The sequence below is a fragment of the Streptomyces sp. NPDC051133 genome, assembly GCF_040682635.1.
Taxonomy (GTDB): Bacteria; Actinomycetota; Actinomycetes; order Streptomycetales; family Streptomycetaceae; genus Streptomyces.
Map to the genome: position 1 here is coordinate 56,650 of NZ_JBFBBK010000014.1, position 57,042 is coordinate 113,691.

Below are 57,042 nucleotides of genomic sequence, written 5' to 3' on the forward strand. Positions count from 1 at the left end.
CGCCGCCAGCACCCGCCCCAGCTCCGCCGCCCGCAATGCGGGCAGATCGGCGTTGAGGGCCGCCACCGCGATACCGGGACGTTTTTCCCGCACGGCGCTCACCCCGTGCCGCAGAGCGGCGTTCAGGCCGCTCCCCGGGGTGTCGGGCACGATCCGCGCCCCCAGTCCCGCCAGCTCGCGCGCGGCCAGCTCGTCGTCCGTGACGACCGCCACATCCACCACCGCCGGACACGCCATCGCCGCGCCCACCGTGTCCTGCGCGAACGCCAGTGCCAGCCCCGGCCGGACTCCGTCGGAGGCGGTGTCCGAGAGCCTGCTCTTGGCCCGCGCCAGAGGCTTCAGCGGGATGACCAAGGTCCACTGCACCGGCGTACCGTCCCTCTCTTGTTGCGCTCATTGTCACCCGCGCCATCCGGCACGCCGGCGGGCGGGGCGTACGGTGTTCTCGACAGACCGGCGGCCCGGGGCGACACTTGTCCGGCCCCCGCCGGGATGGCAGCCCTAGAGGAAGGTGTCCTTGTGCCCCGCCGCAGAATCGGCTTCTGGTACCGCTTCGCCGCGGTGATCTGCAAACCGCCGCTGGTGGTTCTGATCAAGCGGGACTGGCGCGGAATGGAGCACATTCCGGCCGAGGGCGGATTTATCACCGTGGTGAACCACAATTCCCACGTGGACCCCTTCGCGTACGCGCACTATCAGTACAACACCGGCCGGGTTCCGCGATTCCTGGCGAAGAGCGGCCTTTTCAAGAAGGGATTCGTCGGCGCCGCCATGCGCGGTACCGGGCAGATCCCCGTCTACCGCGAGTCCACCGACGCGCTCAGCGCCTTCCGCGCCGCGATCGACGCCGTGGACCGCGGCGAGTGCGTCGCCTTCTACCCCGAGGGCACCCTCACCCGCGACCCGAACGGCTGGCCCATGACCGGCAAGACGGGCGCCGCCCGGGTGGCCCTGCAGACCAAGTGCCCGGTCGTCCCCGTCGCCCAGTGGGGCGCCAACGACCTGCTGCCGGCCTACGCCAAGAAGCCGGACCTCTTCCCGCGCAAGACCCACCACGTGCTGGCGGGCCCGCCCGTGGACCTGTCGCGCTTCTACGACAAGGAGATGACCCCGGAGCTGCTGAAGGAAGCCACCGAGGTCATCATGGCGGCCATCACCCGCCTCCTCGAGGAGATCCGCGGCGAGAAGGCGCCCGCCACCCCCTACGACCCGCGCCGCGAGCGGATCGAGCAGCGCCGCCGCACCCAGGCCCAGGCCCGGGAACGGCAGGAAGAGGAGCAGAGCAAGTGAGCAAGCCTGTGCGGGCCGCCGTCATGGGCACCGGCTCCTGGGGCACCGCCTTCGGCATGGTCCTCGCCGACGCCGGCTGCGAGGTGACGCTGTGGGCCCGCCGGCCCGAGCTGGCCGAGGCGGTCAACTCCACCCGGACCAACCCCGACTACCTGCCCGGCGTGGAACTCCCCGGGAACCTACGCGCCACTGCGGACGCGGCCGAGGCCCTGCGGGACGCCGACTTCACCGTCCTCGCCGTGCCGTCCCAGACCCTGCGCGCCAATCTCGCCGAGTGGACCCCGCTGCTCGCCCCGGGCACCGTGCTCGTGTCCCTGATGAAGGGCATCGAACTCGGCTCGGCCATGCGCATGAGCGAGGTCGTCGACGACGTGGCCAAGGTCGGCACCGACCGGATCGCCGTCGTCACCGGGCCCAACCTGGCCCGGGAGATCGCCGCCCGCATGCCCGCCCTGGCCGTCGTGGCCTGCACCGACGAGCAGGTCGCCCAGCGCCTCCAGGCCGCCTGCCACACGCCGTACTTCCGGCCGTACACCAACACCGACGTGGTCGGCTGCGAACTCGGCGGCGCGGTCAAGAACGTCATCGGGCTCGCGGTCGGCATCGCCGACGGCATGGGACTCGGCGACAACGCCAAGGGCTCCCTCATCACGCGCGGACTCGCCGAGACCACCCGGCTCGGCATGGCGCTCGGCGCCGACCCGCTGACCTTCTCCGGACTCGCGGGCCTCGGTGACCTGGTGGCCACCTGCTCCTCGCCGCTGTCCCGCAACCACACCTTCGGCACCAACCTCGGCAAGGGCATGACCCTGCAGGAGACCATCGCGGTCACCAAGCAGACCGCCGAGGGCGTCAAGTCCTGCGAGTCCATTGCGGATCTGGCCCGCCGGCACGGCGTCGACATGCCCATCACCGAGACGGTCGTGGACATCGTGCACGAAGGCAAACCGCCGGTGGTCGCCCTCAAGGAGCTGATGTCGCGCAGCGCCAAGCCCGAGAGGCGCTGAACAGACCCTCGGCGCGACGCTCAGCGACCGCCCGAGGGACACGGAGTCACGGCGGCCCGGCGGGCGCTGACTCGGGGGATACCAACGGGTACTCTCAACGCGATATGAGCACCGAGAACCTTCCCCAGAGCCCTGAGCAGCCGTCGCGCAAGCCGCGCGTGGCCGTCGTGTTCGGCGGGCGCAGCTCCGAACACGGGATCTCCGTGGTCACCGCCGGCGCCGTCCTCAAGGCCATCGACCGGACGAAGTACGACGTCCTGCCGATCGGCATCACCCGGGACGGCCGTTGGGCGCTGACGGCCGACGAGCCGGAGCGGATGGCCATCACCGACCGCCGCACTCCCACCGTGGAAGAGCTGGCGGAGTCGCACGAGGGCGGTGTGGTGCTCCCCGTCGACCCCGCCAACCGCGAGGTCGTCTACAGCGAGCCCGGTTCCGTGCCCAAGGCGCTCGGCGAGGTCGACGTGGTCTTCCCGGTGCTCCACGGCCCCTACGGCGAGGACGGCACCCTGCAGGGCCTCCTGGAGCTGTCCGGAGTGCCGTACGTGGGCGCCGGTGTGCTCGCCTCGGCCGTCGGCCAGGACAAGGAGTACATGAAGCGGATCTTCACCTCCTTCGGGCTCGCGGTCGGCCCGTACGTGGTGATCCGCCCCCGCGAGTGGCAGCAGGACGAGTCCGCCGCCCGCAAGAAGGTCATCGACTTCGCCGGCGAGCACGGCTGGCCGCTGTTCGTGAAGCCCGCGCGCGCGGGCTCGTCGATCGGCATCACCAAGGTCGACGACCTGGCCGGCCTGGACGAGGCGATCGCCGAGGCGCAGTCGCACGACCCGAAGATCCTGATCGAGGCGGCCGTGCGGGGCCGCGAGATCGAGTGCGGCGTCCTGGAGTTCGAGGACGGCCCGCGCGCCTCCGTCCCGGCCGAGATCCCGCCGCCGGACACGCACGCGTACTACGACTTCGAGGCCAAGTACATCGACTCCACGCCCGGCATCGTCCCGGCCCCGCTCACCGAGGAGCAGACCGCCGAGGTGCGGCGGCTCGCGGTCGAGGCGTTCGAGGCGGCCTCCTGCGAGGGCCTGGTCCGCGCGGACTTCTTCCTCACCGAGGACGGCGAGTTCGTCATCAACGAGATCAACACCTTGCCCGGCTTCACGCCGATCTCGATGTACCCGGCGATGTGGCAGGCCACCGGGGTCGGCTACCCCGAGCTGATCGACCGGCTGGTACAGGCGGCGCTGCGCCGCCCGACCGGCCTGCGCTGAGCCACGGCGCTCATCTCATGGAGGCGATCCCCTTGGGGATCGCCTTCTTGACGCAGGGCGCGAGATCGGTGAGCACCGCGGTGCCCTCCTCCTGCGCGGACATCCCCTCGGGCAGGCTGACCTGCACGTAGGCCACGCGGTTCGCCGTGGTGAACCGCCAGGTGCCGTCGCCCTGCTTCTCCATCAGCCAGTCGACGCCGTTCACCCCGCCCGCGACGGCGTCCGGGTCCCCGCCCTCGGCCACCTTCGGGTCGACCATCTTCGGCGGCCGTACGACACCGCAGCGCAGTATGATCGCCGGGTTTCCCCAGCCCGCCGTGTAGGCGGACCGGGGCTCGGGGTCGGCACGCTCTCGCCCGTCGAGCTTCCGCGGCAGCACCCGGTGCAGGTCCCGGCACACCGTCGCCGTCTTCGCGTCGGGGCCGGGAACCGCCACCGTGGCGCCGTCGTCCGCTGTGGAGCAGCCCGCGACCGTGATCAGCAGGGCCGACGCGAGCAGACCGAGGGGCCGGCGACGGAAGATGTTCACCGGCCAAGCGTAGACGGGGGCTACAGATGGACGACCGGGCAGGTCAGGGTGCGCGTGATGCCGTCCACTTGCTGGACCTTCGCAACCACCATGCGACCGAGGTCGTCGACCGTGTCGGCCTGGGCCCGGACGATGACGTCGTACGGTCCCGTCACGTCCTCGGCCTGCATCACTCCAGGGATCTTGTTGATCGTCTCGGCGACGGTCGACGCCTTGCCGACCTCCGTCTGGATCAGGATGTACGCCTGTACCACGGAACCTCCAGGGCGGCCACGAGGATCATGTGGGGAAAAGGAACGCCACGGTATCGCGTCGCCGCTCCCCGCGGGGAGACCTGCGGGAACCGGGCTTGCGCGCCAGGGTGCAGGCACGACGGAAGTTGACGGTCGTCCGGGTCGTAGACGGTCGTCCGGTCCGTATCGACGGTCACCTCGACCGCGTCGACGGTCACCTCACCGTATCGGGGACACTGAGGGGGCGCGAGTGGGCGCGGCAAGGCAGAGAAGGGGAGCAAGGGACATGAAGGGCACTGTTGGTGAGCTCGGGGAGTTCGGGCTCATCAGGGAGCTCACCTCCCGTCTCACCGCCACCCCGGCGGTCCGGGTCGGACCCGGCGACGACGCCGCGGTGGTCGCCGCGCCCGACCGCCGGGTGGTGGCGAGCACCGACATCCTGCTGGAGGGGCGGCACTTCAGGCGCGACTGGTCCACGGCCTACGACGTCGGCCGCAAGGCCGCCGCGCAGAACCTCGCGGACATCGCCGCCATGGGCGCCGTACCGACCGCCCTGCTGCTCGGCCTGGTCGTCCCGGCCGAGCTGCCGGTCACCTGGCCCAGCGAGCTGATGGACGGGCTGCGCGACGAGTGCCAGGTCGCGGGCGCCTCCGTGGTCGGCGGAGACGTCGTACGCGGCGACACGATCATGGTGTCGATCACCGCGCTCGGCGATCTGCGCAACCAGGAGCCCGTCACACGAGCGGGCGCCCAGCCCGGCGACCTCGTGGCCGTCACCGGCTGGCTGGGCTGGTCCGCGGCCGGTTACGCGGTGCTCTCCCGCGGCTTCCGCTCGCCGCGCGCCTTCGTGGAGGCCCACCGGCGTCCCGAGCCGCCGTACCACGCGGGCCCGGCCGCCGCGGCGCTCGGCGCGACCGCGATGTGCGACGTGAGCGACGGGCTGATCGCCGACCTCGGGCACATCGCCGAGGCCAGCAAGGTCCGCATCGACATCCGTTCCGGCGCGATCGACATCCCGACGCAGATGAACGACATCGGGCAGGCCGTGGGCGTGGACCCGCTGCAGTGGGTGCTGACCGGGGGAGAGGATCACGCGATCGTCGCGACCTTCCCGTCGGACACCAAGCTCCCCGCGCGCTGGAAGGTCATCGGCGAGGTCCTCAACCCCTCCGCCCTGCCCCAGGTGACCGTCGACGGGGCGCCCTGGACCAGCAAGGGCGGCTGGGACCACTTCGGAGACATGGAGTCATGATCGCGCGTGTGCTGACCGTGGCCGGTTCGGACTCCGGCGGCGGGGCCGGCATCCAGGCCGACCTGAAGACGATGCTGGCGCTCGGCGTGCACGGGATGAGCGTGATCACGGCCGTGACGGCGCAGAACTCCGTGGGCGTCCAGGGTGCCTGGGAACTGCCGGTGGAGGCGGTGCGGGCCCAGTACCGCAGCGTCGTGGACGACATCGGCGTGCAGGCCGTGAAGACGGGCATGCTGGCCTCGGCCGAACTGGTCGAGGCGGTGGCCGAGTTGATCTCCGGCACCGATGTGCCGGCCGTGGTGGACCCGGTGGGCGTCTCCAAGCACGGGGATCCGCTGCTGGCCGCGACCGCCCTGGACTCCGTCCGCACGAAGCTGCTGCCGGTGGCGACCGTGGCGACCCCGAACCTGGACGAGGTGGCCCAGCTCACGGGGGTACGGGTCGAGGCGGAGGGCGATCTGCGCCGGGCGGCGGACGCCGTCCTGGCGTACGGGCCGCGCTGGGTGCTGATCAAGGGCGGGCATCTGTCCGGGGACGCCGTGGACCTGCTCACGGACGGCTCGGCCGAGCACTGGCTGCGGGCCCCGCGCCACGACAACCGGCACACGCACGGCACGGGCTGCACGCTGGCGTCCGCGATCGCGTCGGGGCTGGCGAAGGGCCTGACCGTGCCGGAGGCGGTCACGCAGGCCAAGGCGTACGTCACCGGGGCGATCGCCGCCGGGTTCGCGCTGGGCGCGGGGATCGGGCCGGTGGACCATGGGTGGCGCTTCCGCGAGTGAGCGGGGGAGCGGTGAGCGGGGGCGCGGGCCGGCCGGTGGTCGGCCCGCGGCTCGCGGGCCGAGCGCGGGTGCGGCTTGATCGCGGGTGCGGCCTGATCGCGAGTACGGATCGCGGGTACGGCAAAAAGCCGGCCCACCGTGAGGTGGACCGGCTCAGTGCAGCGAACCAAGCAGTGGCCGCGCGCTCAGCTGTAGCGTCAGCGCGAGACCTTGCCGGCCTTGATGCACGAGGTGCAAGCGTTCACGCGCTTCGGCGTCCCGCCGACCACGGTACGCACACGCTGGATGTTCGGGTTCCAGCGGCGGGACGTACGGCGGTGCGAGTGCGAGATGTTGTTGCCGAAGCCCGGCCCCTTGCCGCAGACGTCGCAGTTGGCAGCCACGGGTCACTCCAAAGACTTCAGATGCACTTACGGTTGATCCCGGCATGCCGGGATCGAGATCCTAAGACATGAGATCTTGAGTGGCGTTGCCAGGGGAATGGCCCGATCGGATCGGGCAACCGGAGCAGCATACAACGACTGCGTCCGTACAAGGAAATTACCATGACAGATCAGGGCCCCGCTCCCGGCCCTCTTCCGGTGCACACGGTCCCGGGGTCTACGCTGCGTCCCACGTTCAGCCAGCTCAGGGAGGCGCAGGTGGCGCAGGTGCCGCAGACATTCCTCGATGCTCTCGCGGTGCGCACCTGGTGCGGTCTGGCGCTCCGGGCGGTGGGACGGGCCCGTGAGGAGATCGACGCGATCAACGTCTATCCGGTGGCCGACGGCGACACCGGGACGAACCTCTATCTGACCCTGGAGTCGGCGGCGACGGCCGTGGAGGCGGTGTTCGCCGGGCACGAGACCGGCTCCGAGGAACCCTCGCCCGCCGACGCGGTCCGCGCCATGGCCCACGGGGCGCTCATCGGGGCGCGGGGCAACTCCGGGACGATCCTCGCCCAGCTGCTGCGCGGGATGGCACAGGTGCTCACGGAGGGCGGTGACGCGCCTCACATCGACGGCTCCGTGCTGCGGCTGGCGCTGCGCCGGGCCGCCGACTCCGCCCGGCAGGCCGTGGCCCACCCCGTGGAGGGCACGGTGCTGACGGTCGCCTCGGCCGCCGCCGAGGCCGCGGAAGGGGCGGAGGGCGACTGCGGGGTGGTCGCGCGGGCCGCCTACGCGGGGGCGCGGGCGGCCCTGGCGGCGACTCCGGGCCAGCTGGCCGTGCTGGGGCGGGCGGGAGTGGTCGACGCCGGAGGGCGGGGGCTGGTGGCGGTGCTGGGGGCGCTGGTGGAGGCGTTCACGGGGGAGGCGGTGCGGGAGCGCGGGATGTCCGAGGGGGCGTCTGCCGGGACGCTCCCGGGCGCCGTCCTGGCGGGCGTCTCGGGAACTGCTTCCGGGGCTGCGTCCGTCGCCGTTTCCGGAGTTGCTTCCGGGGCCGCGTCCGGGGCTGCCGAAGCAGCCGGGCCGTGTGCGGAGGTGGCCCGGGCGGACGGGCCGGCGTTCGAGGTGATCTACCTGCTGGAGGCCGACGACGCCGCCGTGGCCCGGCTCCGGGAACGGCTCGACACCCTCGGGGACTCGCTGGTCGTGGTCGGCGGCGACGGGCTGTGGAACGTCCACGTGCACGTCGACGACGCCGGGGCCGCCGTGGAGGCGGGCGTGGAGGCCGGGCGGCCGTACCGGATCAGGATCACCCACTTCGGACTCGGCGACGTGCACACCGGGGGCGCACGGCCCCCGCGCGAGCGCGCCCAGCGGGCCGTCGTCGCCGTCGTACCGGGCGAGGGCCTGGCCGGGCTGTACACCGAGGCGGGCGCGACCACCGTCCTCGCGCGCCCCGGGGAGCCGCCCGCCAGCGGAGAGCTGGTGCAGGCCCTGCGGCGCGCCCACGCGCGCGAGGTCGTCCTGCTGCCCAACGACGCCGAGCTGCGCCACACGGCCGCCGCCGCGGCCGAGCAGGCCCGCGGCGAGGGCATCCGCGTCGCCCTGATCCCGACCCGCTCGGCGGTCCAGGGCATCGCCGCGCTCGCCGTGCACGAGCCGGAGCGCCGTTTCGACGAGGACGTCGTCCAGATGACCTCGGCGGCGGGCGCCACCCGGTACGCGGAGGTCGTCGTCGCCGAACGCCAGTCCTGGACGACGGCCGGCATCTGTCAGGCCGGGGACGTGCTGGGCCTGATCGACGGGGACGTGGCGGTGATCGGCGGCGACGTCACCGCCACCGCCCAGACCGTCCTGGACCGCATGCTCCAGGCCGGCGGCGAGCTGGTCACCCTCGTCGTCGGCGAGGAGGCGCCCGAGACCGTCGCCGACCGCCTGGAGGCCCGCGTGCGGGAGTCCTACCTCGCCGTGGACACGGTGGTGTACCGGGGCGGCCGGCAAGGGGCGCTGCTGCTCATCGGCGTGGAGTAGTCCTTCCCCGCGCGAACCCCCGCCGGCCCCTTCTCACTCCTGCGCCGCCTGGAGCATCTGCTTGGCCTCGGCCCGCCGGGCCCCGACGACCTCCTCCGCGTCGCCCGCGCCCGCATAGGCCGCGAGCACGCCACGCGCGCGTGCCGCCGCGTCGGCGGGCCGCCCCAGATCGGCCTCCAGCCAGCCCGCGGCGAGTTCGGCGCCGGTACGGCTGTGCAGCCCGTCCGCGCCCAGCGAGCCGAACAGCGTGGCCGCCCGGTCCATCTGGACGAGCGCGGCCTCGAAGGCGTCCTGGATCACACCGTCCTCCGCCTCCTCGGCCACCGAGCGGGCCAGCAGGTCGCCGAACTGGCGGTGGGTGGTGCCCAGTTCCGCCGTGAGCTGCTCCCGGGCCACCGGGTCCGCCGCGGCCCCGAGCGCACGCTCGCACGTGTGGACCGCGTCCACCATCAGCTCCCGCGCGCCCTCCACCCCGGACTCCGCGCGCAGCGCGAGCCAGCCGCGGGCGCGCAGCGAGCGGACCAGGAACTGCGGGTTGCCCAGCGCACGCCACAGCTCGCCCGCGCGCGCGTAGGCCTCGTCGGCCTCCTCCAGCAGACCGGCGTTGCTCAGGGACTCGGCGGCCAGGTGGGCGAGGGTGGCGTGGTCCTGCTGCTCGGGCCAGTGCCGGGCGATGTCGGCGGCCCGCAGCCGGTGTTCCGCCGCCTCCCGGTGCTCGCCCAGCTCCTGCAGGCAGTCCCCGAGCCACCAGCGCGCCTGTACGACCGCCCCGTCGCCGTGCGTCCCGGCGCTCAGCTCGGCCAGCGCCGACTCCAGCACCTCGGCCGCCTCGGCCCACCGCCCCTGCCGCAGCAGGAAGCCGCCCAGCTGCTGCCGGGCCCAAGCGCCCAGGGTGCCGCTCTCACCGGCCTCGTCGGCCCAGTGCGCGGCCTCCAGCGCGTGCTCGGCGGCCTCGACGGGCTCACCACGGCCGCCGGCGACCTGGGCGAGCTGCAGATGCAGCTGGGCCCGCCCGACGGACTCCAGGTACGGACCGCCGTGCTCCAGCGCGGCCCGCAGCGCGCGCTCGGCCTCGGCGAGGTCACCCGCCTGATGGGCCAGTGCCGCGACCCGCACCTGGTACTCCACCGCGAACCACGGCAGCCCGGCGTCCACGTACTCGGCAGCCGCCCGCCGGAACGACTCCAGGGCCCGCTCCGCGTCCCCCCGGCCCTCCGCCAGCTCGCCCAGCATGGCCCGCGCCTCCGCGACCCGGGCCGCCAGCCGCACGTCGTCCCCGACCCGCCCACCGACCAGCGCGAGCACCTCCCGCACAGCCTGCTCGGCCGCCCCCACGGCACCACCGACGCCGCTCCCGCCCGACTCGGACCCGTCCGACCCGGGCCCGCCCGACCCGGGCCCGTCGGGGACCGGCCAGTCCGGCCCCGGCCCGTCGGGCACAGCGCCGTCGCGGCCCGGCCCGTCCGGCACCGCGCCCTCGCCCGCCCGCTCGTCGAGCACCGCGCCCTCGCACCCCGGCCCGTCCACGACCTCGCCGGGTCCGGGCCCGTCCGGCACCGCGCCCTCGCGCCCCGGCCCGCCCGGCACGACCTCGGCGAGGCCGGGCCCGGCCACCCCGGCACCACCGACGCCGGGCCCGTCCGGCATGGACTCGTCCGACTCGGGCCCGTCCGGCATGGACTCGTCCGACTCGGGTCCGTCCGACTCGGGTCCGTCCAACTCGGGTCCGTCCGGGACCGGCCAGTCCGGCCCCGGCCCGTCGGGCACCGCGCCCTCGCACGCCCGCCCGTCCGGCACGACCTCGGCGGGCCCCGGCCCGTCCGGCACAGCGCCCTCGCGCCCCGGCCCGTCCGGCACGACCTCCACGGGCCCCGGCCCGTCCGGCACCGCCCCCGCACCCGGCGGCCCCCCGTGCAGGCGGTGCATCAGGATGCGGGCCCGGCTCATCAGGACCGAGGCCGTCTGCCGTACGCCGGTGGCCTCCTCGGCGTACAGGGCGAGCACCTCGTCGTAGAACGCGGTCACCGCCCCCACCGCCGGGGCCGTCTCGCCCCGCAGCGCGCGGACGTACGCCCCGCGCGCGCGGGCCGCCAGCGCCTCGCCGGGGTCGCCCGCCTCCGCGTACAGCTCGGCCGCTGCGTCGAACAGCTCCACGCCCTCGGGGCCGCGGGCCATCGCCTCGTGCTCGGTGATCTCCGCGCGGGCGCGCGGGTCCAGCTCGACGCCCCGCGCGGCCCGCGCGACCGCCGCCCATGCCTCCAGCGCGTGGGGCTGCAGGGTGTCCGACAGCCGCCGTGCCTCCGCGAGCAGCGACGGCAGGTCCGGCTCGGCCGCGCGTACCGGGGGCGCCGCCGCGGGGGCCGCCGCGGGCGCCGGTGCCGCGACGGAGCGGGTCGTGCGGACGCCCAGCGGGAGCCGGTCCACCAGGGGGCGCTGCGCCATCCGCGCGCGTACCCGTTCGCCCACGTGCGCGGTGCCGTTGCGCAGGTCGAATTGGCCGGCCAGCTCCAGCGCCTCCACGCGCGCGTGCGCGGCGAGTTCCCGCGCCGTCCAGGTTCGCCCGGCCGGCCCCGGCACCTGCCGCTCGCCGAACCCCAGCTCGGCCAGCCGGTCCGTGAGCAGCGTCACCACGGCCATGAACTCCAGCCGGCTGCGCGGATGCCCGGTGTCCGTGAAGTACGCCGGCCGCTGCGCGAGCAGCTCCAGCCCGCGCGCCTCGTTCCCGGTCAGCGCGCAGAACTCCACGTGGTCCGCGTACGCGCTCCGCATGCTCTCCATGGGGCGCACCAGCCGGAAGCCCCGCAGATGGTGCGCCCGGGCCTCCTCCACCCGCCCGAGACGCAGCAGCGGGACCAGCGAGGAGGCGAGGACGGTGTGCGGTTCGTGCGCGCAGGTGTACTCGCCCTCCAGCACCGGCCCCCACAGCCGCAGCGCCTCCGCGTCCCGGCCGCGCTCCGCCTGCCAGACGCCCTGCCCGTGCAGCTCGCAGGCGTGGCAGTCGGCCATCCGGTCCCGGTCCGCGGCCAGCCACGCCCCGTACGCCCGCTCGGCCCGCGCCAGGTCCCCGACGTGCGTGGCCACGCTGAACTCGGCGCTGCGCACGGCCCGTTCGGAGTACCCGGCGAGCCGGTACCGGTGCTCCATCTCGCCGAGCCACTTCTCGACCGAGGCCAGCGGGACGTGCGGCTGGTCCAGCATCCCCGCCGACATCCACTTGAAGACCCAGTGCAGCGAGTGCGCCTCGTACTCGTCGAAGTCCCCGGGCCGCTCGTCCCACAGGCGCAGCAGCCGCGCGAACGGGACGAACATCTTGTCCTTCTCGGAGCTGTAGTTGTAGACCTTCAGCTGGTGTCCGAGCGCCTCGATCACGGCGAGCGGAATGTTCAGCCGCTCCGCCTCGGCGAGCAGCTGCTCCGCGCGGGCGTTGCGGGCCGGGCCCTCCGGCTGCTCGCCGTTCTCCGCCATCGCCCGGCGCAGACCGTCGAAGTCCGTGATCTCGCTCATCGCCCGTCGCCCTCTCCGTGGGTCGCCCACTCCAGCAGGCCGATGAAGGCACGGTTGAGCAGCGCCGAGTCGGCCGACCGCAGCGGGCGCCGCGCCATCAGCAGCGCCTGCCCGTACAGCGACTCGGTCGCGGTGCCGATCAGCTCCGGATCACGCAGCGAACCGATGCGCCGTACCAGCGGACTGAGATGGTTGAGCACCAGCCGCGCGCGCGGGGCGCTGCCGCGCAGCGAGCCCAGGATGCCCGCCCACAGATCGTCGGCCCGCTCCTCGGCCGCCGCCCGCGCCTGCTCGTGCCGCGCCCCCCGGTCGTCCAGGTGCAGCGCCGGCACGGACAGGGGGTGGAAGGCCCGCAGGACGACGTCACAGCCCAGCGGGTCCAGCTTCGCCCGCGCGGCCGCCAGGAAGCCCGACAGCGCCAGCTCCTCGCCCGGATCCACCGCGTCCAGGTGCGCCGTCACGGTGTCCGCGTCCAGCTCGGCGACCACCGTCCCGGGCCGCACGGACGGCAGCGCCTCGACCAGCTCGCTGTCGTACGTGTAGCCGCCGTTGATCACGCCCACGCCCTGCGCGGAGGCGATCGGCGCGACCTGCCGGTACTCCTCGACGGTCCGCGTGAAGTGCACCACCGGGTGCCGCTGCGCGAACTCCTCCAGGGACAGCTGTCCGTCGGTCGTCTCGAACGGCAGCCACGGCAGCATCGTGCGCAGCATCTCGCCGTCGTGCCGGGCCAGGGACTTCACACCCAGGTGGTGCACGGCGAGGAAGGCCGCCAGCCGCTCCGGATCGCCGGCGGCCAGCCCGGTCAGCCAGGACCGGATCTGTGTCCCGAGCGCCTCCCGCACGGCCGCCAGGGTCTCGTCCTCGTACAGCGACTCGCGCGAGGCCGTGGGCCGCAGACTGTCGGTGTCCAGCACGCAGCGCACGAAGAACGCCCAGTCCGGCAGCAGCTGTTCGGCCCGCTCGGTGAGCAGCATGCCCTTCAGGTGCACCCGGTGCGTGGCCCGCTGGGCGGGGCTGACCGCCGACGGCAGCACGTACGCCACCCCGCGGATCCCGGCCAGCGGCACGTCCAGGTCGATCGAGTCCAGCGGTGTGAACCCGAACAGCTCGCGGCAGTGCCGGGCCAGCGCCACCCGCCGCCCGGCGGGGGACGGATACGGCCGGTCCCAGGGCGCCGGCAGATCGGTGATCCGCTCCTCGCCCACCCGGACGTCGTACGGCAGCAGCGCACCGAAGTCGCGGGCCAGGGCGGAGACCCGCTCGGGCGCCAGCCACTCGGCCGCACCCGCCCGCGCGGCCAGGTACACGGTCGTACCCGGCTCGGTCCGTTCCGCGTCCGGCAGGGTGCGCACGGTGTACGACCCGTCGTCGCACGCCGTCCACTCCACCGGCGGGGCGTCCGGCGTACGGGCGCTGCGGCTGACCACCCGGATCCGCTCGGCGACCACGAAGCAGGCGAGCAGGCCGATGCCGAACTGGCCGAGGAAGTCGGACCGGGCCTCCTGCAGGCCCTCGGCCCGCTTGGAGCTGCGCCCGATCGTCGCCAGCAGACTGTGCACGTCCGCCTCGGTGAGCCCGACGCCGCTGTCCTCCACCCGCAGCCCGCCGTCCGCCGCGTACAGCCGGACCAGCGCCGGGGCATCCGGCTCCGCCGCCCGCCGGGCGGTGATGGCGTCCACGGCGTTCTGCAGCAGCTCGCGCAGATAGACCTTGGGACTGGAGTAGAGGTGATGGGAGAGCAGGTCCACCAGACCGCGCAGGTCGACCTGGAACGTATGGGGTGTGTGAGGTGACCGGGATGCCTGGGATGACTGTGAGGTCTGCGAGTCCATCGTCACTGCGCCGGAGGGGGGAGAGGGGGCGGCGCGGGGTCGGGCGGTCCCGGAAGGGGCGGTGACCGCGGGGGATGGCCGGAGCGCGTCATCCTAGAGCGGAACAGACCACCTGACCAGGGGCTTCCCGAATCTCTCCGACATCGCGGGACGAACCCGCAGGACAGCGTGTACGTCATTGTCGGTGGCGTGGTGTGCAATGGATCTCGTGCCCGCACTGGAAGAACCACTGAAGAAGGTGCTCGGCCCCGCCACCGCGAAGGTGATGGCCGAGCACCTCGGCCTGCACACCGTCGGCGACCTCCTGCACCACTACCCACGCAGGTACGAGGAGCGCGGCCAGCTCACCCACCTCGCCGACCTCCCCATGGACGAACACGTCACGGTGGTCGCCCAGGTCGCCGACGCCCGCCTGCACACCTTCGCCTCGGCCAAGGCCCCCCGCGGCAAGGGGCAGCGCCTGGAGGTGACCATCACGGACGGCAGCGGCCGGCTCCAACTGGTCTTCTTCGGCAGCGGCGTGCACAAACCCCACAAGGAACTGCTCCCGGGCACCCGCGCGATGTTCGCCGGCAAGGTCTCCGTCTTCAACCGCCGGCTGCAACTGGCCCATCCTGCGTACGAGTTGCTCCGAGGCGACAGTGACGAGACCGTCGAGACCTGGGCCGGCGCCCTGATCCCGCTCTACCCCGCCACCGCCAAACTGGAGTCCTGGAAGATCGGCAAGGCCGTCCAGACGGTCCTGCCCAGCGCCCAGGAGGCCCTCGACCCCCTCCCGGACTCCCTCCGCGCGGGCCGCGGCCTGCTCCCGCTCCCCGAGGCCCTGCTCAAGATCCACCGCCCGCACACCAAGGCCGACATCGGCGACGCCCGCGCCCGCCTGAAGTGGGACGAGGCCTTCGTCCTCCAGGTCGCCCTGGCCCGCCGCCGGTACGCCGACACCCAGCTCCCCGCCGTCCCCCGCACCCCGAAGCCGGACGGCATCCTCACGTCCTTCGACGACCGCCTGCCCTTCACCCTCACCGAGGGCCAGCAGAAGGTCTCCCGCGAGATCTTCGGCGACCTGGCCACCGACCACCCGATGCACCGGCTGCTGCAGGGAGAGGTGGGTTCGGGCAAGACGCTGGTCGCCCTGCGCGCCATGCTCGCCGTCGTCGACGCGGGCGGGCAGGCGGCCATGCTCGCGCCCACCGAGGTCCTCGCCCAGCAGCACCACCGCTCGGTCACCGAGATGATGGGCGAGCTGGCCGAGGGCGGCATGCTGGGCGGCGCCGAGCACGCCACCAAGGTGGTCCTGGTCACCGGCTCCATGGGCGCCGCGGCCCGCCGCCACGCCCTGCTGGACCTGGCCACCGGCGAGGCCGGCATCGTCATCGGCACCCACGCCCTGATCGAGGACAAGGTCCAGTTCCACGACCTCGGACTGGTCGTCGTCGACGAACAGCACCGCTTCGGCGTCGAGCAGCGCGACGCCCTGCGCGGCAAGGGAAAACAGCCCCCGCACCTCCTCGTCATGACGGCCACCCCCATCCCGCGCACGGTCGCCATGACGGTATTCGGCGACCTGGAGACCTCGGTCCTCGACCAGCTCCCGGCCGGCCGCTCCCCGATCGCCACCCACGTGGTCCCGGCCGCCGACAAGCCCCACTTCCTCGCCCGCGCCTGGGAGCGGGTGCGCGAGGAGGTGGTGAACGGCCACCAGGCGTACGTGGTCTGCCCCCGCATCGGCGACGACATCGACGAGGCGGCCGACCCGAAGAAGGCGGCCGGGAAGAAGTCCCCGGAGGACGAGGCAGAGAAGCGCCCGCCGCTCGCCGTCCTCGACGTGGCCGGCCAGCTCGGCCGGGGTCCCCTCCAGGGCCTGCGGGTCGAGGTCCTCCACGGCCGCATGCACCCGGACGACAAGGACGCCGTGATGCGCCGCTTCGCGGCCGGCGAGACGGACGTCCTGGTCGCCACGACGGTCATCGAAGTCGGCGTCAACGTCCCCAACGCCACGGCCATGGTCATCATGGACGCCGACCGCTTCGGCGTCTCCCAGCTCCACCAGCTGCGCGGCCGCGTCGGCCGGGGCTCGGCCCCCGGCCTGTGCCTCCTGGTCAGCGAGATGCCCGAGGCCAGCGCCGCCCGCCAGCGGCTGAACGCCGTCGCCTCCACCCTCGACGGCTTCGAGCTCTCCCGCATCGACCTCGAACAGCGCCGTGAGGGCGACGTCCTCGGCCAGGCCCAGTCCGGCGCCCGCTCCTCCCTGCGGGTCCTCGCGGTCATCGAGGACGAGGAGGTCATCGCGGAGGCGAGGGAGGAGGCGGCGGCGCTGGTGGCCGCCGATCCCGAGCTGGAGCACCTGCCGGGGCTGCGTACGGCCCTGGACGCCCTTGTGGACGAGGAGAGGGAGCAGTACCTGGAGAAGGGATGAGGTGTGCGCCACCGAAGGGGCGCGACAATGAACCGTAACGTCGTCCACTGAGAAGGACCCCACATGACCCGCGTGATCGCCGGCCGGGCCGGCGGACGGCGCCTCTCAGTGCCCCCCGGCACCGGCACCCGGCCCACCTCCGACCGCGCCCGTGAAGGTCTCTTCTCGACCTGGCAGTCACTGTTGGGCGGCCCGCTGGACGGCGAACGGGTCCTCGACCTCTACGCCGGCTCGGGCGCCGTGGGCCTGGAGGCCCTCTCCCGGGGCGCGAGCCACACGCTCCTCGTCGAGGCCGACGCCCGTGCGGCGAGGATCGTCCGCGAGAACGTGAAGAACCTGGGCCTGCCGGGCGCCGAGGTCAGAGCGGGCAAAGCGGAACAGATCATCAAGGCACCGGCCCCGGAAGAGCCGTACGACCTGGTCTTCCTCGACCCCCCGTACGCCGTCACGGACGACGATCTTCGCGAGATCCTGCTCACACTCCACTCGGAAGACTGGCTCGCTGAGCAAGCGCTCGTCACCGTGGAGCGCAGCACCAGAGGCGGCGAATTCCACTGGCCGGACGGCTTCGAGGCGATCCGGTCGCGTCGCTACGGCGAGGGAACGTTTTGGTACGGTCGCGCCGCCTCTACGTGCGAAGACGCACGATGACCGGACCGGAGAGCGAGGGATCACAAGTGCGCCGCGCCGTCTGTCCCGGGTCGTTCGACCCGATCACCAACGGACACCTCGACATCATCGCCCGCGCCTCCCGTCTGTACGACGAGGTGTACGTCGCGGTGATGATCAACCAGTCCAAGAAGGGCCTGTTCGAGATCGAGGAGCGGATCGAGCTGATCCGCGAGGTCACCTCCGAGTACGCGAACGTCCGCGTCGAGGCCTTCCACGGCCTCCTCGTCGACTTCTGCAAACAGCGCGACATCCCCGCCATCGTCAAGGGCCTGCGCGCCGTCAGCGACTTCGACTACGAGCTGCAGATGGCCCAGATGAACATCGGCCTCACCGGCGTCGAGACGCTGTTCGTGCCCACCAACCCCACGTACAGCTTCCTGTCCTCCTCCCTGGTCAAGGAGGTCGCGGCCTGGGGCGGAGACGTCTCCCACCTGGTGCCCTCCCAGGTCCTCCAGGCACTGAACAAGCGTCTGCGCAAGGACTGATGGGGCTACAGTCGTCCCGTCCGTCTCCAACCCGGCTGTAGAGAGTGGCGAGCACAGGTGGACGTGCAGAAGAAGCTCGACGAGATCGTCTCCACGGTCTCCGGCGCCCGGTCCATGCCCATGTCGGCGTCCTGCGTGGTCAACCGCGCCGAGTTGCTCGCGCTGCTCGAAGAGGTGCGCCAGGCGCTGCCCGGCTCCCTCGCACAGGCGCAGGAGCTGATCGGCGACCGTGAGCAGATGGTCGAGCAGGCCCGCATGGAGGCCGACCGGATCATCGAGAACGCGCACGCCGAACGCGGCTCCCTGGTCTCCGGCACCGAGATCGCCCGCCGCTCCCAGGCCGAGAGCGACCGGATCCTCGCCGAGGCCCGCAAGGAGGCCGAGGAGATCCGCGCCGAGGCCGACGACTACGTCGACTCCAAGCTCGCCAACTTCGAGGTCGTCCTCACCAAGACCCTCGGCTCGGTCGGCCGTGGCCGCGAGAAGCTGCTCGGCACCGGGCCCGGCCTGGACGAGAACGGCTACGAGGACGAGGACGCCCCCGAGCGCAGCCACGACCCGGAGACCCTGCGCCACAACGCCGACCAGTACGTCGACGTCAAGCTCGGCGCCTTCGAGGCGGTCCTCGCCAAGACCCTGGAGGCCGTCGGCCGCGGCCGGCAGAAGCTGCACGGCCGGATCGCCACGGACGACCTCGGCGCCCTCGCCGACGACTCCACGACCTTCCAGCACTCCAGCGACGCCGACTACCTCGCCGACCTCGCGGCCCTCGCCGAGCAGGACACCCCGGCCGAGCGCCCGGACCGGCCGCAGCAGCAGCCGCAGCAGCAGCCGCAGCCGCCGCAGCCGTCGTACGAGCCGCAGCCGGCCTACTCCTACGACCAGCAGCAGCCGGACCCCTACGGCGGTTTCCCGCAGCAGCCCGCCTACGGCCAGCAGGACCCGTACGGCTACCAGCAAGCCGACCCGTACGCCTACCAGGGCTCCTACGACCCCCAGCAGGCCGCCTACGACCCGCAGCAGGCCCAGCAGGCGCAGCAGGCCCAGCAGCACCAGCAGCAGCAGGGCTACGCCCTCGACGAGACCAGCCTCTTCGACACGAGCATGATCAGCGCGGAGCAGCTGAGGGCCTACGAGCAGGGCCGCGGTCTGCAGTGACGCCCGGATTGGGCCCTGAGCGAAAGGTCCAGTATCCTGGCTGTTCGGTCGCGTGTACGTCCGCGATCACCGCTGCCCGCAGCATCTACGGGCGGCGGCCCTCCGAGTTCGAAGATCGAAAGCAGGAATGGCCTCCAACGCCCGCCTCGACCACCGCAACCCCCTCGTGTTCGACACGCACGAGCTGGGTCGGCGTCCTGGCGCGCTGCAGCGCCTGACCCGCACGATCGACGCTCCCGCCGATCTCGGCATCCAGGGGGTCGTCGGAGTGCCGCAAGGCGCCCCGGTGGAGCTCGAACTCCGGCTCGAGTCGGTCATGGAAGGGGTGCTCGTCACAGGCACCGCCCGTGCACAGGCCGAGGGGGAGTGCGTAAGGTGTCTGGAGCCGCTCGGGCTGGAGCTCGAAGCGGACTTCCAGGAACTGTTCACGTACCCTGACGCCGACGACCGGGGCCGTGTGATCGCGGAACCGGGCGACGACGCCGAGGACGACGAGGACAGGTTCTTCCTCGAGGACGGACTTTTCGACCTCGAACCTCTGCTGCGCGATGCGGTGGTGCTCGCACTGCCGATGCAGCCGGTGTGCCAGGAAGGCTGTCCGGGCCTGTGCTCCGAGTGCGGAGCGCGGCTCGCGGACGACCCGGACCACCACCACGACGCCGTCGACATCCGTTGGGCGGCATTGCAGGGACTCGCCGGTTCACTCGAAGACGGCGAGAAGGACGAGATGAGCGGCGGCGCGCCTCAGTCAGCACGCGCCGACGAGAAGCAGGAGAAGTAGCCGTGGCTGTTCCGAAGCGGAAGATGTCGCGCAGCAACACGCGCCACCGCCGGTCGCAGTGGAAGGCTGCGGTCCCCACCCTGGTTGCGTGCGAGCGCTGCCACGAGCCCAAGCAGCAGCACATCGCGTGCCCGTCTTGCGGCACCTACAACAAGCGCCAGGTCCTCGAAGTCTGAGCGGGCTGGTGAGAGGCACTGTGTCCAGTCCCAAGAAGGCGGCGGAAAACCAGGCCTCGTCCCACACGCTTCTGGAAGGGCGGCTCGGCTACCAGGTCGAGTCCGCCCTTCTGGTGCGCGCGCTGACCCACCGTTCCTACGCGTACGAGAACGGCGGTCTGCCGACGAACGAGCGGCTGGAGTTCCTCGGTGACTCCGTCCTCGGTCTCGTCGTCACGGACACGCTGTACCGCACCCACCCCGACCTGCCCGAAGGCCAGCTGGCCAAGCTGCGGGCCGCGGTGGTCAACTCGCGTGCGCTGGCGGAGGTCGGGCGCGGCCTCGACCTGGGCGCCTTCATCCGGCTCGGCCGGGGTGAAGAGGGCACAGGCGGCCGGGACAAGGCATCCATTCTTGCCGACACCCTCGAAGCGGTGATCGGCGCGGTCTATCTCGACCAGGGCCTCGACGCGGCGTCCGAGCTGGTGCACCGGCTCTTCGACCCGCTGATCGAGAAGTCCTCCAACCTCGGAGCCGGCCTGGACTGGAAGACGTCCCTCCAGGAGCTGACCGCGATCGAGGGGCTCGGCGTGCCCGAGTACCTGGTCACGGAGACCGGCCCCGATCACGAGAAGACCTTCACTGCTGCCGCCCGCGTCGGAGGCGTCTCGTACGGCACCGGCACCGGCCGCAGCAAGAAGGAGGCGGAGCAGCAGGCCGCCGAGTCCGCCTGGCGGTCCATCCGGGCCGCGGCGGACGAGCGAGCCAAGGCAGCCAAGGCAGCTGAGGTAGCTGAGGCGGCTGAGGCGGCCAAGGCCGCCGAGAGCGCCGACGAGGCGTCGGCCTCCGCCTGACGACAAGCAGTACCGAGCGCCCGCCCCGCCGTTCACGCCGGGGCGGGCGCTCGGCTCATCCACGCTCCGTACGGGGGGTACCGATGCCCGAGTTGCCCGAGGTCGAGGTCGTACGGCGGGGCCTCGCGCGCTGGGTCGCGCACCGCACCGTCGCCGAAACCGAGGTGCTGCACCCGCGCGCCGTACGCCGGCACCTGGCCGGCCCCGACGACTTCGCGCACCGGCTCAAGGGCCACCACATCGGCGTCCCCAGCCGGCGCGGCAAGTACCTGTGGCTGCCGCTGGAGGAGACCAACCAGTCCGTCCTGGCCCACCTCGGCATGAGCGGCCAGCTGCTGGTGCAGCCGCACGAGGCGCCGGACGAGAAGCATCTGCGCATCCGGGTCCGGTTCGCCGACTCGCTCGGCACCGAACTGCGCTTCGTCGACCAACGCACCTTCGGCGGCCTGTCGTTGCACGACAACACCCCCGAGGGCCTGCCCGACGTCATCGCGCACATCGCCCGCGACCCTCTCGATCCGCTGTTCGACGACGAGGCCTTCCACCTGGCGCTGCGCCGCAAACGGACCACCATCAAGCGGGCCCTGCTCGACCAGTCGCTGATCAGCGGGGTCGGCAACATCTACGCGGACGAGGCGCTCTGGCGTTCCCGCATCCACTACGAGCGCCCGACCGCGAACTTCACCCGCCCGGTCACCACCGCGCTCCTCGGCCACGTCCGGGACGTGATGAACGCGGCCCTGGCCGTCGGCGGCACCAGCTTCGACAGCCTGTACGTCAACGTCAACGGCGAGTCGGGCTACTTCGACCGCTCCCTGGACGCGTACGGGCGCGAAGGCCTGCCCTGCAAGCGGTGCGGCACCCCCATGCGCCGCCGCGCCTGGATGAACCGCTCCAGTTACTTCTGCCCGAAGTGTCAGAGGCCGCCGCGCGTCTCGTCGTAACGCGCGCGGGCCGCCAGGACGTCGTCCATGGCGCCCTCCACGCAGTGGATGAGCGCCAGCAGCCGCCCCGCGACCTGCCGGCCCAGGGGGGTGAGTTCGTAGTCCACCCGGGGCGGGTTGGTCGGCTGGGCATCGCGGTGCACCAGGCCGTCGCGTTCCAGTGCGTGCAGCGTCTGGGACAGCATCTTCTCGCTCACCCCGTCGACACGGCGGCGCAGCTCGTTGAAGCGCAGCGAGCCCTCGTACAGCGCGCCGAGCGTCAGTCCGCCCCAGCGGCCGGTGACGTGCTCCAGCGTTCCGCGCGACGGGCAGGCCTTGGCGAAGACGTCGTAGGCGAGGTCGTCCTGGTCCGGAGTGGTGGCGGTCATACGGGCAAGGGTACGCGCGTGCAGCGCTAACCACTAGCTTGCACTAACTTGTAGATAGTGCTTTCCTGTGGTTAGTTCATTCGAGCTGCCCAAGCCCTGCCAGCCGCCCCTTTCGAGGAGTCCTCATGACCAGCCCTGTCATCTCCATCGCCTACCACTCCGGTTTCGGTCACACCGCCGTACTCGCCGAGGCCGTCCGGGCCGGTGCCGCCGACGCAGGTGCCGAGGCGCACCTGATCAAGGTCGACGGGATCACCGAGGAGGAGTGGGCGGTGCTGGACCGTTCCGACGCGATCGTCTTCGGCTCGCCCACCTACATGGGCACCGCCTCCGGAGCCTTCCACGTCTTCGCCGAGGCGACGTCCAAGCGCTGGTTCGGCCAGGACTGGAAGGACAAGCTGGCCGCCGGCTTCACCAACTCGGCGTCCAAGAGCGGCGACAAGCTGCACACCCTGCAGTTCTTCCAGACGCTCGCCGCCCAGCACGGCATGACCTGGGTCAACCTCGGCCTGCACCCGGGCTGGAACAGCAGCACCGCATCGGAGAACGACCTGAACCGCCTCGGCTTCTTCTCCGGCGCCGCGGCCCAGAGCAACAACGACGAGGGCCCGGAGGCCGTCCACAAGGCCGACCTCGCCACCGCCGAGCACCTCGGCCGCCGGGTGGCCGAGACGGCGACGGTGTTCGCCCGGGGGCGCGTCGCCGCCTGAGCAGCGCGGGTCCGCCTCTTCGTCCCGCGGCCCGGCTGTGGCCGGGCTGTCCGCTGAGCGCTTCCACGAGAGCCACGAGAGCCACGAACACGCCCACTCCGAGAACAGTCCATGTCGCCCCCTGTCGCTTGCACCGCCGCACGGGGGATCTCACAAGGCCGGGCCCGGCGGGTTCTCAGTAACCGAAGTCCTGCGTCCACCAAGGGCCGCCCGGGCCGAAGTGGACGCCGACACCGAGGGTCCTGAAGTCGCAGTTCAGGATGTTGGCGCGGTGGCCGGGGCTGTTCATCCAGGCCTGCACCACGGCCGCCGCGTCGGCCTGCCCGCGGGCTATGTTCTCGCCGCCGAGCTCGGTGACACCGGCCGCCGCCGCCCGGTCCCAGGGCGTCCTGCCGTTCGGGTCGGTGTGGTCGAAGAAGTCCCGGGCCGCCATGTCGTCGCTGAAGGACTCGGCCAGCCTGGTCAGCGAGGAGTTCGCCGTCAGGGGGCTGCAGCCCACCTTCGCCCGCTCCTCGTTGACGAGCTTCAGCACCTGCGCCTCGGCGGCGGCCTGCGCCGACACCGTCACCGGTGCGGAGCTGGGCGTCGGCGCCTTGGTCGCCCTGTGCGACGGAGTGCCCTTCGGCGTGGACGGCGTGGCCCTGGGGGCCGCGGGGGCCGCGGGGGCGGGGTTCCGCGTGGCCGTCCTGACCGGGGTCGCCCTGGTGGCCTGCGGCTTCGGCGAGCCCGGCTTCGAGGGAGAGGAAGCCGAGGGAGAAGAGGAGGGGGCGTTCGAGGGGGAGGCGGAGGCGGAGGTTGAGGCGGAGGGCGAGGCGGAGGGCGACGGGGTCGGGGGCGTCACGTGCCCGGTGCTCCCGCCGGCCGGGGCGGTGCTGCCCGTGCCGCTGCCGGCGCTGCCCGAGGTGCCGCCCTGCGCGGTGGCCGTGTTGGTGGGGGAGCCCGCCGCCTGTATTCGGTCGCCGCCCGTGGTGTGCGAGGCACCGCCGAGCTTGTAGTGCTGCAGGCCGGGCACCACGCCCGTGGCCACGGCGGCCGTACCGAGGGCGACGGCGGCCGACATCCCGAGCAGGCCCGTCCGCACCGGCCGCGCGGTCTTCTTCCGGCGCCGGCCGCCCTGGCCGGAACCGTCCGCCGGGCCGCCGTCCGGGATGAAGCCGCCGCCCATGTAACCGTCCCCGCCCGGAGTCCGGCCGTCCTCCGCCTCGAACAAGTACGCGTGTGCCCTCGCGGTCGCGTCGGCGTAGGCCTCGGGGTTCAGATACGGCGCGATGCCCCGGGGCGCCTGCCTGCCCGTGTGCGAGCCGCCTGACTGCGAACCGCCTGCGTACGCGTCCTGGTGGCCCTCACCACCGACGGCCCCGGTGACTCCTGCGGTCCCTGCGGTCCCTGCGGCTCCGGAAGCGGAGTGGTGCGCGTGCGTGCCCCCCGGGGCGTGGCCCGTGGCGGCGCGGCCGGCGGCGGAACGTCGGTGGCGGCCCATGTCCGTGCCCTCTTCCTCGTCCTCGCGGTCGACCCGGTGCCCGTGCGCTGTGCGTGACTCCCTCTGGCCAACCCCGCTCACTCGATCGAGTGAGTTTCATATGAGATTTATTGGGTCGGGACGGTACCCCATGCCGCTGAGGGGCGGCGTGTGCCGAGCGACATCGGCCGGTTAGGTTGCACCCATGAGTGAGGATGTACGGCTGGTCGCCTGGGTGCGCGGACGCGTGCAGGGTGTGGGTTTCCGCTGGTTCACGCGCGCCAAGGCGCTGGAGATCGGCGGCCTGAGTGGTTTTGCTCTCAATTTGGCCGACGGCCGGGTCCAGGTGGTCGCGGAAGGTTCACGCGCGGGCTGCGAGGGGCTGCTCGACTGGCTCGAGGGCGACGACACGCCCGGCCATGTCGACGGTGTCACCGAGATCTGGGACACACCGCGCGGCGGCTACGACGGCTTCGCCATCCGCTGAGCCGTTTCTGTAAAGCCGCGCAGGCAGGGGTGCGGCGAGCTGCCGGGGGCACATGCGGAGAGCAGAAACGACCTGGTGGTTGCCAAGAACGCCGCGGCGTGGGAGGCTCCGCTGGTACAGCTGATCGTCACGCCCTGAGGGCTCCGGATGACTCCCAGCGCCGCCACTTTTCCGGCCGCGCGCCCGGTTCGCCCGCCAATACAGGGCGTGATCGTGTTGACCGTCAAACTTTTTGGTGAGACGCTGAAAGCCCCGCGCACCTTAGCTGTTTGGCATGGAGCAACAGCAGAGCAACACCCGGATGTGCCAAGCACCGCGGGTGCAAATCCCTCACGACCCACACCGCATCGGTCGGTCACTCATTGTGGAGGACCATCCATCATGGCAAAGGCGCTTCTCGGTTACGTCGGCGGCTCCGACCCTCGACTCCTCGCCGAGATGCGACGGCTGCAGCAGCGTGTGCAGGACCTGGAGTCCGAGCTCGGACGGATCCAGGCGGAGAACGAAGCGCTGACGGCTGCCGCCTCTCAGGACAGGATCATGGAGAGCATCGACGCACACCAGGCGGAGCCTGCGCTCACCTGATCACTGCATCGCTCCACGACAGCAGTCGCAGTGGTTGGGCTGCCCGTATCAACCGCTAACCACGCTCAGTTGATCCAGCGGCTGTGACCCAGCCGTACAGAACTGCAAGGGACGCTTCGGCGTCCCTTCATTCTTGTCCCCCGCGCATCCTTTCACCCTCTTTAACGTACGGTGTGCCCTGCATGTTCAATGGCGAAACCGCGCGGTTGCGAGGGTTCATGGAGTGAGATAGCGGCGCCCGGTAGAGTCCGGCGGCGTGCACCTCAAGGCCCTGACCCTCCGCGGGTTCAAGTCGTTCGCCTCGGCGACCACGCTCCGGTTCGAACCGGGCATCACGTGTGTCGTCGGACCGAACGGCTCGGGCAAGTCCAACGTCGTGGACGCGCTCAGCTGGGTCATGGGCGAACAGGGCGCCAAGTCGCTGCGCGGCGGCAAGATGGAGGACGTCATCTTCGCCGGCACCACCGGCCGCCCGCCGCTCGGCCGGGCCGAGGTGTCGCTGACCATCGACAACTCCGACGGCGCCCTGCCCATCGAGTACGCCGAGGTCACCATCACGCGGATCATGTTCCGCAACGGCGGCAGCGAGTACCAGATCAACGGCGACACCTGCCGCCTCCTCGACATCCAGGAACTGCTCTCCGACTCCGGCATCGGCCGCGAGATGCACGTCATCGTCGGCCAGGGCCAGCTCGACTCCGTCCTGCACGCCGATCCGATGGGCCGCCGCGCCTTCATCGAGGAGGCCGCCGGCGTCCTCAAGCACCGCAAGCGCAAGGAGAAGGCTCTCCGCAAGCTGGACGCGATGCAGGCCAACCTCGCACGCGTGCAGGACCTGACGGACGAACTGCGCCGCCAGCTCAAGCCGCTCGGCCGGCAGGCGGCGGTGGCACGCCGGGCCGCCGTCATCCAGGCCGACCTGAGGGACGCGCGGCTACGGCTGCTGGCCGACGACCTCGTACGACTCCGCGAGGCGCTCCAGACCGAGATCGCCGACGAGGCCGCCCTGAAGGAGCGCAAGGACGCCGCCGAGCAGGAGCTGAAGAAGGCGCTCCAGCGGGAAGCGCTGCTGGAGGACGAGGTACGGCAGCTCGCGCCCCGCCTCCAGCGTGCCCAGCAGACCTGGTACGAGCTGTCCCAGCTCGCCGAACGCGTACGCGGCACGGTCTCGCTGGCCGACGCCCGGGTGAAGAGCGCCACCTCCGCCCCCGCCGAGGAGCGGCGCGGCCGCGACCCCGAGGACCTGGAGCAGGAGGCCGCCCGTGTGCGCGAACAGGAGGCCGAGCTGGAAGCGGCCCTGGAGGCGGCCCAGCGCGCCCTGGACGACACCGTCGCCCACCGCGCCGAACTGGAGCGGGAGCTGGCCGTCGAGGAGCGCCGGCTGAAGGACGTGGCCCGCGCCATCGCCGACCGGCGCGAGGGACTGGCCCGCCTGTCCGGACAGGTCAACGCGGCCCGCTCGCGCGCCGCCTCCGCCCAGGCCGAGATCGACCGGCTGGCCACGGCACGCGACGAGGCCCAGGAGCGTGCGGTGCGCGCCCAGGAGGAGTACGAGGCGCTGAAGGCCGAGGTCGACGGCCTCGACGCCGACGACGCGGACCTCGCCGAGCGGCACGAGACGGCCAAGCTGCGGCTCACGCAGGCCGAGGCGGCACTCACCGCCGCCCGCGAGGCGGCCACCGCGGCCGAACGCGCCCGCGCCGCGACCCAGGCCCGCCACGAGGCCCTCGCCCTGGGCCTGCGCCGCAAGGACGGCACCGGAATACTCCTCGGCGCCCGTGACCGCCTCACCGGCATCCTGGGCCCGGCGGCGGAACTCCTCACGATCACACCCGGCTACGAGGTCCCCCTGGCCGCGGCCTTCGGAGCGGCGGCGGACGCGATCGCCGTGACGACCCCGGCCTCGGCGGCGGAGGCGATCAGACTCCTGCGCAAGCAGGACGGAGGCCGGGCGACCCTGCTCCTGGCAGGCGCCCCGGAAGAGGCGCCCCTGGCGGGCGCGGGGGAGCAGCGGAATGCGGCTCCGCCACAGGGCCCGCCCGGCCAGGGCGCACCCGGCCAGGGCGCGCCAGCCGACGCACCACTGCCCGGCACGGCCCGGCCCGCGGAGCGCTTCGTCCGCGGCCCGGCCGACCTCATGCCCGCCGTCCGCCGCCTCCTGCGGGCCACCGTCGTCGTAAGCACCCTCGAGGACGCCGAGGACCTCGTCCACGCCCACCCGGAACTCACCGCCGTCACCGCCGACGGCGACCTCCTCGGTGCCCACTTCGCGCACGGCGGGTCGGCCGGCGCGCCGAGCCTGCTGGAGGTGCAGGCCTCCGTCGACGAGGCCGCCGCCGAGCTGGCCGAACTGGCGGTCCGCTGCGAGGAGCTGGCCGAGGCGCAGCACACGGCGGCCGAGCACCGCAAGCGGGCCGCCGCGCTCGTGGAGGAACTCGGTGAGCGGCGCCGGGCCGCCGACCGGGAGAAGTCGGCCGTCGCCCAGCAGCTGGGCGGGCTCGCCGGACAGGCCCGCGGCGCCGCGGGCGAGGCCGAGCGGTCCGCAGCCGCGGCCGCGCGCGCCCAGGAGGCGCTGGACAGGGCCGTACAGGAGGCCGAGGAACTGGCCGAGCGCCTGGCCGTCGCCGAGGAGATGCCGGTCGAGGAGGAGCCCGACACCGCCGTACGCGACCGGCTCGCCGCCGACGGAGCCAACGCCCGGCAGACCGAGATGGAGGCCCGCCTCCAGGTCCGTACCCACGAAGAGCGGGTCAAGGGGCTCGCCGGGCGGGCCGACTCGCTCGACCGGGCCGCCCGCGCGGAACGCGAGGCACGCACGCGTGCCGAGCAGCGCCGCGCGCGGCTGCGGCACGAGGCGGCCGTCGCCGGGGCCGTCGCCTCCGGTGCCCGTCAGCTGCTCGCCCATGTCGAGGTGTCCCTCGCCCGCGCCGAGCAGGAGCGCGCCGCCGCCGAGGCCGCCAAGGCCCGGCGCGAGCAGGAGCTGGCCGCCGCACGCACCGCGGGACGCGAACTGAAGGCAGAACTCGACAAGTTGACGGATTCGGTGCACCGCGGTGAGGTACTCGGCGCCGAGAAGCGGCTGCGGATCGAGCAGCTGGAGACCAAGGCCATGGAGGAGCTGGGTGTCGAGCCGGCGGGGCTGGTGGCCGAGTACGGGCCGCACCAGCCCGTGCCGCCCTCGCCCCCCGCCGACGGCGAGCAGCTGCCGGAGGACCCCGAGCACCCCCGGAACCAGCCGCGTCCCTTCGTGCGGGCCGAGCAGGAGAAGCGGCTGAAGGCCGCCGAGCGGGCGTACCAGCAGCTGGGCAAGGTCAACCCGCTGGCGCTGGAGGAGTTCGCCGCGCTGGAGGAGCGGCACAAGTTCCTCAGCGAGCAGCTGGAGGACCTGAAGAAGACCCGCGCCGACCTGCTGCAGGTGGTGAAGGAGGTCGACGAGCGCGTCGAGCAGGTCTTCACCGAGGCCTACCGGGACACCGCACGCGAGTTCGAGGGCGTCTTCAGCCGTCTTTTCCCGGGCGGCGAGGGGCGGCTCGTGCTCACCGACCCCGACAACATGCTCGCCACGGGGGTGGACGTCGAGGCCCGGCCGCCGGGCAAGAAGGTCAAGCGGCTCTCCCTGCTCTCGGGCGGCGAGCGTTCGCTGACCGCCGTCGCGCTGCTGGTGTCGATCTTCAAGGCCCGGCCGAGCCCCTTCTACGTCATGGACGAGGTCGAGGCCGCGCTCGACGACACCAACCTGCAGCGGCTGATCCGGATCATGCAGGAGCTGCAGGAGGCCTCGCAGCTGATCGTGATCACGCACCAGAAGCGCACGATGGAGGTCGCCGACGCGCTGTACGGCGTCTCCATGCAGGGCGACGGCGTGTCCAAGGTCATCTCCCAGCGCCTCCGCTGACGCTTTCAAGATCCACAATCAAGATCAACTGACTCCTTGTTCACTTCTTGAACACTGGGAATCTTCGGCATGCCTTAAAACTCACAGCAGCTGAACTATTGACTTCGAAACTTGAAGGCATAGTCTCTGCAACGTTGCTTTTACCTTCAGGTGTGAGTGGTGTGAACCTGTGCCCCACTGGATACCTGGATGGGATCACCCCCACCCGCGGCAGCGTTGCCGTGGCCCGAGGAGATTTACGTGACCAGCACAGCGCAGGCACCTCAGTCAGGAGCCGGGACGGCTCACCCCGAACATCTCGGGCACGTCATCTTCATCGCGGCGGCTGCCGCCATGGGCGGCTTCCTCTTCGGTTACGACAGCTCCGTGATCAACGGCGCGGTCGAGGCCATCCGCGGCAAGTACGACATCGGCTCCGCGGCCCTCGCCCAGGTCATCGCGATCGCCCTGATCGGCTGTGCCATCGGCGCCGCCACCGCGGGCCGCATAGCCGACCGCATCGGCCGCATCCGCTGCATGCAGATCGCCGCGGTCCTCTTCACCATCAGTGCCGTCGGCTCGGCCCTCCCCTTCGCGCTGTGGGACCTGGCCTTCTGGCGCATCGTCGGCGGCTTCGCCATCGGCATGGCCTCCGTCATCGGCCCGGCCTACATCGCCGAGGTCGCCCCGCCCGCCTACCGCGGCCGGCTCGGCTCCTTCCAGCAGGCCGCGATCGTGGTCGGCATCGCCATCTCCCAGCTGGTCAACTGGGGCCTGCTCAACGCCGCCGGCGGCAACCAGCGCGGCCACCTGATGGGCCTGGAGGCCTGGCAGGTCATGCTCGGCGTGATGGTCGTCCCGGCCGTCCTCTACGGCCTGCTCTCCTTCGCCATCCCCGAGTCCCCCCGCTTCCTGCTCTCCGTCGGCAAGCGTGAGCGCGCCAAGGAGATCCTCGCCGAGGTCGAGGGCAAGGACGTCGACCTGAACGCCCGCGTCGCCGAGATCGAGCACGCGATGAAGAGCGAGCACAGGTCCACGTTCAAGGATCTGCTCGGTGGCGGCTTCTTCTTCAAGCCGATCGTCTGGGTCGGTATCGGCCTGTCGGTCTTCCAGCAGTTCGTCGGCATCAACGTCGCGTTCTACTACTCCTCGACGCTGTGGCAGTCGGTCGGTGTCGACCCGACGGACTCGTTCTTCTACTCCTTCACGACGTCGATCATCAACATCATCGGCACCGTGATCGCGATGATCTTCGTGGACCGCGTCGGCCGCAAGCCGCTCGCCCTGATCGGCTCCGTCGGCATGGCCGTCGGTCTCGCCCTGGAGGCCTGGGCGTTCTCGTACGACCTGGTCGGCGGCAAGCTGCCCGCGACGCAGGGCTGGGTCGCCCTGATCGCCGCGCACGTCTTCGTCCTCTTCTTCGCCCTCTCCTGGGGCGTGGTGGTCTGGGTCTTCCTCGGCGAGATGTTCCCGAACCGGATCCGTGCCGCCGCCCTCGGCGTGGCCGCCTCCGCGCAGTGGATCGCCAACTGGGCCATCACCGCGAGCTTCCCGTCGCTGGCCGACTGGAACCTGTCCGGCACCTACGTGATCTACACGGTCTTCGCCGCGCTCTCCATCCCGTTCGTCCTGAAGTACGTCAAGGAGACGAAGGGCAAGGCCCTGGAGGAAATGGGCTGATCGGCCCCACCCCCGAACTCGGGGAGAAGGGCCAAGTCCCCGCTGCCCCTCTCCTCGTACCGTCCGCCGCCCCCGGCCCGGCCACCACCGGACCGGGGGCGGCGGTGCCGTATCCGGGAGGGGCGCTTGGCGGGACCGCGCTTGGCGGATCGTGAGGGGCAGATCGTGAGGGGCAGATCGTGAGGGGCAGATCCGTTCCACCGCCCGCACCCCAGGCCGTGGGGGCGCACGGGTCTGACCTGCGTAAACGCTGAGCGCCCCGGACGCGGCTGGAACGGATCTGCCCATCGGCCCCACCCGAGAGCCGGCCTCAGCCCCCCACCCCCGGCAGCACCCGCTCCGCGAACAGGCGCAGGCTGCGCCATCCCTCCTCCACCGGCATTCCGCCCACCAGCGGATGCAGCACGAGGCTGTCGGCCCCCAGCGCCACGCACTCGTCCGGCGTCAGGATCCGGTAGACGCCCTCCGCGCGGAGTTCCTCCACCGTCGTGGCCGCCGACTTCACCGCCGAGCGGATCTGCCCGGACTGCCAGGAGGCGTAGGTCCGCGCCTCGTGCAGGAAGTGCTCGCCGTAGTGCGCCCACGCCCGGTCCGGGTCCTCGGCGACGTGCAGCAGCGGGGTCTCGGCGGCGGGCATCATGACCCAGCCCTCGGTCCCGTATTCGGTCAGCTTCTCCTTGTAGTACGCCTCCAGCTCCGGCAGGTGCGCGCTCGGGAAGAACGGCAGGCCCAGCCGGGCGGCCCGGCGGGCGGCGGCCTTCGAGGAGCCGCCGACCAGCAGCAGCGGGTGCGGATCGGTGTACGGGCGCGGGGTGAGCCGTACGCTGCGGCCCCGGTGACTGAACTCGTCGCCCGACCAGGCCTTCAGCAGCGTCTCCAGCAGCTCGTCCTGGAGCCGGCCGCGCCGCTTCCAGTCGACGCCGAACAGCTCGTACTCCTCGGGGCGGTAACCGATCCCGGCCACCGTCACCAGCCGGCCGGCGCTCAGCAGGTCCAGTACGGCGATCTCCTCGGCCAGCCGCAGCGGGTCGTGCAGCGGACCGATCACCGCCGACACGGTCACCGCGATCCGGCGGGTGGCCCCGAAGACCGCGCCCGCGAAGGCGAACGGCGACGGCAGCCAGTTGTTCTCGGCGCCGTGGTGCTCCTCGGTCTGCACGGTGCCGATGCCGTGCTCATCGGCGTACGCGGCCATCTCCAGGGCGGCCCGGTAGCGGGCGGAGAGGGCGGCGGGGCTCGCGCCGGGAGCGACGAGGTTGAAACGTACGACCGTGACGGGCATGGGAAGGTCCCCCTCCGGTGCGCTGCGGTGGAGGGGGACGGTAGCTGACGTAGCGTCAGATGGCCAGGAGGGTGCGGGCCGGCGCGGCCCTGCGTGCGAGCGGTCCGTCCGGCTGCGGGCGCGCTCAGACGTCGGCGGTCGCCCGCTCCCCGGCGGTCGCGGCGGTCGCCGCGGCCTCGGCGGTTTCGGCGGTTTCGGCCGGAGCCGTCACCGGAGGCTTGGGCAGGGCCAGGTACAGCAGGCCGGAGATCACGATCGTGGCGACCCAGCCGAGGCCGTACTCGCCGATGACGTTGTTCTTCGCCAGCGGGCCGGTGAACCAGTCCGAGGTCGTGAACATCAGGCCCGACACCAGGCCGATCGCCCAGGCGGCGACGGCGGCGGGGGAGAAGCCGCCCCGGTACCAGTAGGCGCTGGTGCGGGAGGTGTCGGTCATCGCCTCGCCGTCGTACTCCGTGCGGCGCAGCATGTCCGCGCCGAAGACGCCGACCCAGGCGGAGAAGGCGACGGCCAGCAGGGAGAGGAAGGCGATGAAGGAGCCCATGAAGCTCGTCGCCACCAGCATCAGCACGCCGCCGAAGGCCAGCGAGATCACGGCGTTGACCGAGACCGCCCAGTGCCGCTGCACCTTGAAGCCCAGGGTCTGCGCGGTGAAGCCCGCCGAGTACATCGACATCGAGTTGATCAGCAGCATGCCGATCAGCGCGATGAACAGGTACGGCACCGCGATCCACGTCGGCAGGATCTCGCCGAGGAAGGACACCGGGTCGGTGGCCGAGGCCAGGTCCGGCGTGGAGACGGCCATCACCGCGCCCATGAGGACCATGGGCAGCACGACGATGCCGGCCCCGCCCACGGCCGTGCCCACGATCGCCTTCGAGGACGCCGTGCGCGGCAGGTAGCGGGTGAAGTCGGGCGCGGTCGGGATCCAGCTGACACCGCCGGCCGCGATCATGCCGACACCGGTGATCACCGCGGCCGTGGAGCCGCCGCCGTGGTGCGCGACCTTCGACCAGTCGGTGTTGACGGCCAGGTAGACCAGGACCAGCACCGAGAAGACGCCGAAGAAATAGGTCGCGTACTTGTTGCACTTCTGGACGGCGTTGATGCCGAGCCCGGAGATCGCGAAGGTCGCCACGACGAACACCAGCAGCGTCACCATGTCCAGCACGCTGTTGGCCTTGATGCCGAACAGGATGTCGAGGATGGTGAGCATCGCGTAGGCGCCGGTGACCGCGTTGATCGTCTCCCAGCCCCAGCGCGCGACCCAGATCAGCGAGCCGGGCAGCAGGTTGCCCCGCTGGCCGAAGACCGCGCGCGACAGCGCCATGCCGGGCGCCCCGCCCCGCTTGCCGGAGATGCCGATCAGGCCGACCAGGCCGTACGACACGACCGGCGCGGCCACCGCGACGACGAGCGCCTGCCAGATGTTCAGGTGGTAGGCCACGACCAGGCTCGCGCCCATGGTCAGCAGCAGCACGCTGATGTTGGCGCCGACCCAGGTGGGGAACAGCTCGCGGGTCTTCGCGGTGCGCTCGTGATCCGGGACCTGCTCGATGCCTCGGGTCTCGAGAGCGCCTTCGGTCTCGACGGTTTTGCTCATGAAAAAGGGGCCAGACGTGGGGGGACAGGTGACGGTCGGGACTCTACGCGCGTCAACCGAGCCGCCACCATCGTACTTTGCTCCGACTCCTTCTCATAGGTGGCCTTTGTCTCTCGGAGGAAGCCACAAACAACCTCCGGCCGCATCCCATGGCTGATACTGGAGCCGTTATGGAAACCATCATCCTTGCTGTAGTCATCGCCGTGGTCGTGCTCGGCGCGCTCGGCGGGCTGATCGTGGGCAGCCGGCGCCGGAAGCCGCTGCCTCCGCCGCCCCCGAAGACGCCCGACATCACCGCGCCCCCGGCCGAGCCGCACGTCGGCGACGAGGCCGAGACGCCGCGCGACGAACCGCGCCGGACGATCGAGGAGGTGGATCTCCCAGGCGGCCCCGCGCCGGTCGTCGTGGAGGAGCCCCCTGCCGCCGTCGAGGCTCCGGAGATCGAGATCCCGGAGCCCACCGCAGGCCGGCTGGTCCGGCTGCGCACCCGCCTGTCCCGCTCGCAGAACGCCCTCGGCAAGGGACTGCTCACCCTGCTCTCCCGCGAGCACCTCGACGAGGAGACCTGGGAGGAGATCGAGGACACGCTGCTCACCGCCGACGTCGGCGTGCAGCCCACGCAGGAGCTGGTCGACAATCTGCGCGAGCGCGTGAAGGTGCTCGGCACCCGCACCCCCGACGAGCTGCGCGGCCTGCTGCGCGAGGAGCTGCTCAAGCTGGTCGGCACCGATGTCGACCGCACGGTGCGCACCGAGCCCGAGGACCGCAAGCCCGGCATCGTGATGGTCGTCGGCGTCAACGGCACCGGCAAGACCACCACCACCGGCAAGCTCGCGCGCGTGCTCGTCGCCGACGGCCGTACGGTCGTCCTCGGCGCCGCAGACACCTTCCGTGCCGCCGCCGCCGACCAGCTGCAGACCTGGGGCGAGCGCGTCGGCGCCTACACCGTGCGCGGCCCGGAGGCCGGCGACCCCGCCTCCGTCGCCTTCGACGCGGTCAAGGAAGGCAAGGAGATGGGGGTCGACGTCGTCCTCATCGACACCGCCGGCCGCCTGCACACCAAGACCGGCCTCATGGACGAGCTGGGCAAGGTCAAGCGGGTCGTGGAGAAGCACGCGCCGCTGGACGAGGTGCTGCTCGTGCTGGACGCCACGACCGGGCAGAACGGCCTGGTGCAGGCCCGCGTCTTCGCCGAGGTCGTGGACATCACCGGCATCGTGCTGACCAAGCTGGACGGTACGGCCAAGGGCGGCATCGTCGTCGCGGTCCAGCGCGAGCTGAACGTGCCGGTCAAGCTGGTCGGGCTCGGCGAGGGCGCGGACGATCTCGCGCCGTTCGAGCCGGAGGCGTTCGTGGACGCGCTGATCGGCGACTAGGTCCGCGTCCCGCGAAGGTGCACGAGAAGCGCCCGCCCCAAGGTGCAGTTGGGGACGGGCGCTTCGCCTTGTCCGGCGCGCCGTACGACGGTCACGTCCGCGCCCGCGACCGGTGTGCCACGTACGCCAGCGTGCCCAGCAGCAGCCGGGCCGCCGGGGGCCGGGTCGCCGAGTCGAGCGCGGGCGGGCGCAGCCAGCGCACCGGGCCCAGGCCGCCCCGGTCGGAGGGCGGCGCGGTGATGTGCGCACCGGGGCCGAGGCCCCGCAGGTCCAGGGCGGAGGGGTCGTCCCAGCCCATGCGGTACAGCAGCCCGGGCAGCTCGGCGGCGGCTCCGGGTGCGACGAAGAAGTGGGCGCGGCCGTCCGGGGTCGCGGTGACCGGGCCGAGGGGGAGGCCCATGCGCTCCAGCCGGGCCAGGGCGCGGCGCCCGGCGGGCTCGGAGACCTCCAGGACGTCGAACGCGCGGCCGACCGGGAGCATCGCCGCGGCGCCCGGGAACTCTGACCAGGCCTTGGTGACCTGGTCCAGGGTGGCCCCGGCCGGTACCCGGGGCGCGAAGTCGAGGGGATGGGCGCCGGGTGCCGGGCAGCCGGCGTGTCCGCAGGAGCAGGCGCCCGCCGCGGCCCGCGCGCCCGGCACCACGTCCCAGCCCCACAGTCCGGTGAACTCGGCGACGGCGGTGCACTCCGACGAGCGGCCGCGCCGACGCGTGCCCGAGCGGATCTCGCGGATGCCGCCGATCGTGAAGCCCATGCCCCCTCCAACGGGTCCTGCGCGCCGGTGGTTACGACACGGAGTGAGACGGAAGCGGAACGTAACGCTACGGCTCCGCCTTCCCGCGTCGCCGCTGGGCCAAGGCGGCGCCTTGAAGCGTTTCGGGTGGCGCAGCGGGGTCCACGCGCCCCCGCCGTGCATCACTCCGCCCACTTCCGGCCGTCCTATGTCAAGTGAATCGCGTGCGGGCGATCGTGAGTTCATTCGAAGGGGTGGCGAATGGTGGCGTTTCAGGGATCCACGTGGCTGAGCGGGTGATCGTAGGATTACTGTGAGTGTGCGAGGCCTGGGGGCATATGCCTTCATGTGTATGCCGGAGGCGAGTCGTCATCTCGTTCGAAGGGTGAGAACCGGCGGACGAGAGGCCGTATTTACCGGCATTCTGATAGGGCTTGGCGCACTCGGCGACAAGTGGTCTCAGGGATGGGGGCGTTCCAGTGGGCGGCAACGGCGGTAGCGGGGTGAACGCTGACAAGCGCCCCAACGAGCTGCTCGGATCGTGGTTCGTGCGCAGCGGCTGGTCCAAGGGCGAGCTGGCTCGCCAGGTGAACCGCCGGGCACGCCAGTTGGGCGCCAACCACATCTCCACGGACACCTCGCGCGTGCGCCGCTGGCTGGACGGGGAGAATCCGCGCGAGCCGATCCCGCGCATCCTGTCGGAGCTGTTCTCCGAGCGCTTCGGCTGCGTGGTCTCCGTCGAGGACCTCGGCCTGCGGGCCGCCCGTCCGTCACCCTCCGCGTCCGGTGTCGACCTGCCGTGGACGGCCCCGCAGACGGTCGCCCTGCTCAGCGAGTTCTCGCGCAGCGACCTGATGCTCGCCCGGCGCGGCTTCCTCGGCACCTCGCTCGCGCTGTCCGCGGGCCCCTCCCTGATCGAGCCCATGCAGCGCTGGCTGGTCCCGGCCCCGGGCTCCCCGGTGACGCCCGAGTCCGAGGCGGTGCTCGACTCCCGCAGGCCGGGCCGGCTCTCCAAGCCCGAGCTGGACCTGCTGGAGTCCACCACGCGGATGTTCCGCCAGTGGGACGCCCAGTGCGGCGGCGGCCTGCGCCGCAAGGCGGTCGTCGGCCAGCTGCACGAGGTGACCGACCTGCTCCAGGAGCCGCAGCCCGAGGCGACCACCCGCAAGCTCTTCAAGGTCGCCGCCGAACTCGCCGAACTGGCGGGCTGGATGAGTTACGACATCGGTCTGCAGCCCACCGCGCAGAAGTACTTCGTGCTCGCGCTGCACGCGGCCAAGGAGGCCGGTGACAAGCCGCTCGGCTCGTACATCCTCTCCAGCATGAGCCGCCAGATGATCCACCTGGGCCGGCCGGACGACGCCCTGGAGCTGATCCACCTCGCCCAGTACGGCAGCCGCGACTGCGCGAGCCCGCGCACCCAGTCGATGCTGTATGCGATGGAGGCCCGCGCCTACGCGAACATGGGCCAGCCCGGCAAGACCAAGCGCGCCGTCCGCATGGCCGAGGACACCTTCGCCGAGGCCGACGAGTGGGACGAGCCGGACCCCGACTGGATCCGGTTCTTCTCCGAGGCCGAGCTGTACGGCGAGAACTCCCACTCCTACCGCGATCTCGCCTACGTCGCCGGACGCAGCCCGACGTACGCCTCGCTCGCAGAGCCGCTGATGCGCAAGGCGGTGGAGAAGTTCGCCGACGACGGTGAGCACCAGCGGTCGTACGCGCTGAACCTGATCGGCATGGCCACCGTGCACCTGCTCCAGCGCGAGCCCGAGCAGAGCACGACCTATGCGGCTCAGGCCATGGACGTCGCCAAGAAGGTCCGCTCCGAGCGTGTGAACACTCGTATCCGAAAGACGGTCGACACGGCCGCGCGGGACTACGGCGATCTCGCCGTCGTCGTCGACCTCGGCGACAAGCTCGCCGTGGACCTGCCCGAGACCGCGGAAGCCGTCTGACCGGCCCCGCCCCACAAGCCCCGGCCGCGGCCGGTCCTCCCGAACTGCCCGACTCGGCTCCCCCGCGCCAGGTCATCGGAAGGCCCGCCGCGGCCGGCCTGTTTCTCCGACAGGATCCCCCGGAGCAGGTCGCGCCACGATAACGAGCGCGCGGCCGGACATCTCGCGCTTCATCGACGCGTAACACACAGGGCGTCTTCGTCACCCCGGCGAAACAACGAGGGGCTTCCACCGAAACCGCGCTGCGCCAGTCTCATGGCGCATAACCGGCCCACCCCTCAACCGACCGGACCGCTCAGGCACCGCCCGCACGGTGGCCGTACCAACCGACGAGGAGACGCCGATGGCACCAGCCATCCTGCTTGCGGCGGACGCACCCAAACTGTCGTCCGCGAACACAGGCTTCATGCTCATCTGCTCCGCCCTGGTCATGCTCATGACCCCGGGCCTGGCCTTCTTCTACGGCGGCATGGTCCGCGTCAAGAGCACCCTGAACATGCTGATGATGAGCTTCATCAGCCTCGGGATCGTCACCATCCTGTGGGTGCTCTACGGCTTCTCCCTCGCCTTCGGCCAGCACAACGGTTTCATCGGCTGGAACTCCGACTGGTTCGGCCTCAGCAACATCGGCCTGACGCAGCTCTGGGACGGCTACTCCATCCCGATCTTCGTCTTCATGGTCTTCCAGCTGATGTTCGCGATCATCACGCCGGCCCTGATAAGCGGCGCCCTCGCGGACCGCGTCAAGTTCTCCGCGTGGTCGCTGTTCATCGCCCTGTGGGTCACGATCGTCTACGTCCCGGTCGCGCACTGGGTCTGGGGTGCCGACGGCTGGGCCTACAAGCTCGGCGTGATCGACTTCGCGGGCGGTACGGCGGTCCACATCAACGCGGGTGCGGCGGCGCTCGGTGTCATCCTCGTCATCGGCAAGCGCGTCGGCTTCAAGAAGGACCCGATGCGCCCGCACAGCCTTCCGCTGGTCATGCTCGGCGCGGGCCTGCTGTGGTTCGGCTGGTTCGGCTTCAACGCGGGCTCCTGGCTCGGCAACGACGACGGCGTCGGCGCGCTGATGTTCGTCAACACGCAGGTCGCGACGGCCGCCGCCATGCTGGCCTGGCTCGCCTACGAGAAGATCCGGCACGGCGCCTTCACCACCCTCGGCGCCGCCTCCGGCGCGGTCGCCGGTCTGGTCGCGATCACCCCGTCCGGCGGAGCGGTCTCCCCGCTCGGCGCGATCGCCGTCGGCGCCATCGCCGGTGTCTCCTGCGCCGCCGCCGTGGGCCTGAAGTTCCGGTTCGGTTTCGACGACTCCCTCGACGTCGTCGGCGTCCACATGGTCGGCGGCATCATCGGCTCCCTGCTGATCGGCTTCTTCGCCACCGGCAAGGGCCAGTCCACCGCGACCGGCGTCTTCTACGGCGACCACACCTGGACCCAGCTGTGGAAGCAGTGCGCCGGTGTCGGCGCGGTCCTCGCCTACTCGCTGATCGTCTCCGCCGTCCTCGCCTTCCTCCTGGACAGGACCATCGGCATGCGGGTGACCGAGGACGCGGAGATCTCCGGCATCGACCAGGCCGAGCACGCCGAGAGCGCCTACGACTTCAGTGGCACCGGCGGCGGTGTCCTCGGCTCCGCCGCCCACGCCCCCGCCCCGCCCGCCGCGCAGACCAAGAAGGTGGACGCATGAAGCTCATCACCGCCGTCGTGAAGCCCCACCGGCTGGACGAGATCAAGGAGGCCCTCCAGGCCTTCGGCGTCCACGGGCTGACGGTCACCGAGGCCAGCGGTTACGGGCGGCAGCGGGGACACACCGAGGTCTACCGTGGTGCCGAGTACACCGTCGACCTGGTACCCAAGATCCGTATCGAGGTGCTGGCCGAGGACGACGACGCCGAGCAGCTGATCGACGTCATCACCAAGGCCGCCCGCACCGGCAAGATCGGTGACGGAAAGGTCTGGTCCCTGCCGGTCGAGACGGCCGTACGGGTCCGCACCGGCGAGCGCGGGCCGGACGCGCTCTGACCGCGACACGAAGGACGGGAGTGGCTGGGTGACCGGGACGGATGTGCGCACGGAAGCGGAAGACTCGGGACCCGGCGGGTACGCGGCGGCCCGGCTGCGCCTCCTCACGGAGGGGGCGCGGTCCGGGCCGCCGCGCCGTACCGCCCTCGCCGAGCTGACCGACGACTGGCTCCGCGGACTCTTCGGCGCGGCGGCCGGCGGAATGCCCGGCGTCTGTCTGGTCGCCGTCGGCGGGTACGGCCGCGGCGAGCTGTCCCCGCGCAGCGACCTCGATCTCCTGCTGCTGCACGACGGCTCCGACCCGGGCGCGGTCGCCGCCCTCGCCGACCGCCTCTGGTACCCCGTCTGGGACCTCGGGCTCGCCCTCGACCACTCCGTGCGCACCCCCGCGGAGGCCCGCAAGACCGCGGGGGAGGACCTGAAGGTCCAGCTGGGCCTGCTGGACGCCCGGCACCTGGCCGGCGACCTCGGCCTCACCACCGGACTGCGGACGGCCGTCCTCGCCGACTGGCGCAACCAGGCCCCCAAGCGCCTGCCCGAACTGCAGCAGCTGTGCGCCGAGCGCGCGGAGCGCCAGGGCGAGCTGCGGTACCTGCTGGAACCCGACCTCAAGGAGGCCCGCGGCGGCCTGCGCGACGCCACCGCGCTGCGTGCCGTCGCCGCGTCCTGGCTCGCCGACGCCCCGCGCGAGGGCCTCGCCGAGGCCCGCAGGCAGCTGCTGGACGTCCGGGACGCGCTGCACCTGACGACCGGCCGCGCGACCGACCGCCTGGCCCTGCAGGAGCAGGACCAGGTGGCCGCCGCCCTCGGTCTCCTCGACGCCGACACCCTGCTGCGGCAGGTGTACGAGGCGGCGCGCGTGATCGCGTACGCGAGTGACGTCACCTGGCGTGAAGTGGGGCGCGTGCTGCGTTCGCGCGCCGTCCGGCCGCGGCTGCGCGCCATGTTGGGCGGCGGCAAGCCGGTCGCGGAACGGTCGCCGCTGGCCGAGGGCGTGGTGGAGCAGGACGGCGAGGTGGTGCTCGCCCGCGCCGCGCGCCCCGAGCGCGACCCGGTGCTGCCCCTGCGGGCCGCAGCCGCCGCCGCGCAGGCCGGTCTCCCGCTCTCCCTGCACGCCGTACGGCGCATGGCGGCCACCGCACGCCCCCTGCCCACCCCCTGGCCCGCCGAGGCGCGCGAGCAACTGGTGACCCTGCTCGGCTCCGGCCGCCCGACCGTCGACGTCTGGGAGGCCCTGGAGGCGGAAGGCCTGGTCAGCCGCCTGCTGCCGGACTGGGACCGGGTCCGCTGCCGTCCCCAGCGCAACGCCGTCCACATCTGGACGGTCGACCGGCACCTGATCGAGACGGCGGTCCGCGCCTCGGCACTGACCCGCCGGGTCGGCCGCCCCGACCTGCTGCTCGTCTCCGCCCTCCTGCACGACATCGGAAAGGGCTGGCCCGGCGACCACTCGGTGGCCGGGGAGATCATCGCCAAGGACGTGGCCGCGCGGATCGGCTTCGACCGGGCGGACGTGGCCGTGCTGTCGACGCTCGTCCGCCACCACCTGCTGCTGGTCGAGACCGCCACGCGCCGTGACCTGGAGGACCCGGCCACCGTCCGCTCGGTCGCCGAGGCCGTCGGCACCCAGAGCACCCTGGAGCTGCTGCACGCGCTGACGGAGGCCGACGCCCTCGCCACCGGACCGGCGGCCTGGTCCTCCTGGCGCGGCTCGCTGGTCGCCGACCTGGTCCGGCGGGTGTCCGCCGTGCTCGCCGGGGACGCCCCCGGGGAACCGGAGCCCGCCGCCCCCACGGCCGAGCAGGAGCGGCTGGCGATCGAGGCGTTCCGCACAGGCGCCCCGGTCCTCGCCCTGCGCACGCAGACGGGGGCACGGGCGGAGGCACGGGCGGGAACACCGCCGGCACCGGTCACCGAGGAGGAGCCCTCCGGCGAGCCCCTCGGCGTCGAGCTGCTCATCGCCGTGCCCGACCAGCCCGCCGTGCTCCCCGCGGTCGCCGGCGTCCTCGCCGTGCACCGGCTCACGGTCCGCACGGCAGGGCTGAGCGCCCTGACCCTGCCGGACGACGTCGACGACGGCTCGGTCCTGCTGCTCAACTGGCGGGTCGCCGCCGAGTACGGCTCGCTGCCGCAGGCCACCCGGCTCCGTGCCGACCTGGTCCGCGCCCTGGACGGCACCCTGGACATCGCCGGCCGCCTGGCCGAACGCGACGCGGCCTACCCGCGCCGGCGCGGCCGGGTCGCCCCGCCGCCCCGGGTGACGGTGGCCCCGGCGGCCTCCCGCCACGCCACGGTGATCGAGGTCCGCGCCCAGGACGCCCCGGGCCTGCTGCACCGGATCGGGATGGCCCTGGAGAAGGCGGGGGTACGGGTGCGCAGCATGCACGTGTCGACGCTGGGCTCGAACGCGGTCGATGCGTTCTATGTCACGACCGGGGCCGGGGCGCCGCTGCCGGTGGAGGACGCCACGTCGGTGGCCCGGGTGCTGGAGGACACGCTGCGCGGATGAGCAGGTGAACGACCCGGCCCCGGTGACTTCGGGGCCGGGATACCCTGGAGGGCGATTCCCTACAAGACCGTCACCGACCCCGAGGACCGCGAGCGCCGTGTTCGACACTCTCTCCGATCGCCTGTCAGCGACTTTCAAGAACCTGCGCGGCAAGGGACGGCTCTCCGAGGCGGACATCGACGCCACGGCGCGCGAGATCCGTATCGCGCTCCTCGAGGCGGACGTGGCCCTCCCTGTCGTCCGTTCGTTCATCAAGAACGTCAAGGAGCGGGCCCTCGGCGCCGAGGTCTCCCGCGCCCTGAACCCCGCCCAGCAGGTCCTCAAGATCGTCAACGAGGAACTGGTCACCATCCTCGGCGGCGAGACCCGGCGCCTGCGCTTCGCCAAGCAGCCGCCCACCGTGATCATGCTGGCCGGTCTGCAGGGTGCCGGTAAGACCACCCTCGCGGGCAAGCTCGGCAAGTGGCTCAAAGAGCAGGGCCACTCCCCGCTGCTGGTCGCCTGTGACCTCCAGCGCCCGAACGCCGTGAACCAGCTCAGCGTGGTCGCCGAGCGCGCCGGTGTCGGCGTCTACGCGCCCGAGCCGGGCAACGGCGTCGGTGACCCGGTCAAGGTCGCCAAGGACTCCATCGAGTTCGCCAAGTCCAAGGTCCACGACATCGTGATCGTCGACACCGCCGGCCGCCTGGGCATCGACGCCGAGATGATGCAGCAGGCCGCGGACATCCGGGACGCGGTCGGCCCTGACGAGATCCTGTTCGTCGTCGACGCGATGATCGGCCAGGACGCGGTCAACACCGCCGAGGCCTTCCGCGACGGCGTCGGCTTCGACGGTGTGGTCCTGTCCAAGCTCGACGGTGACGCCCGCGGTGGTGCCGCCCTGTCGATCCGGCAGATCACCGGCAAGCCGATCATGTTCGCGTCGAACGGCGAGAAGCTGGACGACTTCGACGCGTTCCACCCGGACCGGATGGCCTCCCGCATCCTCGACATGGGCGACCTGCTCACCCTGATCGAGCAGGCGGAGAAGACCTTCAGCCAGGAAGAGGCCGCCAAGATGGCCTCGAAGCTGGCGTCCAAGAAGGGCCAGGACTTCACCCTGGACGACTTCCTGGCCCAGATGGAGCAGGTCAGGAAGATGGGCTCCATCTCCAAGCTGCTCGGCATGCTGCCCGGCATGGGCCAGATCAAGGACCAGATCCAGAACATCGACGAGCGGGAGGTCGACCGCGTCGGTGCGATCATCAAGTCGATGACCCCGGGCGAGCGCCAGGACCCGACGATCATCAACGGCTCGCGCCGCGCCCGTATCGCCAAGGGTTCCGGCGTGGAGGTCAGCGCCGTCAAGAACCTGGTCGAGCGGTTCTTCGACGCCCGCAAGATGATGTCCCGCATGGCTCAGGGCGGCGGTATGCCGGGCATGCCGGGGATTCCGGGCATGGGCGGCGGCCCCGGCCGGCAGAAGAAGCAGCAGAAGAAGGCCAAGGGCAAGCAGCGCTCCGGCAACCCGATGAAGCGCAAGCAGCAGGAGCTGGAGGACGCCCAGCGCCGCGACGCCGCCGCGCAGGGCGGCAACGCCTTCGGGCTGCCCCAGCAGGGCGGCCAGGACTTCGAGCTGCCGGACGAGTTCAAGAAGTTCATGGGCTGAGTCCCGCCCCCGTACGCCGCTGAGGGCGCCCCCCCTGACGAGGGAGGGCGCCCTCAGCGCATGCCGACGTCCGCCAAGTACCGTAACGTCCATATATGAGCGATGCGGCGCCTCCACGTAAAACCCCTGATCAGCCGTGGCGCACCGAGGGGACCCCCGACGAATCGCCCCGCCGCTTCGGCGGCGGAAGGATCCGTGGCGGCAAGTGGTGGGGCCTGCTCGTCACCGCGGTGATCGTCTTCCTGCTGGCCTACATCGGACTGAACTATTTCGGCCAGGGCAACGAGCCCACGATCTCCTACACCGAGTTCAGCCGGCAGGTCGGCGCGGGCAACGTCGCCAAGATCTACTCGAAGGGCGACGCGATCCAGGGCGAGCTCAAGAGCCCGCGCGCCGATCCCGAGGGCGGCGGCCGGTACACCAGGTTCAAGACACAGCGCCCGGCGTTCGCGGCCGACAGGCTCTGGCAGAACCTGAGCAGCCACGGTGTCACGGTGACCGCACGGCCCGTCGTGCAGGAACGCAGTCTGCTGTCCAACATCGGGATCTCGCTGATCCCGATCGCGGTCCTGGCCGTGGTGTGGATCGTCGTCTCACGGCGGCTCGGCGCGGGCCTGCCCGGCGCGGGCGGACTGTTCGGACGCAGGGCGCCGCCCAAACCGGTCGGACTGCGCGCGGGCACCGAGCGGACGACCTTCGCGGACGTGGCCGGCATCGACGAGGTCAAGGGGGAGCTGGACGACGTCGTCGACTTCCTGGAACACCCCGACGTCTACCGCAGGATGGGCGCGAAACTGCCCCGCGGTGTGCTGCTCGCGGGCCCGCCCGGCACCGGCAAGACCCTGCTCGCCCGCGCGGTCGCGGGCGAGGCCGGCGTGCCGTTCTTCTCCGCCTCGGCGTCCGAGTTCATCGAGATGATCGTCGGCGTCGGCGCCTCCCGCGTCCGCGAGCTGTTCGCCGAGGCCCGGAAGGTGGCGCCGTCGATCATCTTCATCGACGAGATCGACACCATCGGCCGGGCGCGCAGCGGCTCCAGCTCCATGGGCGGTCACGACGAACGCGAGCAGACGCTGAACCAGATCCTCACCGAGATGGACGGCTTCTCCGGCTCGGAGGGCGTGATCGTCATAGCGGCGACGAACCGCGCGGACATCCTGGATCCCGCCCTGACCCGCCCCGGCCGCTTCGACCGGGTGGTCACCGTGGCCCCGCCGGACCGCGCCGGGCGCGAGTCCATCCTGCGGATCCACACCCGCCCCCTCCCGCTCGCCGACGACGTGGACCTGGCCCAGCTGGCCCGCGTGACCCCCGGAATGACGGGCGCGGATCTGGCCAACCTCGCCAACGAGGCCGCTCTGCTCGCCGTCAAGCGCAAGCAGGAGCGGGTGACCGGCGCGGACCTGTCCGAGGCGCTGGAGAAGGTCCAGCTGGGCGCCGAGCGCACCCTCGTGATGCCCGAGGAGGACCGTCGGCGCACCGCCTTCCACGAGAGCGGTCACGCCCTCCTCGGCATGCTGCAGCCGGGCGCCGACCCGGTCCGCAAGATCACCATCGTGCCGCGCGGCCGGGCGCTCGGGGTGACCATGTCCACGCCCGAGGTGGAGCGGTACGCGCACTCGGAGGAGTACCTGCGCGGCCGCATCATCGGAGCCCTGGGCGGAATGGCGGCGGAGGACGTCGTCTACGGGGTCGTCACCACGGGCGCGGAGAACGACCTCGAACAGGTCACCAGGATCGCGCGCGGGATGGTGGCCCGCTGGGGCATGAGCGAGCGCGTGGGCCGGCTGTCCGCCCTGCCGGACGACGCCCAGCAGGCCTACGGGCTGGCCGCCGCCCCGCAGACCCTCGACGTGATCGACGCCGAGATGCGCCGCATCGTCGACGACTGCTACGAGGAGGCGTGCCGCAAGCTCCGCGACAACCGCGGCCGGCTGGACGCGCTCGCCGAGGCCCTGCTGGAGAACGAGACGCTGGAGGAGGCGGACGCCTACCGGATCGCCGGCATCCCCCGCCTGGCCAAGACCACCGACGCCTGAGACCTACGACGCCTGACACCTACGACGCCTGAGGCCTACGACGCCCGAGACCACCGACGTCTGCCCGAGAAGGCCGGTGCCCGGGGCACGCTCGCCTAGGGCACGCGGGCTATGAGGTAGCGGAAGACGTTCTCCATCCACACGGTCCCGTCCTCGCGCCGGTGCGCGTGCAGGGCCTCCGCCAGCTCCTTGTCCACTTGCTTGGCGTCGGTCGCCGCGATCGCCGCGTCGAACAGCCCGGTCGACAACAGGCCCCGTACCGCGCTGTCCGGGTCGGCGTACCCGAACGGACAGGCGACCCGCCCCGAACCGTCCGGCTTGAGCCCGGCCCGCTGCGCGACGTCCTCCAGGTCGTCCCTGCGGGCCGGCCGCCAGCTGCGCGCGCTGCGCAGCGGATCGGCCAGTTTCCTGGCCACCCGCAGCACCTTGGAGGTGGCACAGCGCTCCGGCGGGCCCCAGCCGGCCAGTACCACCGCGGCCCCGCGCCCGGCCAGCGGCAGCGCGGCGGCCAGCAGCTCGCCGAGCCCCTCGGAGTCGCCCGCGAGGCAGCCGATCGGCTCGAAGACGGTCACCAGCGTGTACGCGGCCGTCTCCGCGCCGGCCGCGTCCCCGGGTGCGCCCTCGACGAGGTGCGCTGCCGCACGCGCGCGCGTGCCGTGCGCCGCGCGAGGGCTGTCCGGCAGCAGGCGCTCGCGTGCGAGGGCGAGCCGCTCGGCACAGGAGTCGACACCCGTGACCGCCGCGGCGCCTCTGGAGGCCGCCATCAGCAGGGCGAGCCCGGAGCCGCAGCGCAGGCCCAGCAGCCGGGTGGCCGGGCCCACTTCCAGTCGTTCGTAGACGGCTTCGTAGAGCGGGACCAGCATCCGCTCCTGGATCTCGGACCAGTCACGCGCGCGTGCGCACCGGTCCACGCGGGGTGCGGAATCCGCGTGAGCCACGTGCTGCCGCACGAGCGTAGGTGTCATAGGTAAGCGCCCCAATCCGCCGACAGTTCGCCGCTGTGCCCGATTGCGTGGCCCCCGTGCCGTGCGCGCGCACTTCCCACGTATGCCAGGTAACTCCGGGCTCGCGGTGCCGTCCAGGGGTCGTGGCGCCCGGTTTGGGGTCTGCTGGTGTGAGTGGCGAGAATTCACATGCCGGCAATCCAGGTGACCGTACGGTGTCCGCCCGGGCGGGACGGGCCGGTGCCGGGGGGGTTCCACGGCGCGCGGTAACGTCACGACCGTCACGGACGCTGAGCAAGGTGAGGCTGCCCGCCGAGAGCGTCCGAAACGCCTCTTGCGCATCCATCGACGACAGCCGCGCGGGAGTGCGCAGAAGCCCTACGCGCCGGGTCGTACGGCGAACTACGCACCAGCTTGGTATGAGCTGTGCGGCTTCTCCGCAGATCAGCGCACCCGCCCTCGTCCGGACGCATCAGCGGCAACTGACGGGTACGTGCAAATTATTTGGGATGCCCCGGAATAGGAACACAGCGGCACCCCCGCTCGTTGTCATTACGTGAGCACGACACAGACACCACCTGTTCTCGCCGCGGAGCTGGCGCAGGCGTGGGCCGACATTCAGCGGTACCACCCCGAGCTGCCCGACCTCGCCGCGCCAGAGTCCCTGATCGGAGAGTCGTCGTCCGCGTGCGGTCACGAACTCTCCTTCGAGCGACTGCTCCATGAGGCAGTCCACGGCATCGCCGCCGCCCGCGGGGTCCGCGACACCTCCCGCGCCGGCCGCTACCACAACCGTCGTTTCCTCGCCATCGCCGAGGAGCTGGGCCTGGACCACCCCGAGGAGCCGCACCCGAGCAGCGGCTTCTCCCTGGTCACGCTCAACCCCGAGGCGAGGCGGCGCTACCGCCCGACCATGGAGCGGCTGCAGCGCGCTCTGAAGGCCCACACCGCGGCCACCTCCTCCGACACCTCCCGCACCTTCCGCGGCCCGGCCGCCCGGCACGGCTCCTCCGGCGGCGGCGTCCGCGTCAAGGCGGTCTGCGACTGCGGTCGCAACGTCCGGGTGGTCCCGTCCGTCCTGGCTCAGGCTCCGATCGTGTGCGGCGGCTGCGGCAAGCCGTTCCGGATCCCGGAGGTCGTGGGAGCGGCGTAGTCGCGGGCCGCGCGGAGTACCGGCATCTCGTGGCTGCCGGGGCCGCGGACGGCGACGGGCCCACAACTTCACAGCACCCCGGGCAGCGCACCCGACGTGACCTCACCTCCACGCCGGGTGCCGCTGAACGACGTCCGGCTCCGGCCCGCCGCCCTCGGCCCGAAGCGACCCGCGGGGTATGGCACAATGGCTAGCTGTACTCGACAGTCGCACAGGACCCCTCTCTCCTCCGGCTGACGCGTCCATCGGGCACTCGGGTACCGCAACCCCACGCGGCAGTCTCGCCGTGCCCAACCACGTCAAAACCAGGAGAATCCACTCCCGTGGCAGTCAAGATCAAGCTGAAGCGTCTGGGCAAGATCCGTTCGCCTCACTACCGCATCGTCGTCGCCGACTCCCGTACCCGCCGTGACGGCCGGGCCATCGAGGAGATCGGCAAGTACCACCCGACCTACAACCCGTCGGTCATCGAGGTGGACGCCGAGCGCGTGGCGTACTGGCTGGGTGTCGGCGCGCAGCCGACCGAGCCGGTGCTCGCCATCCTGAAGAAGACCGGCGACTGGCAGAAGTTCAAGGGCGAGCCGGCTCCCGCGCCGCTGCTCGTCGCCGAGCCGAAGCCGGCCCGTCCGTCGTTCGAGGCTCTCGGCGGTGACGACGAGGGCAAGGGTGAGGCGATCACCCAGAAGAAGAAGGCTGAGAAGAAGGACGAGGCCGCTGCCGAGTCCGAGTCGACCGAGGCCTGAGCAGCATGCTCGAAGAGGCGCTTGAGCACCTCGTGAAGGGCATCGTCGACAACCCTGACGATGTGCAGGTCGCCTCGCGCGACCTGCGCCGCGGGCGCGTGCTCGAGGTCCGGGTCCACCCGGACGACCTCGGCAAGGTGATCGGCCGCAACGGCCGCACCGCGCGTGCCCTGCGCACCGTCGTGGGCGCCATCGGCGGTCGCGGTGTCCGCGTCGACCTGGTCGACGTGGACCACGTCCGCTGACGCTTCATCGCAACCGGCTCGGGCCGGGGAGGGCCACTGGGCCGTCCCCGGCCCGCAGTCGTATGACAGGAGATCTGTACACGTGCAGCTGGTAGTCGCACGGATCGGCCGTGCCCATGGCATCAAGGGCGAGGTCACCGTCGAGGTACGCACCGACGAGCCGGAACTCAGGCTCGCGCCCGGCGCGGTACTCGCCACGGAACCCGCCTCCACGGGACCGCTGACCATCGAGACGGGGCGCGTCCACAGCGGGCGCCTCCTCCTGCGCTTCGCGGGCGTCACCGACCGCAGCGGCGCCGAGGCCCTCCGCAACACCCTGCTCATCGCCGAGATCGACCCCGAGGAACTGCCCGAGGGCGAGGACGAGTACTACGACCACCAGCTCATCGACCTCGACGTGGTCACCGAGGACGGCACCGAGGTCGGCCGGATCACCGAGATCTCGCACCTGCCCTCCCAGGACCTGTTCATCGTGGAGCGCCCGGACGGGACCGAGGTCATGATCCCCTTCGTCGAGGAGATCGTCACCGAGATCGACCTGGAGGAGCAGCGGGCCGTCATCACGCCCCCGCCGGGCCTGATCGACGACCGCGCCGAGATCGCGTCCGCGCGGGACGCGCAGGGCTCCGACGCCTCCGATGGCTCAGGCGACTCCGAGGGCTCCGGTGACTCCGAAGGCTCCGGCGACTCCGAAGGCTCCGGAGAAGAGTCGTAATGCGCCTCGACGTCGTCACGATCTTCCCCGAGTACCTCGAACCCCTCAACGTCTCCCTGGTCGGCAAGGCACGCGCGCGTGGCCAACTCGACGTCCAGGTGCACGACCTGCGGGAGTGGACGTACGACCGCCACAACACGGTCGACGACACGCCGTACGGCGGCGGTCCCGGCATGGTCATGAAGACCGACCCCTGGGGCGACGCCCTCGACACCGTCCTCGCCGACGGCTACGAGTCCGGCGCCCAGGCCCCCGCGCTGATCGTCCCCACGCCCAGCGGCCGTCCCTTCACCCAGGAACTCGCCGTCGAGCTCTCCGAGCGCCCCTGGCTGATCTTCACACCGGCCCGCTACGAGGGCATCGACCGGCGCGTCATGGACGAGTACGCCACCCGCGTCCCGGTCTACGAGGTCTCCATCGGCGACTACGTCCTCGCCGGCGGCGAGGCGGCCGTCCTCGTCATCACCGAGGCCGTCGCCCGGCTGCTGCCCGGCGTCCTCGGCAACGCCGAGTCCCACCGCGACGACTCCTTCGCGCCCGGCGCGATGGCCAACCTCCTGGAAGGCCCCGTCTACACCAAGCCGCCCCTCTGGCGCGGCCGGGACATCCCCGACGTGCTGCTCAGCGGCCACCACGGCAAGATCGCCCGCTGGCGGCGCGACGAGGCCCTGAAGCGGACGACGGCCAACCGGCCCGACCTGATCGAGCGCTGCGACCCCAAGGCCTTCGACAAGAAGGACCGCGAGATGCTCTCCATCCTGGGCTGGGAACCGGACCCCGCGGGCGAGCCGCACGGCCGATTTTGGCGCCGGGCCCAGGGCGTGGAACAATAGACCGCTGTTGTGCGCCCGTCCGGCGTGCGCCCCTGCCACAGGGGGACACGACGCCCGTTCCGACCCGCACGGCAGACCTCTTGGAACCCTAGTTTCCGTTGATGACCTGTGGCATCAGCGAAGAAAGCAGACGAAATGTCTCACCTGCTCGACTCCGTCGACGCCTCGTCGCTGCGCAGCGACGTCCCGGCCTTCCGTCCGGGCGACACCGTCAACGTCCACGTCCGCGTCATCGAGGGCAACCGCTCCCGTGTGCAGCAGTTCAAGGGCGTTGTGATCCGTCGCCAGGGCTCCGGTGTCCGCGAGACCTTCACGGTCCGCAAGGTCTCGTTCTCCGTCGGCGTCGAGCGCACCTTCCCGGTGCACACCCCGATCGTCGAGAAGATCGAGCTGGTCACCCGTGGTGACGTGCGCCGCGCCAAGCTGTACTACCTCCGTGAGCTGCGCGGCAAGGCCGCGAAGATCAAGGAGAAGCGCGAGAGCTGAGCGCTTTCCCGGCGTCACAGCGGGGCCGGATAGCATCTGGCTCCGATGGACACCGAAGCACAGCCGACGGAACGCGACCGCTCCTCCCCACCCGGTTCTCCGGGTGCGGAGGGACGGTCGCGTTTCGCGTTGGCGGCGCGGATCACCGAGCGGCTGCCGGGCGGCCGGATCACCCTCACCCTCCTCGCCTGCCTGGCGTTTTTGCTCGTCCTCAACGCTTTCGTGGTGCAACCGTTCCAGATCCCGAGCGGATCCATGGAACAAGGGTTGAGGATCGGCGACCGCGTTCTCGTAAATAAGTTGGCGTACCGTTTCGGTGCCCAGCCGCGCCGTGGCGACGTGATTGTGTTCGACGGCACCGGGTATTTCGGGGACGCGGACTACATCAAGCGCGTCGTGGGTGTGGGGGGAGACCGTGTGGTCTGCTGCGACAAGAACGGGAGGATCGGGGTGAACGGCCGGCCGGTCGACGAGACGGCGTTCCTCTATCCGGGGGACAGCGCCTCCAGCGTGCCCTTCGACATCGTCGTCCCCGCGGGCCGCCTGTTCGTCCTGGGCGACCACCGCAGCCGCTCCAGCGACTCCCGCGACCACCTGGGCTCGCCGGGCGGCGGCATGGTCCCCGTCGGCGAGGTCATCGGCCGGGCCGACTGGATCGTCTGGCCGTACGACCGGCTGACCCACCTGTCCCGGCCGTCCGCCTACGCGCGCGTGCCCGCCGCCTCGGCGAAGGGCGGCCATGGGTAACCGCGGCAAACCGCGCGGCGTGCCCGCCACGCCCGCCGACAACCTGCTGCCCACGGGCTCCCGCCGTACGTCCACGCCCGGCGGTGGCGGCCGCACGCGCGCGGAGCGGCGCAAGCTCCAGCGCAAGGTCAAGCGCAAGCGCCGGCGTTCAGCCGTTCGGGAGATCCCGCTTCTGATCGGTGTCGCCGTCCTCATAGCGCTGGTCCTGAAGACCTTCCTCGTCCAGGCGTTCGTGATCCCGTCCGGCTCCATGGAGCAGACGATCCGGATCGGGGACCGCGTCCTGGTCGACAAGTTCACCCCGTGGTTCGGCTCCAAGCCGCAGCGCGGGGACGTCGTCGTCTTCCACGACCCGGGCGGCTGGCTGGCCGACGAGCAGACCGCCAAGAAGGACGACCCGGTCGTCGTCAAGCAGTTCAAGGAAGGCCTCACCTTCATCGGCCTGCTGCCCTCCGACAACGAGAAGGACCTGATCAAGCGGGTCATCGGGGTCGGCGGCGACCATGTGAAGTGCTGCGACGCGCAGGGCCGGGTCACCGTCAACGGCGTACCGCTCACGGAAGGGGACTATCTCTACCCGGGCAACTCCCCCTCCTCGACCCCCTTCGACATCACCGTCCCCAAGGGCCGGCTGTGGGTGATGGGCGACCACCGGGACGACTCCGCGGACTCGCGCGCCCACCAGAACACCCCGTACGGCGGCACGGTCTCCGAGAAGTCGGTGGTCGGCCGTGCCATGGTCATCGGCTGGCCGGTCGGGCACTGGACGCGACTGGAGGAACCTAAAACCTTCGCAAGCGTTGCCGCGCCCGGAGCGGGGACGACCGCCGCTCCTCGCATGTCGCATAGGGTTGCCTCCGAGAATCCGAACGGAACGACCCGACTCCCGACCCCTGCGGAACTCCCGCTCGTTATGGGAGTGGTGGGCCTGCGCCGTATGTGGTGCGGGCGGCGGCACAGAGTAAGGAGTTGGCGTGGGGGATGTGGCGGTTGGCGCACGGTCGGGACACGACGGCGAGGAGCACCGCGGGCACCCCGTGGAGGCGAACGCCCCCGCACCCGACGGCGCCATGACCTCCGGGAATGACATGACGGCGGACGACGACGGCACGCGGGAGGGCGAGCAGCCGCCCCGCTCCGGGGACGCGGGCACGGGCGAGGCGGCACCCCGGCCGAAGGGACCGCGCTCCTTCTGGAAGGAGCTGCCGATCCTGGTCGTCATCGCGCTGGTCCTGGCGCTGCTGATCAAGACCTTCCTGGTGCAGGCGTTCTCGATCCCCTCCGCCTCGATGGAGAACACCCTGCAGGTGGGTGACCGGGTCCTGGTCGACAAGCTCACCCCGTGGTTCGGCTCCGAGCCCGAGCGCGGCGAGGTGGTCGTCTTCCACGACCCGGCGGACTGGCTGGCGGGCGAGCCCCAGCCGAACCCGAACGCGGTGCAGAAGGTCCTCAGCTGGATCGGCCTGATGCCGTCCGCCAACGAGAAGGACCTGATCAAGCGGGTGATCGGGGTCGGCGGCGACACGGTCGAGTGCAAGAAGTCGGGCCCGCTGACGGTCAACGGCAAGGCGCTGAACGAGCCGTACGTCTACCCGGGCAACACGCCGTGCAGCGTGGACGACCAGGGCGGCCAGTTCAAGGTGAAGGTTCCCAAGGGCTACATCTGGGTCATGGGCGACCACCGCCAGAACTCCCGCGACTCGCGCTACAACCAGTCCGACAAGAACCACGGCATGGTCCCGGTCAAGGACGTCGTGGGCCGTGCCATCGTCAAGGCCTGGCCTATCAACCGCTGGGGCACCCTGCCGGTCCCGGACACCTTCGACCAGCCGGGCCTCGACCAGCAGTCCTCGGCCTCCGCGTCGCTGTCGGTGGCCCCGCAGGGCGCGGCCCTCGCGGCGGTGCTGCCGCTGGCGGTGTGGCGGCGCAGGCGCGGGGACCGGCCGGCGGCCGAGACCGGGCGTCAGGTGTCCACGAGCGGCCGCTGACCACGTCCGTGCACCCCGGGGAGGGGCCGGCCCTCCCCGCGGGGCGGAATCTGTGAGTCCGGTGACCGGCGGACCCTCGGTCCCGGTCGGGAAACAGGGGCTGCCCCTGCTCGGTACCGACAGGTAGGGTGCGGGTCCATGGGTGGCGAGAGCACGACACGTACGGCCCCGCACGGCGGTGGCGCGGGCACGGCACAGGCCGGCGGCAGCCGGCTCGGACAACGGCTGTCCGGCATCGCCGTGGCACTGGGACTGGTGCTGTTCCTCGGCGGATTCGGCTGGGCGGCGCTGACCTACCGGCCGTACACCGTGCCCACCAGCTCCATGACCCCCACCATCGACGCCGGTGACCGGGTGCTGGCGCAGAAGGTCGACGGCGGCGAGGTCAAGCGCGGCGACGTCGTCGTCTTCGAGGACAAGACCTGGGTCACGGGCGCCAAGGTGGTCAAGCGCGTGGTCGCGGTCGGCGGCGACACCGTCGCCTGCTGCACCGACGGCAAGCTGACCGTCAACGGCAAGCAGATCGACGAGCCGTACCTGCCCAAGGGCAGCCTCGCCGAGAACCAGAACTTCCCGACGGTGACCGTGCCCGAGGGCCGGCTCTTCCTCCTCGGCGACGAACGCCAGGGCTCCCTGGACTCCACGGCCCATCTCACGGACGCGGCCAAGGGCACCGTCTCCCGCGACGCCGTCAACGCGCGCGTGGACGCCGTCGTGTGGCCCTGGAAGGGCACGCTGAAGCGCCCCACCGGCTTCGAGGCCCTGGGCACCCTGTCCCAGCCCGGCCCGCTGCGCACCATCGAACTGCTGATCGTGGCCGGTGCCGTCCTGGTCCTCGCGGGCGGCGCCTACGGCCCCATCGACAAGCGGCTCAACCGGTCCCGGGCCCGTGCGGCCCGCGCGGAGGCAGCCGGTGTCCGCTGAGACCCTCGGGGAGCCGGCGCCGGGGGAGTCGTACGAGGGCGGGCCGCGCAAGGTGGCACGGGTGGTGCTGCTCGACCCGCAGGACCGCATCCTCCTGCTCCACGGCCATGAACCCGAGGACCCGGCCGACGACTGGTGGTTCACCCCCGGAGGAGGCCTGGAGGGTGCCGAGACGCGCGAGCAGGCCGCCGTCAGGGAACTCGCCGAGGAGACCGGCATCACCGACGTCGAACTGGGCCCCGTGCTCTGGCGGCGCCGGTGCTCCTTCCCGTTCGCGGGCCGCCGCTGGGACCAGGACGAGAGGTACTACCTCGCCCGTACGACGCAGACGGCGACCGAGGCGACGGGGCTGACGGAGCTGGAGCGGCGCAGCGTCGCCGGAGCGCGCTGGTGGACGTGTCAGGAACTGACCCGGGCACATGAGACGGTGTATCCGACCAGACTCGCCGAGCTGCTGCAGAGGCTGCTCGACGAAGGTCCCCCGGCCGGGCCCGTGACCCTCGACACGGAAATCGTCTGAGGACTCCCGGGACTGGCGCACAATGGTGGGATCGCACGGCTGAAGGGGAACATGCCATGAGCGCCGAGGACCTCGAGAAGTACGAGACCGAGATGGAGCTGAAGCTCTACCGGGAGTACCGAGATGTCGTCGGTCTGTTCAAATACGTGATCGAGACCGAGCGTCGCTTCTATCTCACCAACGACTACGAGATGCAGGTGCACTCGGTCCAGGGCGAGGTCTTCTTCGAGGTCTCCATGGCCGACGCCTGGGTCTGGGACATGTACCGGCCGGCTCGCTTCGTGAAGCAGGTGCGGGTGCTGACGTTCAAGGACGTGAACATCGAGGAGCTCAACAAGAGCGACCTGGAGCTTCCGGGCGGGTGACGGAGTTTTCCACAACCGCCGAGTAACCCACCAAGATCAACATCTTGGGGGCCGATGCGTGACGGTTGGCGCCGGAGGTGGTGCCGACATGAGCAAGGCACGCAGTGGACTCGGCAGGTACGGCGAGGATCTGGCCGCCCGGCGGCTCGCCGAGGCCGGTATGACGATCCTGCGGCGCAACTGGCGCTGCGGACGGTCCGGCGAGATCGACATCGTGGCGCGGGACGGGGACGCGCTCGTCGTCTGCGAGGTGAAGACCCGCAGGGGCGGCGGATTCCAGCACCCGATGGCCGCGCTCACCCCGAAGAAGGCGCAGCGCCTGCTGGCCCTGGCCGAACGCTGGATCCAGGCCCACGGAGGCGCCCCGCCGGGCGGCGTCCGCATCGACCTGGTCGGTGTCCTCCTGCCCCACCGGGGCGCCCCCTCGGTCGAGCACGCGCGGGGGGTGGCCTGACATGGGATTCGCCCGTACCTGCGCGGTCGCCCTGGTGGGCGTCGAGGGAGTGGTCGTCGAGGTCCAGGCCGACCTCGAACCCGGCGTCGTGGCCTTCACCCTGGTGGGCCTCCCGGACAAGAGCCTGACGGAGAGCCGGGACCGGGTGAGGGCGGCGGTGGTGAACTCGGGCGGCGAGTGGCCGCAGAAGAAGCTCACCGTCGGACTCAGCCCGGCGTCCGTGCCCAAGGCGGGCTCCGGCTTCGACCTCGCCGTCGCCTGCGCGGTGCTCGGCGCCGCCGAGCGGATCGATCCCCGTGTCCTCGCCGACATCGTCATGATCGGAGAACTGGGCCTGGACGGCCGGGTGCGCCCCGTGCGGGGCATCCTCCCCGCGGTGCTGGCCGCCGCCGACGCGGGCTACGAACAGGTGGTCGTGCCCGAGTGCGCCGCCGCCGAGGCCGCACTGGTCCCGGGTGTCTCGGTGCTCGGCGTCCGCAGCCTGCGGCAGCTCATCGCGGTCCTCACCGAGGAACCCGTCCCGGAGGAGGAGCCCGACGATCAGGGACGCCCCGACCCGCTGCTGGCCGGCCTGCGCGTACCGGGCACCGGCGCCGCCACCGGCATGCACAGCCTGGGTACCGGCCAGCACGACCACGATCACGACCTGGCAGACGTCGTGGGCCAGACCTCGGCCCGTACGGCCGTGGAGGTGGCCGCCGCCGGCGGACACCACCTGTTCCTCGAAGGACCGCCCGGCGCGGGCAAGACCATGCTCGCCGAACGGCTGCCCGCAGTACTGCCCCGGCTCACCAGGGAGGAGTCGCTGGAGGTGACGGCGGTCCACTCGGTGGCCGGGCTGCTGCCGCCCGGCAAGCCGCTCATCGACATCGCCCCCTACTGCGCCCCGCACCACTCGGCCACGATGCAGTCACTCGTCGGCGGCGGCCCCGGCATCGCACGCCCCGGCGCGGTCTCCCTCGCCCACCGCGGCGTGCTCTTCCTGGACGAGGCACCCGAGTTCCACAGCCAGACCCTCGACGCCCTGCGCCAGCCGCTGG

General features: G+C 71.8%; 52 protein-coding genes (2 of these 52 cut by a window edge). 40 read left to right on the top strand and 12 right to left on the bottom strand.

What is annotated here, in order from left to right; all coding sequences use genetic code 11:
- Positions 1 to 366, bottom strand: partial view of a 2-phospho-L-lactate guanylyltransferase gene (gene cofC, locus AB0N17_RS16595; protein WP_366012016.1) — the 5' portion only. 273 nt of this gene lie to the left of the window's left edge; the window shows 366 of its 639 coding nt (coding positions 1-366); the start codon lies at positions 364 to 366; its stop codon lies beyond the left edge, outside the window.
- Positions 367 to 519: 153 nt separating this feature from the next.
- Between cofC and AB0N17_RS16600 the strand changes: the two genes are divergently transcribed.
- The 3 genes from AB0N17_RS16600 to AB0N17_RS16610 all read left to right on the top strand — a co-directional run bounded on the left by AB0N17_RS16600 (position 520) and on the right by AB0N17_RS16610 (position 3,559).
- Positions 520 to 1,290: a lysophospholipid acyltransferase family protein gene (locus AB0N17_RS16600; RefSeq protein WP_366012017.1), complete on the top strand. Its 771-nt coding sequence runs from the start codon at positions 520 to 522 to the stop codon at positions 1,288 to 1,290.
- Entirely contained in the window at positions 1,287 to 2,297 is a 1,011-nt protein-coding gene (locus tag AB0N17_RS16605; protein ID WP_366012018.1) for an NAD(P)H-dependent glycerol-3-phosphate dehydrogenase, read from the top strand. Before AB0N17_RS16600 ends, AB0N17_RS16605 begins: the two co-directional genes overlap by 4 nt.
- A gap of 104 nt (positions 2,298 to 2,401) precedes the next feature.
- Entirely contained in the window at positions 2,402 to 3,559 is a 1,158-nt protein-coding gene (locus AB0N17_RS16610) for a D-alanine--D-alanine ligase family protein (RefSeq protein WP_366012019.1), read from the top strand.
- Positions 3,560 to 3,569: 10 nt separating this feature from the next.
- Here the strand turns inward: AB0N17_RS16610 and AB0N17_RS16615 are convergent, their stop codons facing one another.
- Both AB0N17_RS16615 and AB0N17_RS16620 read right to left on the bottom strand, forming a co-directional pair.
- Positions 3,570 to 4,088 (bottom strand): DUF3515 domain-containing protein, encoded by a 519-nt coding sequence (locus AB0N17_RS16615; protein ID WP_366012020.1) that lies wholly within the window; start codon positions 4,086 to 4,088, stop codon positions 3,570 to 3,572.
- 20 nt (positions 4,089 to 4,108) lie between these two features.
- A complete protein-coding gene (locus AB0N17_RS16620) occupies positions 4,109 to 4,342 on the bottom strand; it encodes an Lrp/AsnC ligand binding domain-containing protein (protein ID WP_366012021.1) in 234 nt (77 codons plus the stop codon).
- A gap of 265 nt (positions 4,343 to 4,607) precedes the next feature.
- Between AB0N17_RS16620 and AB0N17_RS16625 the strand changes: the two genes are divergently transcribed.
- Both AB0N17_RS16625 and thiD read left to right on the top strand, forming a co-directional pair.
- On the top strand, positions 4,608 to 5,573 hold the full coding sequence (locus tag AB0N17_RS16625) for a thiamine-phosphate kinase (RefSeq protein WP_366012022.1): 966 nt from the start codon (positions 4,608 to 4,610) through the stop codon (positions 5,571 to 5,573).
- On the top strand, positions 5,570 to 6,355 hold the full coding sequence (gene thiD / locus AB0N17_RS16630; protein ID WP_366012023.1) for a bifunctional hydroxymethylpyrimidine kinase/phosphomethylpyrimidine kinase: 786 nt from the start codon (positions 5,570 to 5,572) through the stop codon (positions 6,353 to 6,355). The genes AB0N17_RS16625 and thiD overlap by 4 nt, the downstream gene beginning before the upstream one ends.
- A gap of 197 nt (positions 6,356 to 6,552) precedes the next feature.
- Here the strand turns inward: thiD and rpmB are convergent, their stop codons facing one another.
- On the bottom strand, positions 6,553 to 6,738 hold the full coding sequence (gene rpmB, locus AB0N17_RS16635; protein ID WP_003993230.1) for a 50S ribosomal protein L28: 186 nt from the start codon (positions 6,736 to 6,738) through the stop codon (positions 6,553 to 6,555).
- Positions 6,739 to 6,996: 258 nt separating this feature from the next.
- On the opposite strand from rpmB, the gene AB0N17_RS16640 reads away from it, so the two are divergent.
- The gene (locus tag AB0N17_RS16640; RefSeq protein WP_366012121.1) at positions 6,997 to 8,751 is read left to right on the top strand and encodes a DAK2 domain-containing protein; all 1,755 of its coding nucleotides are present in this window, start codon (positions 6,997 to 6,999) and stop codon (positions 8,749 to 8,751) included.
- A 33-nt stretch (positions 8,752 to 8,784) separates the two neighbouring features.
- On the opposite strand, the gene AB0N17_RS16645 is transcribed toward AB0N17_RS16640, so the two are convergent.
- Together AB0N17_RS16645 and AB0N17_RS16650 are read right to left on the bottom strand one after the other, a co-directional pair.
- On the bottom strand, positions 8,785 to 12,255 hold the full coding sequence (locus AB0N17_RS16645; protein ID WP_366012024.1) for a tetratricopeptide repeat protein: 3,471 nt from the start codon (positions 12,253 to 12,255) through the stop codon (positions 8,785 to 8,787).
- Positions 12,252 to 14,090 (bottom strand): HSP90 family protein, encoded by a 1,839-nt coding sequence (locus AB0N17_RS16650; RefSeq protein WP_366012025.1) that lies wholly within the window; start codon positions 14,088 to 14,090, stop codon positions 12,252 to 12,254. Before AB0N17_RS16650 ends, AB0N17_RS16645 begins: the two co-directional genes overlap by 4 nt.
- 199 nt (positions 14,091 to 14,289) lie before the next feature.
- On the opposite strand from AB0N17_RS16650, the gene recG reads away from it, so the two are divergent.
- The 8 genes from recG to mutM all read left to right on the top strand — a co-directional run bounded on the left by recG (position 14,290) and on the right by mutM (position 21,555).
- Entirely contained in the window at positions 14,290 to 16,506 is a 2,217-nt protein-coding gene (gene recG, locus AB0N17_RS16655; RefSeq protein ID WP_366012026.1) for an ATP-dependent DNA helicase RecG, read from the top strand.
- Positions 16,507 to 16,569: 63 nt separating this feature from the next.
- Positions 16,570 to 17,157 carry a 16S rRNA (guanine(966)-N(2))-methyltransferase RsmD gene (rsmD, locus tag AB0N17_RS16660; protein WP_366012027.1) on the top strand — a complete coding sequence of 196 codons (588 nt, stop codon included), beginning with the start codon at positions 16,570 to 16,572 and terminating at the stop codon, positions 17,155 to 17,157.
- 26 nt (positions 17,158 to 17,183) lie between these two features.
- Positions 17,184 to 17,663, top strand: coding sequence for a pantetheine-phosphate adenylyltransferase (gene coaD, locus AB0N17_RS16665; RefSeq protein ID WP_366012122.1), 480 nt, complete (start codon positions 17,184 to 17,186; stop codon positions 17,661 to 17,663).
- Between the two features lie 57 nt (positions 17,664 to 17,720).
- Positions 17,721 to 18,821: an ATP synthase F0 subunit B gene (locus tag AB0N17_RS16670; protein WP_366012028.1), complete on the top strand. Its 1,101-nt coding sequence runs from the start codon at positions 17,721 to 17,723 to the stop codon at positions 18,819 to 18,821.
- Between the two features lie 127 nt (positions 18,822 to 18,948).
- On the top strand, positions 18,949 to 19,602 hold the full coding sequence (locus tag AB0N17_RS16675) for a YceD family protein (protein ID WP_366012029.1): 654 nt from the start codon (positions 18,949 to 18,951) through the stop codon (positions 19,600 to 19,602).
- Between the two features lie 2 nt (positions 19,603 to 19,604).
- On the top strand, positions 19,605 to 19,778 hold the full coding sequence (gene rpmF / locus AB0N17_RS16680; RefSeq protein ID WP_003951102.1) for a 50S ribosomal protein L32: 174 nt from the start codon (positions 19,605 to 19,607) through the stop codon (positions 19,776 to 19,778).
- Positions 19,779 to 19,798: 20 nt separating this feature from the next.
- Positions 19,799 to 20,611: a ribonuclease III gene (gene rnc / locus AB0N17_RS16685; protein WP_366012030.1), complete on the top strand. Its 813-nt coding sequence runs from the start codon at positions 19,799 to 19,801 to the stop codon at positions 20,609 to 20,611.
- A gap of 83 nt (positions 20,612 to 20,694) precedes the next feature.
- Positions 20,695 to 21,555 carry a bifunctional DNA-formamidopyrimidine glycosylase/DNA-(apurinic or apyrimidinic site) lyase gene (mutM, locus tag AB0N17_RS16690; protein ID WP_366012031.1) on the top strand — a complete coding sequence of 287 codons (861 nt, stop codon included), beginning with the start codon at positions 20,695 to 20,697 and terminating at the stop codon, positions 21,553 to 21,555.
- Here the strand turns inward: mutM and AB0N17_RS16695 are convergent.
- Positions 21,528 to 21,923: a helix-turn-helix domain-containing protein gene (locus tag AB0N17_RS16695; protein ID WP_366012032.1), complete on the bottom strand. Its 396-nt coding sequence runs from the start codon at positions 21,921 to 21,923 to the stop codon at positions 21,528 to 21,530. The genes mutM and AB0N17_RS16695 overlap by 28 nt on opposite strands.
- Positions 21,924 to 22,048: 125 nt before the next feature.
- Here AB0N17_RS16695 and AB0N17_RS16700 point away from each other — a divergent pair, with 125 nt between their 5' ends.
- Positions 22,049 to 22,633: a flavodoxin family protein gene (locus AB0N17_RS16700; protein ID WP_366012033.1), complete on the top strand. Its 585-nt coding sequence runs from the start codon at positions 22,049 to 22,051 to the stop codon at positions 22,631 to 22,633.
- A 175-nt stretch (positions 22,634 to 22,808) separates the two neighbouring features.
- Here the strand turns inward: AB0N17_RS16700 and AB0N17_RS16705 are convergent, their stop codons facing one another.
- Entirely contained in the window at positions 22,809 to 24,113 is a 1,305-nt protein-coding gene (locus AB0N17_RS16705; RefSeq protein WP_366012034.1) for a CAP domain-containing protein, read from the bottom strand.
- Between the two features lie 184 nt (positions 24,114 to 24,297).
- Here AB0N17_RS16705 and AB0N17_RS16710 point away from each other — a divergent pair, with 184 nt between their 5' ends.
- From AB0N17_RS16710 to AB0N17_RS16725, 4 genes are all read left to right on the top strand, one after another.
- Positions 24,298 to 24,579 (top strand): acylphosphatase, encoded by a 282-nt coding sequence (locus AB0N17_RS16710; RefSeq protein ID WP_366012035.1) that lies wholly within the window; start codon positions 24,298 to 24,300, stop codon positions 24,577 to 24,579.
- A 381-nt stretch (positions 24,580 to 24,960) separates the two neighbouring features.
- Positions 24,961 to 25,164, top strand: coding sequence for a hypothetical protein (locus tag AB0N17_RS16715; RefSeq protein WP_030346494.1), 204 nt, complete (start codon positions 24,961 to 24,963; stop codon positions 25,162 to 25,164).
- Between the two features lie 256 nt (positions 25,165 to 25,420).
- Complete coding sequence (gene smc, locus AB0N17_RS16720) at positions 25,421 to 29,059, top strand: chromosome segregation protein SMC (protein ID WP_366012036.1); 3,639 nt, start codon at positions 25,421 to 25,423, stop codon at positions 29,057 to 29,059.
- Between the two features lie 240 nt (positions 29,060 to 29,299).
- Positions 29,300 to 30,718: a sugar porter family MFS transporter gene (locus tag AB0N17_RS16725; RefSeq protein WP_366012037.1), complete on the top strand. Its 1,419-nt coding sequence runs from the start codon at positions 29,300 to 29,302 to the stop codon at positions 30,716 to 30,718.
- Between the two features lie 310 nt (positions 30,719 to 31,028).
- On the opposite strand, the gene AB0N17_RS16730 is transcribed toward AB0N17_RS16725, so the two are convergent.
- Together AB0N17_RS16730 and AB0N17_RS16735 are read right to left on the bottom strand one after the other, a co-directional pair.
- Positions 31,029 to 32,000, bottom strand: coding sequence for an LLM class flavin-dependent oxidoreductase (locus tag AB0N17_RS16730; protein ID WP_366012038.1), 972 nt, complete (start codon positions 31,998 to 32,000; stop codon positions 31,029 to 31,031).
- Positions 32,001 to 32,124: 124 nt separating this feature from the next.
- Entirely contained in the window at positions 32,125 to 33,603 is a 1,479-nt protein-coding gene (locus AB0N17_RS16735; protein ID WP_366012039.1) for a cytosine permease, read from the bottom strand.
- Between the two features lie 170 nt (positions 33,604 to 33,773).
- Between AB0N17_RS16735 and ftsY the strand changes: the two genes are divergently transcribed.
- A complete protein-coding gene (ftsY, locus tag AB0N17_RS16740; protein ID WP_366012040.1) occupies positions 33,774 to 34,979 on the top strand; it encodes a signal recognition particle-docking protein FtsY in 1,206 nt (401 codons plus the stop codon).
- Between the two features lie 91 nt (positions 34,980 to 35,070).
- Here the strand turns inward: ftsY and AB0N17_RS16745 are convergent, their stop codons facing one another.
- On the bottom strand, positions 35,071 to 35,733 hold the full coding sequence (locus tag AB0N17_RS16745) for a bifunctional DNA primase/polymerase (RefSeq protein ID WP_366012041.1): 663 nt from the start codon (positions 35,731 to 35,733) through the stop codon (positions 35,071 to 35,073).
- A gap of 458 nt (positions 35,734 to 36,191) precedes the next feature.
- On the opposite strand from AB0N17_RS16745, the gene AB0N17_RS16750 reads away from it, so the two are divergent.
- The 6 genes from AB0N17_RS16750 (at position 36,192) to ftsH (ending at position 45,885) form a co-directional block, all read left to right on the top strand.
- Positions 36,192 to 37,670, top strand: coding sequence for a hypothetical protein (locus AB0N17_RS16750; protein ID WP_366012042.1), 1,479 nt, complete (start codon positions 36,192 to 36,194; stop codon positions 37,668 to 37,670).
- A 343-nt stretch (positions 37,671 to 38,013) separates the two neighbouring features.
- Positions 38,014 to 39,357, top strand: coding sequence for an ammonium transporter (locus AB0N17_RS16755; protein WP_366012043.1), 1,344 nt, complete (start codon positions 38,014 to 38,016; stop codon positions 39,355 to 39,357).
- Entirely contained in the window at positions 39,354 to 39,692 is a 339-nt protein-coding gene (locus AB0N17_RS16760; protein ID WP_366012044.1) for a P-II family nitrogen regulator, read from the top strand. Before AB0N17_RS16755 ends, AB0N17_RS16760 begins: the two co-directional genes overlap by 4 nt.
- Before the next feature lie 28 nt (positions 39,693 to 39,720).
- Positions 39,721 to 42,201, top strand: a complete 2,481-nt coding sequence (locus tag AB0N17_RS16765) for a [protein-PII] uridylyltransferase (RefSeq protein WP_366012045.1) — start codon at positions 39,721 to 39,723, stop codon at positions 42,199 to 42,201.
- Positions 42,202 to 42,298: 97 nt separating this feature from the next.
- The gene (gene ffh, locus AB0N17_RS16770; protein ID WP_366012046.1) at positions 42,299 to 43,849 is read left to right on the top strand and encodes a signal recognition particle protein; all 1,551 of its coding nucleotides are present in this window, start codon (positions 42,299 to 42,301) and stop codon (positions 43,847 to 43,849) included.
- Between the two features lie 95 nt (positions 43,850 to 43,944).
- Positions 43,945 to 45,885, top strand: coding sequence for an ATP-dependent zinc metalloprotease FtsH (gene ftsH, locus AB0N17_RS16775; protein WP_366012047.1), 1,941 nt, complete (start codon positions 43,945 to 43,947; stop codon positions 45,883 to 45,885).
- A gap of 95 nt (positions 45,886 to 45,980) precedes the next feature.
- On the opposite strand, the gene AB0N17_RS16780 is transcribed toward ftsH, so the two are convergent.
- Positions 45,981 to 46,850: an SAM-dependent methyltransferase gene (locus AB0N17_RS16780; protein WP_366012048.1), complete on the bottom strand. Its 870-nt coding sequence runs from the start codon at positions 46,848 to 46,850 to the stop codon at positions 45,981 to 45,983.
- A gap of 535 nt (positions 46,851 to 47,385) precedes the next feature.
- Here AB0N17_RS16780 and AB0N17_RS16785 point away from each other — a divergent pair.
- The 14 genes from AB0N17_RS16785 to AB0N17_RS16850 form a co-directional block, all read left to right on the top strand.
- A complete protein-coding gene (locus tag AB0N17_RS16785; protein WP_366012049.1) occupies positions 47,386 to 47,982 on the top strand; it encodes a hypothetical protein in 597 nt (198 codons plus the stop codon).
- Between the two features lie 323 nt (positions 47,983 to 48,305).
- Positions 48,306 to 48,725 carry a 30S ribosomal protein S16 gene (gene rpsP / locus AB0N17_RS16790; protein WP_030785131.1) on the top strand — a complete coding sequence of 140 codons (420 nt, stop codon included), beginning with the start codon at positions 48,306 to 48,308 and terminating at the stop codon, positions 48,723 to 48,725.
- Between the two features lie 5 nt (positions 48,726 to 48,730).
- Complete coding sequence (locus AB0N17_RS16795) at positions 48,731 to 48,970, top strand: RNA-binding protein (RefSeq protein WP_005479813.1); 240 nt, start codon at positions 48,731 to 48,733, stop codon at positions 48,968 to 48,970.
- An 82-nt stretch (positions 48,971 to 49,052) separates the two neighbouring features.
- On the top strand, positions 49,053 to 49,685 hold the full coding sequence (rimM, locus tag AB0N17_RS16800; RefSeq protein WP_366012050.1) for a ribosome maturation factor RimM: 633 nt from the start codon (positions 49,053 to 49,055) through the stop codon (positions 49,683 to 49,685).
- Complete coding sequence (trmD, locus tag AB0N17_RS16805; protein ID WP_366012051.1) at positions 49,685 to 50,518, top strand: tRNA (guanosine(37)-N1)-methyltransferase TrmD; 834 nt, start codon at positions 49,685 to 49,687, stop codon at positions 50,516 to 50,518. The genes rimM and trmD overlap by 1 nt, the downstream gene beginning before the upstream one ends.
- A gap of 135 nt (positions 50,519 to 50,653) precedes the next feature.
- Positions 50,654 to 51,004 (top strand): 50S ribosomal protein L19, encoded by a 351-nt coding sequence (rplS, locus tag AB0N17_RS16810; protein WP_366012052.1) that lies wholly within the window; start codon positions 50,654 to 50,656, stop codon positions 51,002 to 51,004.
- Between the two features lie 45 nt (positions 51,005 to 51,049).
- Complete coding sequence (gene lepB, locus AB0N17_RS16815) at positions 51,050 to 51,751, top strand: signal peptidase I (protein ID WP_366012053.1); 702 nt, start codon at positions 51,050 to 51,052, stop codon at positions 51,749 to 51,751.
- The gene (gene lepB / locus AB0N17_RS16820) at positions 51,744 to 52,838 is read left to right on the top strand and encodes a signal peptidase I (protein WP_366012054.1); all 1,095 of its coding nucleotides are present in this window, start codon (positions 51,744 to 51,746) and stop codon (positions 52,836 to 52,838) included. The genes lepB (AB0N17_RS16815) and lepB (AB0N17_RS16820) overlap by 8 nt, the downstream gene beginning before the upstream one ends.
- Positions 52,726 to 53,739, top strand: coding sequence for a signal peptidase I (gene lepB, locus AB0N17_RS16825; protein WP_366012055.1), 1,014 nt, complete (start codon positions 52,726 to 52,728; stop codon positions 53,737 to 53,739). Before lepB (AB0N17_RS16820) ends, lepB (AB0N17_RS16825) begins: the two co-directional genes overlap by 113 nt.
- Before the next feature lie 138 nt (positions 53,740 to 53,877).
- A complete protein-coding gene (lepB, locus tag AB0N17_RS16830) occupies positions 53,878 to 54,663 on the top strand; it encodes a signal peptidase I (protein WP_366012056.1) in 786 nt (261 codons plus the stop codon).
- Positions 54,653 to 55,183, top strand: a complete 531-nt coding sequence (locus AB0N17_RS16835) for an NUDIX hydrolase (RefSeq protein ID WP_366012057.1) — start codon at positions 54,653 to 54,655, stop codon at positions 55,181 to 55,183. The genes lepB (AB0N17_RS16830) and AB0N17_RS16835 overlap by 11 nt, the downstream gene beginning before the upstream one ends.
- A gap of 56 nt (positions 55,184 to 55,239) precedes the next feature.
- Complete coding sequence (locus tag AB0N17_RS16840) at positions 55,240 to 55,548, top strand: DUF2469 domain-containing protein (protein ID WP_003965949.1); 309 nt, start codon at positions 55,240 to 55,242, stop codon at positions 55,546 to 55,548.
- A 58-nt stretch (positions 55,549 to 55,606) separates the two neighbouring features.
- Positions 55,607 to 56,002, top strand: coding sequence for a YraN family protein (locus AB0N17_RS16845; protein ID WP_366012058.1), 396 nt, complete (start codon positions 55,607 to 55,609; stop codon positions 56,000 to 56,002).
- A 1-nt stretch (position 56,003) separates the two neighbouring features.
- Positions 56,004 to 57,042 carry the 5' portion of a YifB family Mg chelatase-like AAA ATPase gene (locus AB0N17_RS16850; RefSeq protein ID WP_366012059.1) on the top strand. The gene runs 587 nt beyond the window's last position, so only the first 1,039 of its 1,626 coding nucleotides appear in the window; it begins with the start codon at positions 56,004 to 56,006; its stop codon lies off the right edge, out of view.

What these genes read in the sequence shown, in the direction of transcription:
- AB0N17_RS16610 (WP_366012019.1), top strand. Translation starts at nt 2,402, where the DNA reads ATGAGCACCGAGAACCTTCCCCAGAGCCCTGAGCAGCCGTCGCGCAAG.
- AB0N17_RS16625 (WP_366012022.1), top strand. Translation starts at nt 4,608, where the DNA reads ATGAAGGGCACTGTTGGTGAGCTCGGGGAGTTCGGGCTCATCAGGGAG.
- thiD (WP_366012023.1), top strand. Translation starts at nt 5,570, where the DNA reads ATGATCGCGCGTGTGCTGACCGTGGCCGGTTCGGACTCCGGCGGCGGG.
- AB0N17_RS16645 (WP_366012024.1), bottom strand. Translation starts at nt 12,255, where the DNA reads ATGAGCGAGATCACGGACTTCGACGGTCTGCGCCGGGCGATGGCGGAG.
- AB0N17_RS16650 (WP_366012025.1), bottom strand. Translation starts at nt 14,090, where the DNA reads ATGGACTCGCAGACCTCACAGTCATCCCAGGCATCCCGGTCACCTCAC.
- recG (WP_366012026.1), top strand. Translation starts at nt 14,290, where the DNA reads ATGGATCTCGTGCCCGCACTGGAAGAACCACTGAAGAAGGTGCTCGGC.
- rsmD (WP_366012027.1), top strand. Translation starts at nt 16,570, where the DNA reads ATGACCCGCGTGATCGCCGGCCGGGCCGGCGGACGGCGCCTCTCAGTG.
- AB0N17_RS16675 (WP_366012029.1), top strand. Translation starts at nt 18,949, where the DNA reads ATGGCCTCCAACGCCCGCCTCGACCACCGCAACCCCCTCGTGTTCGAC.
- mutM (WP_366012031.1), top strand. Translation starts at nt 20,695, where the DNA reads ATGCCCGAGTTGCCCGAGGTCGAGGTCGTACGGCGGGGCCTCGCGCGC.
- AB0N17_RS16695 (WP_366012032.1), bottom strand. Translation starts at nt 21,923, where the DNA reads ATGACCGCCACCACTCCGGACCAGGACGACCTCGCCTACGACGTCTTC.
- AB0N17_RS16700 (WP_366012033.1), top strand. Translation starts at nt 22,049, where the DNA reads ATGACCAGCCCTGTCATCTCCATCGCCTACCACTCCGGTTTCGGTCAC.
- AB0N17_RS16705 (WP_366012034.1), bottom strand. Translation starts at nt 24,113, where the DNA reads ATGGGCCGCCACCGACGTTCCGCCGCCGGCCGCGCCGCCACGGGCCAC.
- AB0N17_RS16710 (WP_366012035.1), top strand. Translation starts at nt 24,298, where the DNA reads ATGAGTGAGGATGTACGGCTGGTCGCCTGGGTGCGCGGACGCGTGCAG.
- AB0N17_RS16715 (WP_030346494.1), top strand. Translation starts at nt 24,961, where the DNA reads ATGGCAAAGGCGCTTCTCGGTTACGTCGGCGGCTCCGACCCTCGACTC.
- AB0N17_RS16730 (WP_366012038.1), bottom strand. Translation starts at nt 32,000, where the DNA reads ATGCCCGTCACGGTCGTACGTTTCAACCTCGTCGCTCCCGGCGCGAGC.
- AB0N17_RS16735 (WP_366012039.1), bottom strand. Translation starts at nt 33,603, where the DNA reads ATGAGCAAAACCGTCGAGACCGAAGGCGCTCTCGAGACCCGAGGCATC.
- ftsY (WP_366012040.1), top strand. Translation starts at nt 33,774, where the DNA reads ATGGAAACCATCATCCTTGCTGTAGTCATCGCCGTGGTCGTGCTCGGC.
- AB0N17_RS16745 (WP_366012041.1), bottom strand. Translation starts at nt 35,733, where the DNA reads ATGGGCTTCACGATCGGCGGCATCCGCGAGATCCGCTCGGGCACGCGT.
- AB0N17_RS16755 (WP_366012043.1), top strand. Translation starts at nt 38,014, where the DNA reads ATGGCACCAGCCATCCTGCTTGCGGCGGACGCACCCAAACTGTCGTCC.
- AB0N17_RS16760 (WP_366012044.1), top strand. Translation starts at nt 39,354, where the DNA reads ATGAAGCTCATCACCGCCGTCGTGAAGCCCCACCGGCTGGACGAGATC.
- ftsH (WP_366012047.1), top strand. Translation starts at nt 43,945, where the DNA reads ATGAGCGATGCGGCGCCTCCACGTAAAACCCCTGATCAGCCGTGGCGC.
- AB0N17_RS16780 (WP_366012048.1), bottom strand. Translation starts at nt 46,850, where the DNA reads ATGACACCTACGCTCGTGCGGCAGCACGTGGCTCACGCGGATTCCGCA.
- AB0N17_RS16795 (WP_005479813.1), top strand. Translation starts at nt 48,731, where the DNA reads ATGCTCGAAGAGGCGCTTGAGCACCTCGTGAAGGGCATCGTCGACAAC.
- trmD (WP_366012051.1), top strand. Translation starts at nt 49,685, where the DNA reads ATGCGCCTCGACGTCGTCACGATCTTCCCCGAGTACCTCGAACCCCTC.
- rplS (WP_366012052.1), top strand. Translation starts at nt 50,654, where the DNA reads ATGTCTCACCTGCTCGACTCCGTCGACGCCTCGTCGCTGCGCAGCGAC.
- lepB (WP_366012053.1), top strand. Translation starts at nt 51,050, where the DNA reads ATGGACACCGAAGCACAGCCGACGGAACGCGACCGCTCCTCCCCACCC.
- lepB (WP_366012054.1), top strand. Translation starts at nt 51,744, where the DNA reads ATGGGTAACCGCGGCAAACCGCGCGGCGTGCCCGCCACGCCCGCCGAC.
- lepB (WP_366012056.1), top strand. Translation starts at nt 53,878, where the DNA reads ATGGGTGGCGAGAGCACGACACGTACGGCCCCGCACGGCGGTGGCGCG.
- AB0N17_RS16840 (WP_003965949.1), top strand. Translation starts at nt 55,240, where the DNA reads ATGAGCGCCGAGGACCTCGAGAAGTACGAGACCGAGATGGAGCTGAAG.